Source organism: Xanthomonas sp. AM6 (assembly GCF_025665335.1).
GTDB lineage: Bacteria > Pseudomonadota > Gammaproteobacteria > Xanthomonadales > Xanthomonadaceae > Xanthomonas_A.
The window spans coordinates 1772948-1829776 of sequence record NZ_CP106869.1; the positions used below are offsets into that span (position 1 = coordinate 1772948).

General features: G+C 70.2%; 45 protein-coding genes and 3 tRNA genes (1 of these 48 running past the window's edge). 19 read left to right on the plus strand and 29 right to left on the minus strand.

Features of this window, described 5'->3' with window-relative positions; all coding sequences use genetic code 11:
• Nucleotides 1-465: the 5' portion of a class I SAM-dependent DNA methyltransferase gene (locus OCJ37_RS07325; protein WP_263113009.1), read on the minus strand. The gene continues 141 nt to the left of window position 1, outside the view; only the first 465 of its 606 coding nucleotides appear in the window; it begins with the start codon at nt 463-465; its stop codon lies off the left edge, out of view.
• A gap of 81 nt (nt 466-546) precedes the next feature.
• Here OCJ37_RS07325 and OCJ37_RS07330 point away from each other — a divergent pair, with 81 nt between their 5' ends.
• Nucleotides 547-1002 (plus strand): HemJ family protein, encoded by a 456-nt coding sequence (locus OCJ37_RS07330; protein WP_263113010.1) that lies wholly within the window; start codon nt 547-549, stop codon nt 1000-1002.
• A gap of 85 nt (nt 1003-1087) precedes the next feature.
• Here OCJ37_RS07330 and OCJ37_RS07335 read toward each other — a convergent pair whose 3' ends face one another.
• From OCJ37_RS07335 to rpsB, 19 genes are all read right to left on the minus strand, one after another.
• Nucleotides 1088-2047 carry an acetyl-CoA carboxylase carboxyltransferase subunit alpha gene (locus OCJ37_RS07335; protein ID WP_263113011.1) on the minus strand — a complete coding sequence of 320 codons (960 nt, stop codon included), beginning with the start codon at nt 2045-2047 and terminating at the stop codon, nt 1088-1090.
• Between the two features lie 107 nt (nt 2048-2154).
• Nucleotides 2155-2724, minus strand: coding sequence for a hypothetical protein (locus tag OCJ37_RS07340; RefSeq protein WP_263113012.1), 570 nt, complete (start codon nt 2722-2724; stop codon nt 2155-2157).
• 42 nt (nt 2725-2766) lie between these two features.
• Nucleotides 2767-3051 (minus strand): hypothetical protein, encoded by a 285-nt coding sequence (locus OCJ37_RS07345; RefSeq protein ID WP_263113013.1) that lies wholly within the window; start codon nt 3049-3051, stop codon nt 2767-2769.
• A 59-nt stretch (nt 3052-3110) separates the two neighbouring features.
• On the minus strand, nt 3111-6698 hold the full coding sequence (gene dnaE / locus OCJ37_RS07350) for a DNA polymerase III subunit alpha (protein ID WP_263113014.1): 3588 nt from the start codon (nt 6696-6698) through the stop codon (nt 3111-3113).
• A 246-nt stretch (nt 6699-6944) separates the two neighbouring features.
• Nucleotides 6945-7667 (minus strand): ribonuclease HII, encoded by a 723-nt coding sequence (locus tag OCJ37_RS07355; protein WP_263113015.1) that lies wholly within the window; start codon nt 7665-7667, stop codon nt 6945-6947.
• Nucleotides 7664-8920 carry a lipid-A-disaccharide synthase gene (lpxB, locus tag OCJ37_RS07360; protein WP_263113016.1) on the minus strand — a complete coding sequence of 419 codons (1257 nt, stop codon included), beginning with the start codon at nt 8918-8920 and terminating at the stop codon, nt 7664-7666. The genes OCJ37_RS07355 and lpxB overlap by 4 nt, the downstream gene beginning before the upstream one ends.
• 47 nt (nt 8921-8967) lie before the next feature.
• Nucleotides 8968-9759, minus strand: coding sequence for an acyl-ACP--UDP-N-acetylglucosamine O-acyltransferase (gene lpxA, locus OCJ37_RS07365; RefSeq protein ID WP_263113017.1), 792 nt, complete (start codon nt 9757-9759; stop codon nt 8968-8970).
• 19 nt (nt 9760-9778) lie between these two features.
• Nucleotides 9779-10234, minus strand: coding sequence for a 3-hydroxyacyl-ACP dehydratase FabZ (gene fabZ / locus OCJ37_RS07370; RefSeq protein ID WP_263113018.1), 456 nt, complete (start codon nt 10232-10234; stop codon nt 9779-9781).
• A complete protein-coding gene (gene lpxD, locus OCJ37_RS07375) occupies nt 10231-11253 on the minus strand; it encodes a UDP-3-O-(3-hydroxymyristoyl)glucosamine N-acyltransferase (protein WP_263113019.1) in 1023 nt (340 codons plus the stop codon). The genes fabZ and lpxD overlap by 4 nt, the downstream gene beginning before the upstream one ends.
• A gap of 365 nt (nt 11254-11618) precedes the next feature.
• Nucleotides 11619-13985 carry an outer membrane protein assembly factor BamA gene (gene bamA, locus OCJ37_RS07380; RefSeq protein WP_263113020.1) on the minus strand — a complete coding sequence of 789 codons (2367 nt, stop codon included), beginning with the start codon at nt 13983-13985 and terminating at the stop codon, nt 11619-11621.
• Nucleotides 13986-14071: 86 nt separating this feature from the next.
• Complete coding sequence (gene rseP / locus OCJ37_RS07385) at nt 14072-15436, minus strand: RIP metalloprotease RseP (protein ID WP_263113021.1); 1365 nt, start codon at nt 15434-15436, stop codon at nt 14072-14074.
• 26 nt (nt 15437-15462) lie between these two features.
• On the minus strand, nt 15463-16650 hold the full coding sequence (gene dxr, locus OCJ37_RS07390) for a 1-deoxy-D-xylulose-5-phosphate reductoisomerase (protein WP_263113022.1): 1188 nt from the start codon (nt 16648-16650) through the stop codon (nt 15463-15465).
• Between the two features lie 2 nt (nt 16651-16652).
• The gene (locus OCJ37_RS07395; protein ID WP_263113023.1) at nt 16653-17477 is read right to left on the minus strand and encodes a phosphatidate cytidylyltransferase; all 825 of its coding nucleotides are present in this window, start codon (nt 17475-17477) and stop codon (nt 16653-16655) included.
• Nucleotides 17474-18232 (minus strand): polyprenyl diphosphate synthase, encoded by a 759-nt coding sequence (gene uppS / locus OCJ37_RS07400; RefSeq protein ID WP_263113024.1) that lies wholly within the window; start codon nt 18230-18232, stop codon nt 17474-17476. Before uppS ends, OCJ37_RS07395 begins: the two co-directional genes overlap by 4 nt.
• Nucleotides 18233-18250: 18 nt before the next feature.
• Nucleotides 18251-18808 carry a ribosome recycling factor gene (frr, locus tag OCJ37_RS07405; RefSeq protein ID WP_263113025.1) on the minus strand — a complete coding sequence of 186 codons (558 nt, stop codon included), beginning with the start codon at nt 18806-18808 and terminating at the stop codon, nt 18251-18253.
• Nucleotides 18809-19002: 194 nt separating this feature from the next.
• Nucleotides 19003-19725 carry a UMP kinase gene (gene pyrH, locus OCJ37_RS07410; RefSeq protein WP_104558608.1) on the minus strand — a complete coding sequence of 241 codons (723 nt, stop codon included), beginning with the start codon at nt 19723-19725 and terminating at the stop codon, nt 19003-19005.
• Between the two features lie 77 nt (nt 19726-19802).
• Nucleotides 19803-21308 (minus strand): sensor domain-containing diguanylate cyclase, encoded by a 1506-nt coding sequence (locus OCJ37_RS07415; protein ID WP_263113026.1) that lies wholly within the window; start codon nt 21306-21308, stop codon nt 19803-19805.
• Nucleotides 21309-21422: 114 nt separating this feature from the next.
• On the minus strand, nt 21423-22301 hold the full coding sequence (gene tsf, locus OCJ37_RS07420) for a translation elongation factor Ts (protein ID WP_263113027.1): 879 nt from the start codon (nt 22299-22301) through the stop codon (nt 21423-21425).
• A gap of 147 nt (nt 22302-22448) precedes the next feature.
• A complete protein-coding gene (gene rpsB / locus OCJ37_RS07425) occupies nt 22449-23249 on the minus strand; it encodes a 30S ribosomal protein S2 (RefSeq protein ID WP_263113028.1) in 801 nt (266 codons plus the stop codon).
• A gap of 427 nt (nt 23250-23676) precedes the next feature.
• Between rpsB and map the strand changes: the two genes are divergently transcribed.
• From map to asnB, 8 genes are all read left to right on the plus strand, one after another.
• Nucleotides 23677-24453, plus strand: coding sequence for a type I methionyl aminopeptidase (map, locus tag OCJ37_RS07430; protein WP_263113029.1), 777 nt, complete (start codon nt 23677-23679; stop codon nt 24451-24453).
• 29 nt (nt 24454-24482) lie between these two features.
• Entirely contained in the window at nt 24483-27095 is a 2613-nt protein-coding gene (locus OCJ37_RS07435; protein WP_263113616.1) for a [protein-PII] uridylyltransferase, read from the plus strand.
• Nucleotides 27095-28123, plus strand: coding sequence for a 2,3,4,5-tetrahydropyridine-2,6-dicarboxylate N-succinyltransferase (gene dapD / locus OCJ37_RS07440; RefSeq protein WP_263113030.1), 1029 nt, complete (start codon nt 27095-27097; stop codon nt 28121-28123). The genes OCJ37_RS07435 and dapD overlap by 1 nt, the downstream gene beginning before the upstream one ends.
• 197 nt (nt 28124-28320) lie before the next feature.
• Nucleotides 28321-29139 (plus strand): hypothetical protein, encoded by an 819-nt coding sequence (locus OCJ37_RS07445; RefSeq protein ID WP_263113031.1) that lies wholly within the window; start codon nt 28321-28323, stop codon nt 29137-29139.
• A gap of 321 nt (nt 29140-29460) precedes the next feature.
• Nucleotides 29461-30435, plus strand: a complete 975-nt coding sequence (locus tag OCJ37_RS07450; RefSeq protein ID WP_263113032.1) for a glycoside hydrolase family 43 protein — start codon at nt 29461-29463, stop codon at nt 30433-30435.
• Nucleotides 30436-30477: 42 nt separating this feature from the next.
• Nucleotides 30478-30837 (plus strand): arsenate reductase, encoded by a 360-nt coding sequence (locus tag OCJ37_RS07455; RefSeq protein ID WP_263113033.1) that lies wholly within the window; start codon nt 30478-30480, stop codon nt 30835-30837.
• Between the two features lie 172 nt (nt 30838-31009).
• Nucleotides 31010-32137 (plus strand): succinyl-diaminopimelate desuccinylase, encoded by a 1128-nt coding sequence (gene dapE / locus OCJ37_RS07460; protein ID WP_263113034.1) that lies wholly within the window; start codon nt 31010-31012, stop codon nt 32135-32137.
• Nucleotides 32138-32425: 288 nt separating this feature from the next.
• A complete protein-coding gene (gene asnB / locus OCJ37_RS07465) occupies nt 32426-34120 on the plus strand; it encodes an asparagine synthase B (protein WP_263113035.1) in 1695 nt (564 codons plus the stop codon).
• A gap of 226 nt (nt 34121-34346) precedes the next feature.
• On the opposite strand, the gene OCJ37_RS07470 is transcribed toward asnB, so the two are convergent.
• From OCJ37_RS07470 to OCJ37_RS07480, 3 genes are all read right to left on the minus strand, one after another.
• Nucleotides 34347-35441 carry a GGDEF domain-containing protein gene (locus OCJ37_RS07470; protein WP_263113036.1) on the minus strand — a complete coding sequence of 365 codons (1095 nt, stop codon included), beginning with the start codon at nt 35439-35441 and terminating at the stop codon, nt 34347-34349.
• A 159-nt stretch (nt 35442-35600) separates the two neighbouring features.
• Nucleotides 35601-36641, minus strand: a complete 1041-nt coding sequence (locus tag OCJ37_RS07475) for a right-handed parallel beta-helix repeat-containing protein (protein WP_263113037.1) — start codon at nt 36639-36641, stop codon at nt 35601-35603.
• Between the two features lie 111 nt (nt 36642-36752).
• Complete coding sequence (locus tag OCJ37_RS07480; RefSeq protein ID WP_263113038.1) at nt 36753-39131, minus strand: penicillin acylase family protein; 2379 nt, start codon at nt 39129-39131, stop codon at nt 36753-36755.
• 232 nt (nt 39132-39363) lie between these two features.
• Between OCJ37_RS07480 and bfr the strand changes: the two genes are divergently transcribed.
• The gene (gene bfr, locus OCJ37_RS07485) at nt 39364-39855 is read left to right on the plus strand and encodes a bacterioferritin (protein WP_263113039.1); all 492 of its coding nucleotides are present in this window, start codon (nt 39364-39366) and stop codon (nt 39853-39855) included.
• 419 nt (nt 39856-40274) lie between these two features.
• Here bfr and OCJ37_RS07490 read toward each other — a convergent pair whose 3' ends face one another.
• Nucleotides 40275-41183 carry a LysR family transcriptional regulator gene (locus OCJ37_RS07490; protein WP_263113040.1) on the minus strand — a complete coding sequence of 303 codons (909 nt, stop codon included), beginning with the start codon at nt 41181-41183 and terminating at the stop codon, nt 40275-40277.
• 248 nt (nt 41184-41431) lie between these two features.
• Between OCJ37_RS07490 and OCJ37_RS07495 the strand changes: the two genes are divergently transcribed.
• Entirely contained in the window at nt 41432-41872 is a 441-nt protein-coding gene (locus OCJ37_RS07495) for a DoxX family protein (protein WP_263113041.1), read from the plus strand.
• Between the two features lie 120 nt (nt 41873-41992).
• Here OCJ37_RS07495 and parC read toward each other — a convergent pair whose 3' ends face one another.
• On the minus strand, nt 41993-44236 hold the full coding sequence (parC, locus tag OCJ37_RS07500) for a DNA topoisomerase IV subunit A (RefSeq protein WP_263113042.1): 2244 nt from the start codon (nt 44234-44236) through the stop codon (nt 41993-41995).
• 57 nt (nt 44237-44293) lie between these two features.
• Nucleotides 44294-45187, minus strand: a complete 894-nt coding sequence (locus tag OCJ37_RS07505) for an AraC family transcriptional regulator (protein WP_263113043.1) — start codon at nt 45185-45187, stop codon at nt 44294-44296.
• 140 nt (nt 45188-45327) lie between these two features.
• Between OCJ37_RS07505 and OCJ37_RS07510 the strand changes: the two genes are divergently transcribed.
• The 5 genes from OCJ37_RS07510 (at nt 45328) to OCJ37_RS07530 (ending at nt 51738) form a co-directional block, all read left to right on the plus strand.
• Entirely contained in the window at nt 45328-45777 is a 450-nt protein-coding gene (locus tag OCJ37_RS07510) for a MarR family winged helix-turn-helix transcriptional regulator (protein WP_263113044.1), read from the plus strand.
• 8 nt (nt 45778-45785) lie between these two features.
• Nucleotides 45786-47270 carry an efflux transporter outer membrane subunit gene (locus OCJ37_RS07515; protein ID WP_263113045.1) on the plus strand — a complete coding sequence of 495 codons (1485 nt, stop codon included), beginning with the start codon at nt 45786-45788 and terminating at the stop codon, nt 47268-47270.
• A gap of 10 nt (nt 47271-47280) precedes the next feature.
• The gene (locus tag OCJ37_RS07520; protein WP_263113046.1) at nt 47281-48462 is read left to right on the plus strand and encodes an HlyD family secretion protein; all 1182 of its coding nucleotides are present in this window, start codon (nt 47281-47283) and stop codon (nt 48460-48462) included.
• 7 nt (nt 48463-48469) lie between these two features.
• Nucleotides 48470-50047, plus strand: coding sequence for a DHA2 family efflux MFS transporter permease subunit (locus OCJ37_RS07525; RefSeq protein WP_263113047.1), 1578 nt, complete (start codon nt 48470-48472; stop codon nt 50045-50047).
• Nucleotides 50048-50208: 161 nt separating this feature from the next.
• Nucleotides 50209-51738 carry a GDSL-type esterase/lipase family protein gene (locus tag OCJ37_RS07530; RefSeq protein WP_263113048.1) on the plus strand — a complete coding sequence of 510 codons (1530 nt, stop codon included), beginning with the start codon at nt 50209-50211 and terminating at the stop codon, nt 51736-51738.
• Between the two features lie 196 nt (nt 51739-51934).
• Here OCJ37_RS07530 and OCJ37_RS07535 read toward each other — a convergent pair whose 3' ends face one another.
• Nucleotides 51935-52282: a type II toxin-antitoxin system RelB family anti-toxin gene (locus tag OCJ37_RS07535; RefSeq protein WP_263113049.1), complete on the minus strand. Its 348-nt coding sequence runs from the start codon at nt 52280-52282 to the stop codon at nt 51935-51937.
• Nucleotides 52283-52554: 272 nt separating this feature from the next.
• Here OCJ37_RS07535 and OCJ37_RS07540 point away from each other — a divergent pair, with 272 nt between their 5' ends.
• Nucleotides 52555-52752 (plus strand): hypothetical protein, encoded by a 198-nt coding sequence (locus OCJ37_RS07540; RefSeq protein WP_263113050.1) that lies wholly within the window; start codon nt 52555-52557, stop codon nt 52750-52752.
• Nucleotides 52753-52980: 228 nt separating this feature from the next.
• Here the strand turns inward: OCJ37_RS07540 and OCJ37_RS07545 are convergent.
• Together OCJ37_RS07545 and OCJ37_RS07550 are read right to left on the minus strand one after the other, a co-directional pair.
• Nucleotides 52981-53067: transfer RNA gene (locus OCJ37_RS07545), tRNA-Leu, on the minus strand.
• Between the two features lie 408 nt (nt 53068-53475).
• Nucleotides 53476-53562: transfer RNA gene (locus OCJ37_RS07550), tRNA-Leu, on the minus strand.
• A 353-nt stretch (nt 53563-53915) separates the two neighbouring features.
• On the opposite strand from OCJ37_RS07550, the gene OCJ37_RS07555 reads away from it, so the two are divergent.
• Both OCJ37_RS07555 and rnr read left to right on the plus strand, forming a co-directional pair.
• Nucleotides 53916-54002 (plus strand) — tRNA-Leu (locus tag OCJ37_RS07555).
• A gap of 129 nt (nt 54003-54131) precedes the next feature.
• Nucleotides 54132-56591, plus strand: a complete 2460-nt coding sequence (gene rnr, locus OCJ37_RS07560; RefSeq protein ID WP_263113051.1) for a ribonuclease R — start codon at nt 54132-54134, stop codon at nt 56589-56591.
• The last annotated feature ends 238 nt before the right edge of the window (nt 56592-56829 follow it).

Sequence of the window (56829 nt, forward strand, 5' to 3'; positions counted from 1 at the left end):
CCCGGCGTGGTCGCCGTCGAAGTCGTCCTCGCTGGCGAAGGTCTCCAGGAACGCGACCCCGCCGCACAGCTCGGCCAGGCCGGGCAGGCCCTGGCGCAACTCGCGGCTGGGCACGTAGTGCAGCACGTCCGAGCAGACCAGCAGGTCCACCGGCGCGCACGGCCGCAGCCAGGCGAAATCGCCGAACCGCGCCGGCCGCAGGTTGCGCTGGCGGCCGTAGCGCGCCACCGCGTACTCGCTGCTGTCGAAGCCCAGGTAGCGCAGTTTCGGCCGCAGCTTCAGCAGCGGCGCGCGCCAGGCGCCTTCGCCGCAGCCGATGTCGAGCACGCTGCGGACCGGCCGTTCCAGGTAGTACTCGGCCTGGGCGACGGCGAGCGCGACCTTGCGCGCCAGCCGCGCGGCGTCGCCGATGCCGCCGCGGCGGTACCAGCGCTGGAAATAGTCGGCGTCGTACTGTTTGTCCATGCGGGCGGCTGGTCCGTGCGGGGGCGGGGCGAATCGGCGAAAATGGCGTGACATCCTACGCCAGCGACCCGGAGCCAGCGCATGCAACTCTATCTGTGGATCAAGTCCCTGCACCTGTTGTTCGTGGTCGCATGGATGGCGGCGGTGTTCTACCTGCCGCGGATCCTGGTCAACATTGCCGAGAGCGCGGGGCAGCCGGACGTGCAGGCGCGGCTGGTGCTGATGGGACAGCGCCTGTACCGCTTCGGCCACATGATGTTCGGCCTGGCGCTGCTGCTGGGGCTGACGCTGTGGCTGGGCTACAAGGTGCTGCCCGACTTCCCGACCATGGTCGCGCCCGGCCACAGCGGCTGGCTGCACGCCAAGCTGGGGCTGGTGGGGTTGCTGCTGGTCTATTTCGTGTTCACCGGGCGCTGGCTCAAGGGCGTGGCACAGGCGCGCCCGCTGCCGTCCTCGCGCACGCTGCGCCTGTTCAACGAAATGCCGGTGCTGGCGCTGCTGGTGGTGATCTGGCTGGTGTTGGCGAAGCCGTTCTGAGCCGGGATCGGGGATTCGAGATTCGGGATTGGCGGATGCCCTGGCCCGGGACATCCAATCCCTAATCCCTAATCCCGCGAAGCGGCTACGCCGCTTCGTACGCCCCATAGCCGCGCAGGCGCTCGTAGCGCTTCTGCAGCAGTTGCGCGATCGGCAGTTTTTCCAGGGCGTCCAGTTCGTTGAGCAGGACCGCCTTCAGGCGCCTGGCCATCTGCGTGGGGTTGCGGTGCGCGCCGCCGATCGGCTCGCGCACCACCTTGTCGACCAGGCCCAGCGCGGACAGGCGCTTGGCGGTCAGGCCGAGCTGCTCGGCGGCGTCTTTGGCCTTGGCCGCGTCCTTCCACAGGATCGAGGCGCAGCCTTCCGGCGAGATCACCGAATAGGTGCCGTATTCCAGCATCAATGTGCGGTCGCCGACGCCGATCGCCAGCGCGCCGCCGGAGCCGCCTTCGCCGATCACGGTGCAGATCACCGGCACCTTCAGCTCGGCCATCTCCAGCAGGTTGCGCGCGATTGCCTCGCTCTGGCCGCGCTCTTCGGCGCCGATGCCGGGGTAGGCGCCGGGGGTGTCGATGAAGGTCAGCAGCGGCAGCTTGAAGCGCTCGGCCAGCTTCATCAGCCGCAGCGCCTTGCGGTAGCCCTCCGGGCGCGGCATGCCGAAGTTGCGCGCGACCTTGGTCTTGGTGTCGCGGCCCTTCTGGTGGCCGATGATGACCACCGGGCGCCCGTCGATGCGGCCCAGGCCGCCGACGATGGCCTTGTCGTCGGCGAACGCGCGGTCGCCGGCCAGCTCCTGGAACTCGTCGCAGAACACGTTGATGTAGTCCAGCGTGTACGGCCGCTGCGGATGCCGCGCCAGCTGCGAGATCTGCCACGACGACAGGTCGCGGAAGATCTGCGCGGTGCGCACCCGCAGCTTGTCCTGCAGCGCCCGCACCTCGGTGTCGACGTTGACCGCCGGGCCGGTGCTGGCATTGCGCAGTTCCTGGATCTTGGCTTCCAGATCGGCGATGGGTTGCTCGAAGTCGAGGTAGTTCGGATTCATTGGAAACCGTCGTGAACTAAAGCGGCAAGTGTAGCCGAACGGCTGCGGCCGACCCGTACGGGGCCGTGCGGTCGCCGTGGCGCGGGAAAGAGCGGTGGAGCCGGCAATCAGTGGCGCGGATCGGCGGCCGCGGCCGGCGCGGCGGCGACCAGCGCCGGGCTGCCGAAGGCCTGGCCGAGCTGCAGCACGAAGTCGTTGCGCGCCTGGTTCGCCTCGGGGCCGAGATCCGCGCCGAGCGTGGCGGTGGCCGCGGTGAATTGCATCATGGCCTGGAAGTAGTCCTTCTGCAGCTGGCGCTGCTGCGCCGGATCGGACGTGCGCAGGTAGCGCGCGTGGAGCTGGCGCAGCGGCGCCGCGTGCGCCTCGAACGCCGGCGCCAGCGGCGGCAGCGCCGCTGGCGCGGGGTCCAGCGTCCGCCGCGGCGCGCGCCAGTCCGGCGCGCGCTGCTGCGCGAAGTAGCCCGGCTGGCCGCTGCCGGCTTCGTAGTAGGCGATGAACTCGGCGGCGCCGAACAGCTTGGACTTGATGTTGCCGCCGCGGTCGGCGACGTAGGCCACGGTGCGCTCGGGAAACGGTTCGCGCAGCCCGTAGTCCCACTGCTTGCCGATGAACAGCGCATGCCGCGCCTCGAACGGGCCGCGGACGGTCACCCCCTGCAGGGTCAGCGTGTCCTGCACCGTGCCGAAGTTCTTCAGCTTGGAGGCGTCGGTGACGTAGATCTACCGGCCGATCACGTAGTCGGACAGGGTCGGGTTGATCAGCCCGCCGTTGCCGCCGGCGTAGACGATGAAGGGCACCTCGCCCAGCGCGTCGGTGCGCAGCCGGTGCGCGCCGGGCGCCAGTTCGAGCGTGGTCGAACTGTCCGCGGCCACGTCGTAGGCCTGGTCGTCGACGACGATGCGCAGCGGCGCCGCGGTCGGGTTGTCGACCACGAAGCGCTGCGCCGCTTCGCCGCAGCCGCCGAGCAGCGCGGCGCATGCCAACAGGATCAGGAAACGGGTCATGGCGAGTGCTCGCTTGCAGGAAGGAGGGCGGCGCCGCGCGGGCAGCGCCCGGCGCAGGCTCAGGTCGCCCACGGCGGGTTGTACTTGACCTTCACCGCGCGCACGCCCGGATCGGCGCGCAGGGTGTCCAGCAGCTGCGGGTCCACGCGCACCGAATGGCTGCCGTTGAGGTCGAGCATGCCGGCCACGCTGCCTTGCTCCGCGGCCAGCAGCAGGTCCAGGCGCAGCGGCGTCTTGCCGGGGCGGTGGCGCGCCAGCAGCGCGTCGATGCGCGGCCAGGTGCTGCGTTGGCGCAGGTCCAGGCGCAGCGACAGGCGCTGCGCGTGGTGGGTGCAGATCTGTTCGTAGTCCCAGCACTGGCGGATGCGCATGGCATAGCCGCCATTGAATTCGTCCTCGCGCACGCCGCCCTTGACGATCAGGATGCGGTCGCGGGTCAGCAGGTGGCCGAACTCGGCGATGGCGTCGGTGAACGCGCTGCACTCGATCCGGCCGCGGCCGTCTTCCAGTTGCACGAACACCTGGCTGTCGCCCTTGCGGCGCACGCCGACCACCTGGCCGGCGAGGATCGCGCTGGTTTCCGGGCGCCAGGCGCGTTTCTCGCCGTCGCCGCCGCCGCGCCCGCCGCCGGATGGCGCGCAGATCTTCTCCAGCGCGCTCAGGTCGCAGCCGACCAGCTCGCGCACTTCCTCGCGGTACGGATCGAACGGGTGGCCGCTGAGGTAGAAGCCCAGCGTCTCGCGTTCGCCGGTCAGCAGCTGGCCCAGCGGCCATTCCTTGCTTTCCGGCAGCTCCAGGCGCAGCGCCGGGGCGCTGGTATCGGCGCCGCCGAACAGCGAGTTCTGCCCGGAGGCGCGTTCGCGCGCCATCTGCTCGGTGGCCTTCATCACTTCCGGCAGCTGCAGCATCAGCGTGGCGCGGTTGCTGCCCAGCCCGTCCATCGCGCCGGCGTTGATCAGCGCTTCCAGGGTGCGCTTGTTGAGCTTGGCCGATTCCACGCGCGTGCAGAAATCCAGCAGCGAGGCGTACTCGCCGCCGCGCTCGCGCTCGGCCACGATCGCCTCGCAGGCGCCGCGGCCCACGCCCTTGATCGCGCCCAGCCCGTACTGGATGGTGTCCGGGGTGGCCGCGGCGAACATGTACGCCGAGGCGTTGATCCGCGGCGGCAGCACGGTCAGGCCGAGGTTGCGCACCTCGTCGAGGAAGCCCACCACCTTGTCGGTGTTGTCCATGTCCGAGGACAGCGTCGCGGCCATGAACTCGGCCGGGTAGTGCCGCTTCAGCCACGCGGTCTGGTAGCTGACCAGCGCGTAGGCGGCGGCGTGCGACTTGTTGAAGCCGTAGCCGGCGAACTTCTCCATCAGGTCGAAGATTTCGTCGGCCTTGGCCTGGCCGACGCCGCCCTTGGCCGCGCCCTCGCGGAAGATCTCGCGGTGCTTGGCCATTTCCGCCGGCACCTTCTTGCCCATCGCGCGGCGCAGCAGGTCCGCGCCGCCCAGCGAGTAGGCGCCGACGATCTGCGCCATCTGCATCACCTGCTCTTGGTACACCATGATGCCGTAGGTGTCCTTCAGGATCGCTTCGGTACGCGGATCGGGGTAGATGATCTCCTGCTGGCCGTGCTTGCGCGCGTTGAAGTCGGGGATCAGGTCCATCGGGCCGGGGCGGTACAGCGACACCAGCGCGATCAGGTCCTCGAAGCGGTCGGGCTTGGCGTCCTTCAGCAGCCGGCGCATGCCCGAGGATTCGAACTGGAACACCGCGCCGGTGTTGCCCGAGGCGAACACGCCCTTGTAGGTGGGCGCGTCGTCGAGCGGGATCGCGGTGATGTCCACCGGCGGGATGCCGGCGCGCGCATGCCGCGCGTTGATCGCCTTCACCGCCCAGTCGATGATGGTCAGCGTGCGCAGGCCGAGGAAGTCGAACTTGACCAGGCCGACCTGCTCGACGTCGTCCTTGTCGAACTGGGTGACCGGGTTCTTGCCCAGGTTGTCGACGTCGTGTTCGGCGAACAGCGGGCAGAAATCGGACAGCGGCGTCGGCGCGATCACCACGCCGCCGGCGTGCTTGCCGGCGTTGCGGGTCAGGTCCTCCAGCTGCCGCGCCAGGTCGATCAGGTCGCGGACGTCGTCCTCGCTCTGGTAGCGCTGGATCAGCTCCGGCGAGGCCATCTCGCTGTCCTTGCCTTCGCCCATCGCATCCTTCAGGGTGATGCCGAGGATGTTGGGGATCAGCTTGGCCACGCCGTCGACCAGGCCGTACGGGAAGCCGAGCACGCGGCCGCAGTCGCGCACCACCGCCTTGGCCGCCATGGTGCCGTAGGTGATGATCTGGCTGACCCGGTCGCGCCCGTACTTGCGCGCCACGTAGTCGATCACCTCGTCGCGGCGGTCCATGCAGAAGTCGATGTCGAAGTCGGGCATCGACACGCGTTCGGGGTTGAGGAAGCGCTCGAACAGCAGGTTGTACGGCAGCGGGTCCAGGTCGGTGATCTGCAGCGCCCAGGCCACCAGCGAGCCGGCGCCGGAGCCGCGGCCCGGGCCGATCGGGATGCCCTGGTTCTTGCCCCACTGGATGAAGTCGGCCACGATCAGGAAGTAGCCGGGGAAGCCCATCTTGATGATGGTGTCCAGCTCGAACTCGAGCCGGTCCACGTAGTCCTGGCGGGTCTTGCCCGGCGCCAGCGGGTTCTTCTCCAGGCGCGCGGCCAGGCCGTCGCGCGACTGGCTGCGGATCCAGCTGTCCAGCGTCTCGTTGTCGGGCACCGGGTAGGCGGGCAGGAAGTAGGTGCCCAGCTGCATCTCGATGTTGCAGCGCTGCGCCAGCGCCAGCGTGTTGTCGATCGCGTCGGGAATGTCGGCGAACAGCGCGGCCATTTCCTCCGACGACTTCAGGTACTGTTGGTCGCTGTACTCGCGCGGGCGCTTGGGATCGTCGAGCACGCGGCCGGAGGAGATGCACACCCGCGCCTCGTGCGCGGCGAAGTCGCTGGCGTACAGGAAGCGCACGTCGTTGCTGGCCACCACCGGCAGCCCGCGCATGCCGGCCGCGTGCAGCGCGAACTGGTTGAACGCCTCCTCGCCGTCGCGGCCGGTGCGGGTCAGTTCCAGGTGCAGGCCGTCGCCGAAGATGCGCTGCCAGTCGGCCAGCTGCTGCTCGGCCAGGTCGTGGCGGCCTTCGGCGGACAGGCGTCCGGCCAGGCTGTCGCGCCCGGCCAGCGCGAACAGGTTGTCGCTGCCGCCCTGCAGCCATTCCGGGCGGATCGCCACGCCGCCTTCGTTGCGGTGGCCCTCCAGCCAGGCGCGGGTCAGCAGCCGCGACAGGCTCAGGTAGCCGTCGCGGTTGCGGCACAGCACGGTGAGCCGCCACGGCGCCTGCGCGCCGTCGCTGATCAGCAGGTCGGCGCCGGCGATCGGCTTGATGCCCACGCCTTCGGCGGCCTTGTAGAACTTGACCAGCGCGAACAGGTTGTTCAGGTCGGTGACCGCGAGCGCGGGCAGCTCCAGCTCGACCGCGCGGCTGAGCAGGTTGGCCTGCTTGGCTTTCTTGGGGTCGGCCTGATCCGGTTTCTCGGGCACGCGGATGGTGGAATCCGCCAGCGAGAATTCGGTGTGGACGTGCAGATGGGCGAAGCGGGAAGTGGACATGCGGAACCAGGACGATGCCCGGTCAGGTTAGCCGCGGGGGGCGGGGCGAACAAGGCTTGACAGGACGATGGCCGGCAGCGGGCGCGCTGCCGCCGACGGGCGGGCGCCTCGTTCAGCTGCGGAGGCGGCGCGGTGCGCCAATGGGGGTGTCCCGGTACTGCAGGAGCCGCCAGCGGCCTGCCGCCCGTCGCGCCCGGGCATCCGGCAGGCCGATGCCGATGCGCCGCCTGCCGCGCCCGCGACGCCTCAGGCCGGTTCGATGCTCAGCGGCGCGCGATCGGCCGGTTCCAGCAGGTCCGCCTCCTCGTCGCAGGGCACGTCCCAGGCGCTGGAGGCCACGTCCAGGCCCAGCGCGCGGCGCACCGGCGCGAAGCTGCGCCGGTGCTGCGGGCACGGGCCGTGGGCCTGCAGCGCCGCCAGATGGGCCGGCGTGCTGTAGCCCTTGTGCAGGTCGAAGCGGTACTGCGGGTGCTGCTCGTGCAGCTGCCGCATCAGGCGGTCGCGGGTGACCTTGGCCACGATCGACGCGGCCATGATCGCGCGGTCGCGCGCGTCGCCGCCGATCAGCGCTTCGGCCGCGCACGGCAGGCCCTTGGGGATGCGGTTGCCGTCGATGCGCGCGAACTGGGCGACGTGGGCCACGCCCTCGACCGCGCGGCGCATGCCGAGCATGGTCGCCTGGTAGATGTTGATGCGGTCGATCTCGTCGTTGTCGATCAGCACCACCGACCACGCCAGCGCGCGCTCGACGATGCGCGCGTACAGCTGTTCGCGGCGCTCGGCGTTGAGCTGCTTGGAGTCGTTCAGGCCGTTGATGCGCGGCCGCGATGGATCGAACACCACCGCCGCCACCGCCACCGGCCCGGCCAGCGGGCCACGCCCGGCTTCGTCGACGCCGGCGTAGAGCAGGGATTGGTGCGTGGGGATTGGGGATTGGAACAGCAGGCCGGAGCCGTCGGAGTGCTTCATGGCGCCGCCCTCGCATCCCGAATCCCGGCTTCCGAATCCCGGCTCCCGAGCACCTCCAGCACCGCATCGGCCGCGCGCGCCGAGGCGTCCTGGCGCAGCAGCCGGTGCAGGCGCTGGTATTCGGGCTGCAGCGCGGCCACCGCCTGCGGGTCGCGCAGCCAGTGCAGCAGCGCGGCGGCGAGTGCGTCAGGGGTGCAGGCGTCCTGCATCAGCTCAGGCGCCAGGTCGCGGCCGGCGAGGATGTTGGGCAGCGCGTAGCGGTCCACCTTCAGCAAACCCAGCGCCTTGACCAGGCGGTAGGTCAGCGGCGCGACCTTGTAGCCGACCACCATCGGCCGCTTCACCAGCATGGTCTCCAGCGTCGCGGTGCCGGAGGCCAGCAGCACCACGTCGGCAGCGAGCAGGGCGATGCGCGCCTGGCCGTCGAGCAGGTGCGAATACACCACGGGCAGTGCCGAGCGCGACAGCTGTTCGGCGAGCAGGGCCTTGCACGCGGGATTGGCGGCCGGCACCACCACGTGCGCGCCCGGGACCTGCTGCAGCACCTGCCAGGCGGCGGCGAAGAAGGTGTCGCCGAGCCGGCCGATCTCGCCCAGGCGGCTGCCCGGCAACACCGCCAGCACGGTCGCCGCGGCCGGCAGGCCGAGTTCGGCGCGCGCGGCGTCGCGGTCGCCGTGCAGCGCGATCGCGTCGGCCATCGGGTGGCCGACGAAGCGCGCATCCACGCCGTGCCTGGCGTAGATCGGCGGCTCCATCGGGAACAGGCACAGCACCCGGTCGGCGCTGGCGCCGATCTTGGCCGCGCGCTTCTCGCGCCAGGCCCATACCGACGGGCTGACGTAGTGCACGGTGCGGATGCCGCGCTGCTTGAGCCAGCGCTCCACGCCGAGGTTGAAGTCGGGCGCGTCGATGCCGACGAACACGTCCGGGCGCCAGTCCAGCAGGCGCTGGCGCAGCGCGCGGCGCAGCTTCAGCAGCCGCGGCAGGTGCCGCAGCACCTCCATCAGGCCCATCACCGCCAGCTCGCTGGCATCGAACCAGGTCTGGCACCCGGCGCCGCGCATCGCATCGCCGCCGATGCCGGCGAACTCCGCCTGCGGATGGCGCGCACGCAGCGCCTCGATCAACCCGGCGCCAAGCTGGTCGCCGGAGGCTTCGCCGGCGACCAGGGCGATGCGCAGCTTCGCTGCGCCGGGATTGGGGAGTGGGGATTGGGGAGTGGTCGAGGCAGGAGCGGGGGCGTCGGCGTCCATGGTGCCGCCGTTGCCAATCCCCACTCCCGACTCCCGAATCCCGGCATTCATCGCAACAACGGCCGCTCGCTGGCTTCGATGAATTCCAGCATCGCGCGCACGTCCTCGCTGGTTTCGGCCAGCACCGCCAGTTGCTGCTTGGCCTCGGCCAGCGGCAGGCCGGCCACGTACAGCGCGCGGTAGGCGCGCTTGATCGCGGCCAGGCGCTCGGGATCGAAGCCGCGGCGCTTGAGGCCTTCGCTGTTGATGCCGCGCGGGCGTCCCAGCGAATTGCCGCCGACCATCGTGAAGGGCGGCACGTCGCCGTTGATCAGCGCGCCCATGCCGAGGAAGGCGTGATCGCCGATGCGGCAGAACTGGTGCGCGCCGGCGAAGCCGCTGATGATCACGTGGTCGCCGACTTCCACATGCCCGGCCAGGGTGGTGTTGTTGGAGAACACGCAGTGGTTGCCGACCACGCAGTCGTGGGCGACGTGGGTGTAGGCCAGGAACCAGTTGTCGCTGCCGACGCGGGTGATGCCGCCGCCGTTGCCGGTGCCGCGGCTGACGGTGACGAACTCGCGGATCACGTTGCGGTCGCCGACCACCAGTTCGGTGCGCTCGCCGGCGAACTTCTTGTCCTGCGGGTCGCCGCCGAGCGCGACGTGGCCGACCAGGTGGTTGTCGCGGCCGATCCGGGTCGGGCCGACGATGCTGCAATGCGGGCCGATCACGCTGCCCGTGCCGATCTCGACCTCGGCGCCGATCAGGGTGAAGGCGCCGACGCGCACGTCCGCGGCCAGCGTCGCCGACGGGTCGATCACCGCGCTGGGATGGATGAGGGGGGCGTTGTCGCTCATTGCAGGTCTCCTGCCCGGATCATTCGCGGGTGCCGGCGCACAGCACCTCGGCGCAGGCGACGACCTTGCCGTCCACCTTGGCTTCGCCGTAGTACACGGCCATGTTGCGGATCACGCGCCTGATTTCCACGTGCAGCTCCAGCACGTCGCCGGGCACCACCTGGCTGCTGAAGCGCGCCTTGTCGACCTTGACCATGTAGAACAGCTTGGACTGCGCGTCGCGGCCCAGCGCCAGCTGGGTCAGCACGCCGCCGGCCTGCGCCAGCGCCTCGATGATCAGCACGCCGGGCATGATCGGCTGGCCCGGGAAGTGGCCCTGGAAGAACGGCTCGTTGATGCTGACGTTCTTGTGCGCGACGATCTTCCTGTTCTCGAAGTCCAGGGAAACCACCTTGTCCACCAGCAGGAACGGATAGCGGTGCGGGATCAGGGCCTGGATCTGGTTGATGTCCGGCAGGGTCTGGTCGTGGCTCATTGCTTCTCCTTGCTTACAGACAGGATGCGACGGGCCAGGGCATCGAGCTGCTTGAAGCGCGCGGCGTTCTTGCGCCACGTGCGGTTGTCGGTCAACGGGGTGCCGGACGAATATTCGCCCGGCTCATGGATGGAGTTGCGTACCACCGACTTGCCGGTGATCACCACCTTGTCGCAGATTTCCAGGTGGCCGACCACGCCGACCGCGCCGCCGAGCATGCAGTAGCGGCCGATCTTGGCGCTGCCGGCGATGCCGGTGCAGCCGGCGATCGCGCTGTGCGCGCCGATGTGCACGTTGTGCGCGACCTGCACCAGGTTGTCCAGGCGCACGTCTTCCTCGAGCGTGGTGTCCTCCAGCGCGCCGCGGTCGACGCAGGCGTTGGCGCCGATCTCGCAATCGTCGCCGATCACCACGCCGCCGAGCTGCGGCACCTTGATCCAGTGGCCGGCGTCCATCGCCAGGCCGAAGCCGTCGGCGCCGAGCACCGCGCCCGGGTGGATGTGCACGCGCCGTCCCAGGCGCACGCGGGTGACCAGGGTGACGCGGGCGATCAGCTCGCAGCCGTCGCCGACCTGGCAATCGTCGCCGATCACGCAGCCCGGGCCGATCACGCAGCCCTCGCCGATCACGCTGCGCGCGCCGATGCTGACGAAGGCGCCGATGTGCGCGGTCGGCGCGACCTGCGCGCTTGGGTCGATGCTGGCGCTGGCATGGATGCCGGGCGGACGCGTCGGCGCCACGTCGAACAGCGCGGCGATCTTGGCGAAGGCGACGTAGGGATCGCGCGCGATTAGCGCGGTGCCGGGCGCCGCTTCGGCATCGTCGGCGCGCAGCACCACCACCGCGGCGGCGCTGTCGGCCAACTGCGCGCGGTAGCGCGGATTGGCCAGGAAACTGAGCTGGCCGGGGCCGGCATGCGCCAGCGTGGCGACGCCATGCACGGCAACGCCACCGTCGCCATGCACCTGCAGGCCGAAGCGCTCGGCGATCTCGTGTGCGGTATGGGTAGGAATATTCACGTAGGGATTCTACCGCGTGCCATCGGCCGGGTCATGCCGCGCCCGTGCGGCAGGTCGCGTGGGCAAGGGGGCCAATGCGGGCGGCCGCCATGGCGGCGATCAGCCAACCCGAGAAAAGCCTGTTTCGGCAGGTCGCAATCAATCGGCGGGAGAAACGTCCACGCATCGATCGGCCGCGACCAGCCAACTGGAGCAAAGCCGACAGGCGCGGGGATTTGGAAAGAAGGCCGGGCCCGCGATTCGCACCGCGAATCGTGGAGCGTCAGCGCGGAACGCGATGACGCGCTCCAAGCCCCGGGGCCATGCTCCCGCACAGCGGGAACATGGGGCCGCCAGGGCATAGCCCTGGCGGCGCGTGGCAGCTCTTAGAACTGCCCGCCGAAGGTGAACTGCAGGCGCTCGATCTCGTCGTTGTCTTCCTTCTTCAACGGGAACGCATAGCTGATCGAGATCGGGCCGACCGGCGCCCGCCACAGCAGCGCCACGCCGGTGGAGGCGCGCAGTTCGTTGGTCTTGTAGTTGTCCACGCCGTTGAACACGTTGCCGACGTCGACGAACGCGGAGACGCGCGCCGACGGGCTGTCGAACAGCTTGGGGAAGTACAGTTCCGCCGAGCCGACGGTCTTGAACGAACCGCCCAGCGGCTGCCCGCGGCTGTACGAGGCGGTGGCTTCCGAACGCGGGCCGAGGGTGTTGTCCTCGAAGCCGCGCACCGAGTTGGTGCCGCCGGCGTAGAAGTTCTCGTAGAACGGCAGGCCCGAGGCGGTAACCGTGCGGGTGGTGCCGTCGGCATTGGTGATGGTGCGCGAGACGTCGCTGCCGTAGCTGTCGCCGTAGCCGAACTCGGCGCGGGTGTTGAGCACGATCGACGGGATGATCGGCCAGTACTTGGAGATCTGGTAGTTCAGCTTCCAGTACTCGACGGTGGAGCCGGGCAGGGTGGCTTCCAGGCCGACGCGCTGGTACATGCCGCGGGTCGGCATGAAGTAGTCGTTGCGGGTGTCGCGCGCCCAGCCCAGTTCGCTGCGCCAGGCATGGAAGGTGCGCTGCCCCATCGCGTCGATGTAGTCGATGATCGCGCGCGGCGTGTAGCTGGGGTAGGTGGTGATCTGGTTGCTGTCGATGCCGAACATCAGCGAGACGGTGTCGTTCTCGGTGATCGGCACGCCGAAGATTATCTGCGCTGCGCCGTTCTTGCTGTTGTACTGGGCGGTGCCGAAGTCGGAGTAGTCCAACTTGCGGTAGGAGATGTTGTAGCCCAGCGACACGCCGTCGTCGGTGAAGAACGGATTGGTGTAGGAGAACGCGTAGCGCTCCTGGTAGCTGCTGCGCGAGGCGTCCACCGAGACGCGGTTGCCGCCGCCGAGGAAGTTGTTCTGCGACAACTGGATCGAGGTGGTCACGCCGTAGGTCTGCGAATAGCCCAGGCCGAAGGTGAAGCTGCCGGAGGTGGTTTCCTTGACGCTGTAGACCACGTCGACCTTGTCGTTGCTGCCCGGCACCGGCGGCGTTTCCACGTCCACCGACTCGAAGTAGCCCAGCCGCTGCAGGCGGATCTTGGAGCGGTCGATCGCCGCCTGCGAGTACCAGCTGTTCTCGAACTGGCGCATCTCGCGGCGCAGCACTTCGTCGGAGGTGCGGGTGTTGCCCTTGAACACGATGCGGCGCACCGCCACGCGCGGGCCCGGCACCACCTGCAGGTTGATCGCGACGGTGCGCTTCTCGCGGTCGGTGGTGGGGATCGGGTTGACCTTGGCGAAGGCGTAGCCGATGTTGCTGAGGGTGTTGGTGATCGCGTCGGAGCTGAATTCCAGCAGCGCGCGCGAGAAGGTGTCGCCCGGCTTGGGAATCACCAGCTTCTCGACCTCTTCCTGCGGCAGCACGGTGTCGCCGGTGACCTTGATGTCGGAGATCTTGTACTGCTCGCCTTCGGTGATGCCGGCGGTCAGGTACATGTTGCGCTTGTCCGGGCTGATCGACACCTGGGTGGAATCGACGCTGAAATCGACGTAGCCGCGGTCCAGGTACCAGGAGTTGAGCTTCTCCAGGTCGCCGGACAGCTTTTCCTTGGAATACTGGTCGTCGCGGCGGTACCACGACAGCCAGTTGTGCTCGCGCGACTCCCAGCTCTCCAGGATGTCCTCGGTGGCGAACTTCTCGGTGCCGACGATGTTGACGTGCTGGATCTTGGCGGCCTTGCCTTCCTTGATCGCGATCGCCACGTCGACCCGGTTGCGGTCCAGCGGGCTCACCGTCGGGGTGATCTCGACGTTGTACTTGCCGCGATTGTTGTACTGGCGGGTCAGCTCCTGGGTCACCCGGTCCAGGCTCAGCCGGTCGAAGGTGCCGCCCTCGGTCAGGCCGATGTCCGACAGGCCCTTGAGCAGCTCTTCGCTCTTGATGTCCTTGTTGCCGGTGACGGTCAGCTTGTTGATCGCCGGGCGTTCCTTGACCGTGACCACCAGAATGTTGCCCTGGCGGTCGACCTGCACGTCCTCGAAGAACCCGGTGCGGTACAGCGCGCGGATCGCCTCGCCGACCTTGGCGTCGTCGACCGTGTCGCCGCGTTCCACCGGCAAGTAGGTGAACACGGTACCGGAGGAGATGCGTTGCAGCCCGTCGACGCGGATGTCGCTGGCGGTGAAGGGCTCCGTCGCCTGGGCCAGGGCCGGCAGGCTGAGGCTGGCGGCGAGGGCGAGGGCTAGCAGGCGGCGAGAGGGAAATCGCGTCATGTCACGTCCGGTAGAGGTCGATATCGTTGTTGCATGGGCGCCGGCGCAAGACGACGACAGCGTGGTCGGGTGGAGCAGCGGCGGGTTCATCGCAGGACCTGGCCGAAGATGTCGTTGTAGAACGCCAACCCCATCAGCCCGGCCAGCAGCGTCAAACCGACGAACTGCCCCGCCGCCATGGCACGCTCGCTCAGCGGGCTGCCCTTGACCAACTCGATAAGGTAATACAGCAAGTGCCCGCCGTCCAAGATCGGAATCGGCAGCAGGTTCATGATCGCCAGGCTCAGCGACAGCAGCGCCAGGAAATACAGGAACCAGTCCGGGCCCTGCTTGGCCGACACGTTGGCGACCTTGGCGATGGTGATCGGCCCGGACACGTTCTTGAGCGAGGCCTGGCCGGTCAGCATGCGCTGGATGATGCCCAGCGTATCGCCGGCCAGCTTGCCGGTCTCGCGGAACGCGGCCGGGATCGCCGCCAGCGGGCCGTACTGCAGCTTGGCGTCGAACGCCGGCGCCGGACGGTCCTGCTGGCCAACCTTCACGCCCAGCGACAGGCCTTTCAGCTGCGGGTTCTTGCTGGGGGTGAGGCGCACGTCCAGCGCCAGCCGCTCGCCGTTGCGCTCGACCTCGACCAGGCCGCTGCCGCCGTTCCTGGCCAGGGCCTGGACCTGCGGCGCGACCTGGTCGGCGCTGACGATCGAGGCGCCGTCCACCGCCAGGATGCGGTCGCCGGGGCGCAGCACGCCGTCGGCCGCCGAGCCCGGGGTCACCTCGGCGACGAGCGCCGGCTGCAGAGTGAATTGCCAGGCCAGGCCGGCCAGGCGCGGCACCTGCTGCTCGTCGAAGCCGGCGGGCAGCTGCGACAGGCGCAGGGTATGCACGCGGCTGGCGCCGTCACGGGTGTCCTCGGTCTGGATGCGCACGTCGGCGCGGTCCATCGCCGCCACGGTCAGCTGCATGCTGGCATCGCTCCAGCTGCTGACCGCACGCGTGCCGATGCGCACGATGCGCTCGCCCGGCTGCAGCCCGGCCTGCAGCGCCAGGCCCTCGGCGCGGCCGACCACCGCCGCGTAGTCCTGCTTGCCGATCACGAACATCGCCCACAGCAGCGCCACGCACAGCACCAGGTTGGCGATCGGGCCGGCGGCGACGATGGCGATGCGCTGCCACACGCTCTTGTTGTTGAAGGCCTGGGCGCGTTCGGCCGGGGCCACTTCGCCCTCGCGCTCGTCGAGCATCTTCACGTAGCCGCCCAGCGGGATCGCGGCGATCGCGAACTCGGTGCCGTGGCGGTCGTAGCGCGACCACAGCGGCTTGCCGAAGCCGACCGAGAAGCGCAGCACCTTGACCCCGCAGCGGCGGGCGACCCAGAAATGGCCGAATTCGTGGAAGGTCACCAGTACGCCCAGGCTGACCAGCATCCACCAGACGGACCCGATGAAGTCACCCATGCGCGTGGCTCATAGGGGCGTGCGTGTCAGACATGGGCAGGCTGGCGGGCAATGGCGAGTTCGGTGATCTTGCGCGATTGCGCGTCCGCCGCCAGCAGCGCGTCCAGGGAGTCGGCCGCGCCCGCGGGCAGCACGGTCAGGGCGTTCTCGACCAGCGCAGGAATCGATAGGAAACCGATACGGCCCTGAAGAAAGGCTGAAACGGCCACTTCGTTGGCCGCGTTCAGGATCGCCGGGGCGCTGCCGCCGGCCTGCATCGCGCGCCAGGCCAGGCCCAGGCACGGGAACGCCTCCAGGTCCGCCGGCTCGAACTCCAGGCGGCCGTGGGCCAGCAGGTCCAGCCCGGCGACCCCGGACTCGATCCGCTGCGGCCAGCCCAGGCCCACCGCCAGGGTGGTGCGCATGTCCGGCAAACCCATCTGCGCCAAGGTGGAACCGTCGATGAACTCCACCAGCGAGTGCACCAGGCTCTGCGGGTGCACCAGCACCTCGATGCGCGACGGCGGCAGCGCGAACAGGTGGTGCGCCTCGATCACTTCCAGGCCCTTGTTCATCAGCGTGGCCGAGTCGACCGAGATCTTCGGGCCCATCGACCACTTCGGGTGCGCCACCGCCTGCGCCGGGGTCACCGCCTGCAGGCGCGTGCGGTCCCAGCCGCGGAACGGGCCGCCGGAGGCGGTCAGCAGCACCCGCCGCACCTCGGCACCGGCCTGGCGCGAGCGCAGGCACTGGAAGATCGCGCTGTGCTCGCTGTCGATCGGGATGATCTCGGCGCCGGCCGCGGCCGCCGCCGCGGTGACCAGCTCGCCGGCCAGCACCAGCGATTCCTTGTTGGCCAGCAGCAGGCGCTTGCCGGCGCGGGCCGCGGCCAGGGTCGAGCCCAGGCCGGCGGCGCCGACGATCGCGGCGACCACGCTGTCGCAGGCGTCGCTGGCCACCAGCTGCTCCAGCGCGGCGGGGCCGGCATGGGCTTCGGTGCGCAGCCCGGCATCGCGCAGGCCGTCGCGCAGCGCCGCGTACAGGGCCGGGTCGGCGATCACCGCGTGCGCGGGCCGGTGCGCGGCGCACAGCGCCAGCAGGCCGGCGACGTTGCCGCCGGCGGCCAGCACGCTGGCGCGCAGCCGCTGCGGATGGCGCGCGATCACGTCCAGCGCGGAGGCGCCGATCGAGCCGGTGGCGCCGAGCACGGCGATGGAGCGGACGGCGTCGGCCATGTTCAGAATCCGAAGATTTCCTTGCCCAGCGCGAAGATCGGCAGCGCCGCCAGCACGCCGTCGACCCGGTCCAGCACGCCGCCGTGGCCGGGAATCACGTTGCCCGAGTCCTTGGCGCCGACGTGGCGCTTGAGCAGGCTCTCGAACAGGTCGCCGACCACCGAGGCCAGCACGCTGACCGCGGCCACGATCAGCAGGCCGGGCAACTGCGGCACGGTGACCCCGGCCAGCCAGCCGAAGCCGGCGGCGCAGGCCAGCCCGGCCAGCAGCCCGCCGATCAGGCCCTCGACGGTCTTGTTGGGGCTGATCCGCGGCGCCAGCTTGTGCTTGCCGAACTGGCGCCCGGCGAAATAGGCGCCGGAATCGGCGGCCCACACGGTGACCAGCGCGGTCAGCAGCCAGCGGTGCCCGTTCGGCTCGCTGGCGTGGATCAGGCCCAGCGCCGACCAGGCCGGAACGATCGCCAGGGTGCCGGCGGCGAGCTTGAACACCCGCGCATAGGTGGCGTGGTCGGAGCCGAACTGGAAGAAGCGCAGCCACAGCAGCGCCACGCACCACCAGCCCACGCCGACCAGGGTGGTCAGCTGGAACAGCACCAGCGAGCCGGCCGAGGCCCACACCAGCAGCACCATCAGCAGCAGGTTCAGCACCAGCAGGATGGTGCGCGGCAGGGTGTCGTCGACCTCGGCCAGCTTCAGCCACTCCCATAGGCCGACCAGGAAGATCAGCGCGGCCAGCGCCGCCAGCCACTGGGTCGGCAGCAGCAGGATGGCGCAAATGGCCAGCGGGGCCATGATCAGCGCGGCGATGACGCGGGTACGGGTCATGCGGATGTGGTCTCCGTCGCCGTGGCGACTTGCGCGCTGGTCAGGCCGAAACGCCGCTCGCGGCTGGCGTAGTCGTCCAGGGCTTGTTGCAGCACCTCGGCGCCGAACTCGGGCCACAGGGTCTCGGTGAACCAGAGTTCGGTGTAGGCCAGCTGCCACAGCAGGAAATTGCTGATGCGCACGTCGCCGCCGGTACGGATGAACAGGTCCGGCGGCGGCAGGTCGGCCAGCGCCATGTGCGCCGACAGCAGGGCCTCGTCGATCTGTTCGGGGCGCAGGCGCCCGGCCGCGACTTCCTCGGCCAGCGCGCGCGCGGCCTGGGCGATGTCCTGGCGGCCGCCGTAGCTGGCCGCGATCGACAGGTGCAGGGCCTGGTTGTCGCGGGTGCGGGCCTCGGCCTGGGCCATGCGCTCGCGCAGCGACGGGGCGAAGCGCGAGCGGTCGCCGATGAAGCGCACGCGCACGCCGCGCCGCTGCAGTTCCTCGACCTCGCGGTCCAGCGCGTGCAGGAACAGCTTCATCAGCGCGTCCACTTCCTCCTGCGGGCGGCCCCAGTTCTCGCTGGAGAACGCGAACAGGGTCAGCGCGGGGATGCCGCGTTCCAGGCAGAAGTCGATGGTGCGGTTGACCGCGCGCGCGCCGGCGCGATGGCCGATCACGCGCGGCCGGCGGCGGCGCTGCGCCCAGCGGCCGTTGCCATCCATGATGATGGCGATGTGGCGGGGCAGGGACATGGAAGAGGGGTCCGAAGGCATGGCCGAAAAGGCGCAGGCTCAGACCGCCATCAGTTCCTGTTCCTTGCCCTTGACCACGTCGTCGACGTCCTTGATCGCCTTGTCGGTCAGCTTCTGGATGTCGTCCTCGGCGGCGCGCGCCTCGTCCTCGGTGACCTTCTTGTCCTTCAGCAGATCCTTGATCTGCTGGTTGGCGTCGCGGCGGATGTTGCGGATCGCGACCTTGCTGTCCTCGCCCTCGCTGTGCACGACCTTGGACAGCTCGCGGCGGCGCTCCTCGGTCAGCGCGGGCAGGTTGAGGCGGATCGTGGTGCCGGCGGTGTTCGGGGTCAGGCCCAGGTCCGAGGCCAGGATCGCCTTCTCCACCGCGCTGACCATCTGCTTTTCCCACGGGCTGATGGTCAGCGAGCGGGCATCGGCCACGGCGACGCTGGCGACCTGGCTCAGCGGCATTTCCGACCCGTAGTAGTTGACCTTCAGGTGCTCGACCAGGGCGGTCGAGGCGCGGCCGGTACGCACCTTGATGAGCGTATGGCGCAGCGCATCGATGCTCTTGGCCATGCGGGTCTGTGCGTCTTGCTTGATTTCGTTGAGCATCGCCGGTGTCCGTGCTGAATCTGAATCGGACGATTATAGCCTGCCGGGAATGGGGAATCGGGAATGGGGAATGGCAAAGGCAGATCCCGGCACGATTGACTGAACGACGCGCCGCGGGGAAGTAGCCTCGCGGCAATGTTGCAGCGCGCAACGCTCTTGCGATTCCCCAATCCCGAATCCCGATTCCCGGCTCTTCAGCTGCGCCCCTTGACCAAGGTCCCGATCTCCGCCCCGTGCAGGATCTTCAGCAGTTCGCCCGGCTGGCCCATGTTGAAGATGCGCAGCGGCAGGTCGCTGTCGCGGGCCAGCGCGAACGCAGCGGTGTCCATCACTTCCAGGTTGCGGGCGATCACTTCGTCGTAGGTCAGGCTGTCGAAGCGCACCGCGTCGGCGTGCTTCTTCGGGTCCTTGTCGTACACGCCGTCGACCTTGGTCGCTTTCAACAGCAGGTCGGCGCCGATCTCGATCGCGCGCAGCGCCGCGCCGGAGTCGGTGGTGAAGAACGGGTTGCCGGTACCGGCGGCGAAGATCGCGATGCGGCCCTTCTCCAGGTGGCGGATCGCGCGGCGGCGGATGAAGTCCTCGCACACGTCGTTGATCTTGATCGCGCTCATCACCCGCACCTTGGCGCCGAGCTTCTCCAGCGCGTCCTGCATCGCCAGCGCGTTGATGACCGTGGCCAGCATGCCCATGTGGTCGCCGGTGACCCGGTCCATGCCGCCGGCGGCCAGGCCGGCGCCGCGGAAGATGTTGCCGCCGCCGATCACCAGCGCCACTTCCGCGCCGGCCTGCTGCGCCTCGATCACTTCATGGGCGAGGCGGTTGATGACCTTGGGGTCGATGCCGTAGTCCCCGTCCCCCATCAGCGCTTCGCCGGAAAGTTTCAACAGGATGCGGCGATAGGCGAGCTGGGACATGGTGACCTCGTTGGGGGGACGGGCAAACCATGTGATTCTAGCCGAAGCGGCGCGCGGAATCTGCCGCGGGCCGCGGCTCAGGCCAGGGTGTCGCGGAACGAGCGCGCGGTGACGCGGTTGCGGCCGCCGTGCTTGGAGCTGTACAGCATGTCGTCGGCGGCCTGCAGCAGTTCCTGCGCGGTGCTGAAGCGCTCGCGCCCGCCCTGGGTGGCGATGCCGGCGGAGAAGCTGATGTGCAGCGGCCCGCCCTTCACCTCGGCCATCGGCCGCTGCACGATGTCGGTGAGGATGCGCCGGATCACGTTCAGCGCGGCTTCCTCGCTGGTGTTGGGCAGCAGCACCAGGAATTCCTCGCCGCCGAAGCGGGCCACGGTGTCGCTGCTGCGCAACAGCGGCTGCAGGGCCTGCGCGAACGCGCGCAGCACCTGGTCGCCGATCAGGTGGCCGTGGGCGTCGTTGATCTTCTTGAAGTCGTCCAGGTCGATGAAGGCGACCGACAGCGGCCAGTCGTGGCGCGTGGCCAGGTCGAACTGCTGGGCGAGCAGCACCTCCAGCTGGTGCCGGTTGTAGACCCCGGTCAGCGCGTCGCGGCTGGCCTGCTCGGCCAGGCGCCGCGCCCGGTGTTCCGATTCGTCGGCCTGGTGCCGCGCCTGGGTGGCTTCCTGGATCTCGCGCAGGTTGCGCAGCACCATCAGTTCGCGGGCATGGCTGATGATCGCGTCGATCCGCTCCGGCTGGGCGATGCGCACATCGAAGATCGGGCCGATTTCCGGCAGCGCCGCGGCCACGCCGGCGATCACCTCGTCGAAGCGGCGGCTGTCCAGCTGCAGGTCGCGGTAGGCGCGCGCCATCGCCAGGTCGCGCGCGGCGTCGGGGTCGGCGGCCAGCCAGATGTCGGCGATGCTGGCCGACAGCAGCACGCAGCGGCCGAAGGTGTCCGTCGCCGGCTCGGCGCCGGCGCTGCGGCCGATGCTGCGCTGCAGGTAGTCGGGCAGTTTCCACTTGCGCGCCAGCCAGGCGCCGACCTCGGCGTGGTCGCAGCCCAGCCGTTCGCGCTCCAGCGCGGCCAGGGCCTCGCCGGCGCTGTCGCCGGCCTCGCGCAGCAGCGGCGCGTACTCGCCGTGGCACACGTGCAGCAGCGCCAGCGCGCCCATGTCCTGCAGCAGCCCGGCCAGCATCAGTTCCTCGTGCTTGCGCAGGCCCATGGCCTGGCCGAGCATGCGGCTGGCCAGCGCCGACAGCACGCTGCGCCGCCAGATCCGTTCCTGCAGGTCGCTGGAGGCGGTGCCGTCGCGCAGGCTCTGCACCATCGAAAAGCCCAGCGCCAGGCTCAGCGCGGCATTGAGCCCGAGCATGGTCAGCGCCTGGCCGAGGTTGTCGATGCGGCGCCGGCTGGCGTACAGCGGCGAGTTGGCGATGCGCAGCATGCGCGCGCTCAGCGCCATGTCCATCGCGATGGTGTCGGCGGTGGTGGCGAGATCGACGTCCGGATCCTGGGCCAGGTCGATGATGCGCAGCGCAATCCCGGGCGGCGAGGGCAGGTTGCGGGAGTGAGCCAGGATGGCTTCGAGTTCAGGGCGCATGCGGTTCCGCGTGAAGTGTGATCGGGGCAACGATATGTCCCCCCCGCGCAGCGTACCACCGGCAAAAAAAAAGCCGCGACAATGCGCGGCTTTTTTGTCCCCGGGACGGCGGACTCAGGCCAGGCCGGCCTGCTTCATCACTTCGGCGGCGTAGTCTTCCACCACCTTCTCGATGCCTTCGCCCACGGCCAGGCGCTGGAAACCGACCACGTCGGCGCCGGCGGCCTTGACCGCCTGCTCCACGCTCTGGTCGGTGTTCAGCACGTAGGGCTGGCCGTACAGGGTGACTTCGTTGACGATCTTGGCGATCTTGCCGCTGATGATCTTCTCCAGGATGTCGGCCGGCTTGGCCTTGTCCTTTTCCGACATCTTGGCCAGCTCGATCTCCTTTTCCTTGGCCACGAACTCGGCCGGGACGTCGGACGCCTTCACGTGCGGCGGGTTCATCGCCGCGATGTGCATGGCGATGCCGCGGGCCAGCTCGATGTCGCCGCCCTTGACCTCGACCAGCACGCCGATGCGGCCGCCGTGCACGTAGGCGGCGACGTTGTTGGCGCTGTCGATGCGCACCAGGCGGCGCACCTGCACGTTCTCGCCGACCTTGGCGATGACCGCGGCGCGGGCTTCCTCGACGGTCTCGCCGCTGGGCAGCTTGGCGCTCTTCAGCGCCTCGGCGTCGGCGGCGTCGGAGTTCAGCGCGGCCTGGACCACGGCTTCGGTGAAGGCCAGGAAGTTGTTGTCCTTGGCGACGAAGTCGGTCTCGGAGTTGATCTCCACCAGCACGGCCTTGCCGCCGTCCTGGGCCATGGCGATGCGGCCTTCGGCGGCGACTCGGTCGGCCTTCTTGTCGGCCTTGGCCAGGCCCGACTTGCGCAGCCACTCGGCGGCGTTGTCGATATGGCCGGCGTTCTCGGTGAGCGCCTTCTTGCATTCCATCATGCCGGCGCCGGTGCGCTCGCGCAGTTCCTTGACCAGGGAAGCAGTGATTTCCACGGGGTGACCTCACAAAAGGTGGGAAAGGGCCGGCTTGCGGCCGGCCGGGAATTCGGGGAGCGGGCGCTTGCGGCGCCCGCGAACCCGGGCGCGCAGCGCGCGCCGGGTGGCGACTGCGCATGTTCGCGCAGTCGCATGGCGCGCCGGTTACTCGGCGGCGGGGGCGGCTTCTTCGGCCTTCTTGCCGTTCTTGCGCGGGCCGCGGCCCTTGTCGTCGCCGGCGTCGCCGCCGAACTCTTCCTCGCGCACGCTGGCGGCGTTCGGCGCGGCGGCCTTGCCTTCCAGCACGGCGTCGGCGGCGGCGCGCGCGTACAGCTGCACGGCACGGATGGCGTCGTCGTTGCCCGGGATGGCGTAGTCCACCAGTTCCGGGTTGTAGTTGGTGTCGACCACCGCGATCACCGGGATGCCGAGCTTCTTGGCTTCCTTGATGGCGATGTCTTCATGGCCGATGTCGATGACGAACAGCGCGTCCGGCAGGCGGTTCATTTCCTTGATGCCGCCCAGCGAGGCCAGCAGCTTTTCGCGCTCGCGGCGCAGGGTCAGCACTTCGTGCTTGACCAGCTTGTCGAAGGTGCCGTCGGTTTCGGCCGCTTCCAGCTCCTTCAGACGCGCCACCGACTGCTTGACGGTGCGGAAGTTGGTCAGCGTGCCGCCCAGCCAGCGCTGGGTCATGAACGGCTGGCCGCAACGCTCGGCCTCTTCCTTCACCGAGTCGCGGGCGCTGCGCTTGGTGCCCAGGAACAGGATGGTGCCGCGCTTCTGCGCGACGCTGGAGATGAAGTTCATCGCGTCGTTGAACAGCGGAACCGTCTTCTCGAGGTTGATGATGTGGATCTTGCCGCGCGCGCCGAAGATGTACGGCGCCATCTTGGGGTTCCAGTAGCGGGTCTGGTGGCCGAAGTGGACGCCGGCTTCCAGCATCTGACGCATGGTGACCTGGGGCATTGCAGTGACTCCTGAGGGGGAACCGGCCGTGCGCGGGCGATTGGAGGTGAGTCCGCGCATGGACATGCAGGCCCTGGCGGGCTTGCACGACGATTCCGGGGTTGGGCCTCCCTGCGGCCTTACGTGACCGAACTCCTCGCGGAGCACCCCGGCACGGGCGATGGCAGCAGGTGTGAATTCGCCGGTGCGTCCGGCGTGGACGGTCCGCCGGCCCGGGCGGGCGCAACGAAGCAGCGGAACTATAGCCGGCCGCGGCCGCCGGCGCAAATGCGCCCGGGTGTGGGCGGCCGGGGCGATGCCGACCCGGCGCCGGTCGGGGCGTCCGGCGCCGATGGGCCGGTGGCCGGGGCCGTCGCCCGGCGGCAAAAACGGCCCCACGCCGCATCGGCGCGTTCAGGAAAGCCGCGGATGAGCGATAATGGCGGGCATGACCGTCAATCTGAAAACCCCCCAGGACATCGAGAAGATGCGCATCGCCGGCCGCCTGGCCGCCGAGGTGCTCGACATGATCGGGCCGCACGTGAAGCCCGGCGTGACCACCGCCGAGCTGGACCGGCTGTGCCACGACCACATCGTCAACGTGCAGCAGGTGGTGCCGGCCAACGTCGGCTACCGCGGCTACCCGAAGACGGTGTGCAGCTCGGTCAACAACGTGATCTGCCACGGCATCCCCAGCGACAGCAAGGTGCTCAAGGACGGCGACATCGTCAACATCGACGTCACCGTGATCAAGGACGGCTGGCATGGCGACACCAGCCGCATGTACTACGTCGGCACCCCGTCGGTGATGGCGCGGCGCCTGGTCGAGGCGACCTACGAGGCGATGTGGCGCGGCATCCGCGCGGTGCGGCCGGGCGCCACCCTCGGCGACGTCGGCCATGCGATCCAGCAGTACGCCGAGGGCGAGCGCTTCAGCGTGGTGCGCGAGTACTGCGGCCACGGCATCGGCAAGGTCTACCACGACGAGCCGCAGGTGCTGCACTACGGCCGTCCCGGCGAAGGCCTGGTGCTCAAGCCGGGCATGACCTTCACCATCGAGCCGATGATCAACGAAGGCTCGCGCTTCACCCGCGTGCTGCCCGACGGCTGGACCGTGGTGACCAAGGACCGCAAGCTGTCGGCGCAGTGGGAGCACATGATCGCGGTCACCGAGGACGGCGTGGACGTGCTGACCCTGTCGCCCGGCGGCCTCGGCGAACCGTGAGCCTGCTGCCGGCCGGGACCGATGCCGGCATGCCCGATGCGGCCGCCGACGATGCGGACTGGGCCGCGGCGGCCCGGCAGCTGCTGGCCCAGGCCGATGCGCGGCTGAACAAGCGCTTCGACCAGGGCGACGACATCGACCGCCTGCTGGCGCTGCGCGCGCGCGCGCTGGACCAGTTGATCCGGCACGCCTGGAGTCGCTGCCTGCCGCGCGACGCCGGGCTGGCGCTGTACGCGGTCGGCGGCTACGGCCGCGGCGAACTGTTCCCGCGTTCAGACATCGACCTGCTGATCCTCGGCGAGGCCGACCGCCAGCGCGACCACGAACAGGGGTTGGCGCGGCTGTTCGCGCTGCTCTGGCACGCCGGCGTGCCGGTCAGCCACGCGGTGCGCTCGGCCGCGGAATGCACCGCCGCCTGCGCCGACCAGACCGTGCTGACCGCGCTGATCGAGGCGCGCCCGCTGCTGGCCGACGCCGCCGCCCGCGCCGCGCTGGCCGCGGCGATCGCGCCGCAGCAGGTGTGGCCGCCGCGCGCGTTCTTCCTGGCCAAGCGCGAGGAACTGCAGACCCGCCACCAGCGCTTCGGCGACACCGCCGACAACCTGGAACCGGACATCAAGGACGGCCCGGGCGGGCTGCGCGACCTGCATACGCTGGGCTGGATGGCGCTGCGCGCGTTCGGCGTGCGCGACCTGGAGGCGCTGATCGGGCTCGGCCACGTCGGCGGCGACGAGGCCGCGGCGCTGCGCCGCGAGCGCCGCGAACTGGCGCGGCTGCGCTACGGGCTGCACCTGGTCGCCAACCGCCCGGAGGAGCGCCTGCGCTTCGACTACCAGAAGACCCTGGCGCAGCGGCTGGGCTTCTCCGACGACGCCGAGAGCCTGGGCGTGGAGAAGATGATGCAGCGCTTCTACCGCAGCGCGGCGATCGTGCGCCGGCTCAGCGACCGGCTGCTGCAGCGCTTCGAGGAGCAGTTCGACGGCGAGGCGCAGCCGCAGCCGCTGGGCGGCGGCTTCTCGCTGCGCCGCGGCTACCTGGCCGCCGACGCCGACGCCGCGGCCTGGCCGCAGGACGACCCGGTGCAGGTGTTCGCGCTGTTCGCGACCTGGGCCGCGCACGGCGAGGTGCGCGGGCTGCATTCGCTGACCGCGCGCGCGCTGGCCGAGGCATTGCCGCGGCTGCCCGCCTATGCCGATGCCGGCGCGCTGGCGCGCGAGCGCTTCCTGGGCCTGCTGCGCGGCCCGCGCGCGGTGCAGACGCTGACCCGGATGGCGCGGCTGGGCGTGCTCGGGCAATGGATCCCGGCGTTCGCGCAGGTCTCCGGGCGCATGCAGTTCGACCTGTTCCACGTGTACACGGTGGACCAGCACACGCTGATGGTGCTGAAGAACATCGCCGTGTTCGCCAGCGCCCGCGCCGACGACCGCTTCTCGATCGCGCACGAGGTGTGGCCGCGGCTGCGCAAGCCGGAACTGCTGCTGCTGGCCGGGCTGTTCCACGACATCGCCAAGGGCCGCGGCGGCGACCATTCCGAACTCGGCGCGGTCGACGCGCGCGCGTTCTGCGCCGGCCACGGGCTCAGCGCGGCCGATACCGAGCTGGTCGCGTGGCTGGTCGAGCAGCACCTGCGGATGTCGGTGACCGCGCAGAAGCAGGACATCTCCGACCCGGACGTGATCCACCGCTTCGCCACCCTGGTCGGCGACCGCGAGCGCCTGGACTACCTGTACCTGCTGACTTGCGCCGACATCGCCGGCACCAGTCCCAAGCTGTGGAACGCGTGGAAGGACCGGTTGCTGGCCGACCTGTACTTCGCCGCGCGGCGCGCGCTGCGCGAGGGCCTGGAGCATCCGCTGCCGGTCGCCGAGCGGGTGCAGGAGGCGCGCGAGGCCACGCGCGCGCTGATGCACATCCAGGGCCACGACGACGCCGTTATCGACCGCCAGTTCGCCGGCATGCCGGACGAGAGCTTCCTGCGCTTCCGCCCCGAACAGCTGGCCTGGCAGGCCAGTTCGCTGATGGAAGTGGAACTGGGCGGCACCCTGGTCAAGGTGCGCCCGGTCACGCCCGACGACGACGCGCTGGAAGTGTTCGTGTACTCGCCCGACCGCGACGGCCTGTTCGCCGCGATCGTGATGACCCTGGACCGGCGCGGCTACGGCATCCACCGCGCGCGCGTGCTCGACGCGCCGCACCAGGCGATCTTCGATACCTTCGAGGTGATGCCGGCCGACGCCTTCGCCAGCGGCGACCCCGCGCAGCTGGAAGCCGCGCTGCGCGAGGCGCTGGCCGGCGACCTGACCCGGCTGCGCCCGGCGCGGCGGGTGGTGCCGCGGCAGCTGCGGCACTTCCGCTTCGCGCCGCGCATCGAATTCCGCGAGAGCGTGGACGGCCGCCGCACCCGCCTGAGCCTGGTCGCGCCGGACCGCCCCGGGCTGCTGTCGAACGTGGCGCAGGTGCTGCGCCGCCAGCAGCTGCGCGTGCACGACGCGCGCATCGCCACCTTCGGCGAGCGCGCCGAGGACCTGTTCCAGATCACCGACGAGCACAACCAGCCGTTGCCCGAATCCTCCCGCCAGGCGCTGCATGCCGCATTGCAGGCCTGCCTGGACCCCGATACCCCGCCCGGAGAATCCCGCTGATGGCCACCAAGAAGCTTGCTGCCACCAAGAAGCCTGCCACCGCCAAGAAGCCCGCTGCCAAGCCCGCCGCCGGCAAGACCACCGCAAAGAAGGCCGTGGCCAAGAAGGCCGTCGCCACCGTCGCCGCCGCCAAGCCCGTCGCCGCGCCGAAACCGCCGGCCAGGCCGCTGCGCGCCAAGCCGGCCGCCGGCCCCAGCACCGACGAACTGAAGTTCACCATCGACAGCGCCTTCGAGCGCCGCGCCGCATTGACCCTGGACGAGATCGAAGGCTCGACCCGGCCGGTGGTCAACCGCGTCATCGACGGCCTGGAGCGCGGCGAGTTCCGCGTCGCCGAGCCGGACGGGCAGGGCGGCTGGAAGGTCAACGAATGGCTGAAGAAGGCGGTGCTGCTGTATTTCCGGGTCAATGAGATGGCCGTGGTCGAGGCGCAGCCGGCGCCGTTCTGGGACAAGGTCGAGTCGCGCTTCGCCGGCTACCACGAGGCCGAGTTCCGCAAGGCCGGCGTGCGCGTGGTGCCGGGCGCGATCGCGCGCCGCGGCAGCTACTTCGGCAAGGACGTGGTGCTGATGCCGAGTTTCACCAACATCGGCGCGTACGTGGGCGAGGGCACCATGGTCGACACCTGGGCCACGGTCGGTTCGTGCGCGCAGATCGGCAAGCATTGCCACCTGTCCGGCGGCGCCGGCATCGGCGGCGTGCTGGAACCGCTGCAGGCCAGCCCGACCATCATCGAGGACCACTGCTTCATCGGCGCGCGTTCGGAAGTGGTGGAAGGCGTGGTCATCGGCCACCACAGCGTGATCGGCATGGGCGTGTTCATCGGCCAGAGCACGCGCATCTACAACCGCGCCACCGGCGAGGTGTCCTACGGCTACGTGCCGCCGTACAGCGTGGTGGTGTCCGGCCAGCTGCCGTCCAAGGACGGCTCGCACTCGCTGTACTGCGCGGTGATCGTCAAGCAGGTCGACGCCAGGACCCGCAGCAAGACCAGCGTCAACGACCTGCTGCGCGGGCTGGCCGACTGAGGCCGGCAGGGCCGCTGCGCTGCCGAACGCGCGGTGGCCCGCATGGACGAACGATCGCGATGCCTGCGCATCGCGCAGCGCCCGCGTGGCGGGTGCGCCTGGTCCGTCACGGTTGCGCAAGCGCCCGTACATCGGCGGCCGGATAAGCTCCGGCGAGGTGTCGCGGCGGCGTCGCGGACCGGCCGGTTGTGCCGGGGATGCGCCGCACCCGCGCTGTTCGGCCCCGACAGGAGAACCGTATGCGAATGACGATGTGTTGCTGGTGGCTGGCGCCTGTGCTCGCGCTGTCCGGATGCGGCGCCGCGCCCGATCGGCAGGCGTCCTCCACCGCCGGGCGCGGCGTGGCGCCGCCTGCAACCGCGCCTGCGCCTGCGGCGACCGGCGAGACGGCCGCCGCGCCTTCGACGCCGGTTGCCGGGATGGCGGCGGACACGCCGCCGGCCGCGCCACTGTCCTGCGCCGCCGACCTCGGCGCCGCCGCCGCTGCCAAGCGGGTGGAGACCTGTGTGCAGGTGTCGCCGGCGACGCATCCGCCATGCAACGCGGCCAACAGCTGCGCCCAGATCGAGGACGAGATCGCGCGCAGTTGCGCGCTGTTCGACGGCGAGGGCGCGCCGATGGCGGGCTGCGGGCCGGCGCCCAAGAGTCCCGAGGCCGCCGCCGCCGTGGTGCAGCGCTACTACTCGGCGATCAACGCGCGCGACTACGACGTGGCATGGCGCCAGTGGGGCGAGGACGGACGCCCCGGCCAGACCCTGGCGGCGTTCGCGGCCGGCTTCGCGCGCACCCGCTCGACCAGGGTGACGATCGGCACGCTCGGGCCGGGCGATGCCGGCGCGGGGTCGCTCTACCAGCCGGTGCCGGTGACCGTGGAGGCGACGCTGGACGACGGTACGCGGCAGCGGTTCCAGGGCACCTACACCCTGCGCCGCGTCAACGGTGTGGACGGCGCTTCGGCCGAACAGTTGCGCTGGCATATCGGATCGGCCCAGCTCAAGGAAGTGCCGGCGGATTGATGCCGGCGGCGCCGTCGCCATGCGCCGCGGTGCGTCGGCCTTCGTGCAGGTGCCGTCGGCCACGCGTCGTATTCGCCGCTTCGGCGCGCCTGCACGATGAAGCCTGGGGCCTGCTGCGAAGCCTGGGGCCTGCTGCGGCGTCGCCCCGCGCGAACCGCTGCGCGGTTTGGTCGACGGGGTCGAATGCCCCATCGCATGCGCTTTGGGCTGCGTGACGCCCGTCTGCATGAGCACCGCGCCGGCGCGGCGGCCTGCATCGGGGGCCAAACCGTCCTACACTCGAACCACGACTTCAGCTCGAGGTGTCCCATGCGATGTGGCATGACGGCGGCAGGCGTGGCGTTGATGTCGGCGATGACGCTGGCGGCCGCGGCCACGTCGGTCGTGCGCGCCGGCAACCCGGTGTTTCCCGGCTGGTACGCGGATCCGGAAGCGGTGGTGTTCGACAAGACCTATTGGATCTACCCGACCACCTCGCGGCCCTACGCACAGCAGACCGGCTTCGATGCCTTCTCCTCGCCGGACCTGGTGCACTGGACCCGGCATGCCGACGTGCTGTCGCTGCCGTCCATCGCCTGGGCCAGGCAGGCGCTGTGGGCGCCGGCGGTGGTGCGCAAGGGCGACAAGTACTACTTCTTCTTCTCGGCCAACGACATCCAGAGCGACGCCGAGATCGGCGGGATCGGCGTGGCGGTGGCCGGCAGGCCGCAGGGGCCTTACCGCGACCTGCTGGGCAAGCCGCTGATCGGCAAGTTCCACAATGGCGCGCAGCCGATCGACCAGTTCGTGTTCGAAGACGACGACGGCAGCTGGTACATGATCTACGGCGGGTGGAAGCACGCCAACATCGTCAGGCTGAAGGACGACTTCACCGGCGTGGAGCCGATGGCCGACGGCACCGTGTTCAAGGAGATCACCCCGGCCCCGGAGTACGTGGAGGGCTCTCTGATGTTCAAGCGCGATGGCCGCTACTACTACATGTGGTCCGAGGGCGGCTGGGGCGGGCCGGACTACTCGGTCGCCTATGCGATCGCCGACGCGCCGACCGGGCCGTTCAAGCGCATCGGCAAGGTGCTGCAGCAGGATCCGGCGATCGCCACCGGCGCCGGCCACCATTCGGTGATCCGCGCGCCCGACGACGACAGCTGGTACATCGTCTACCATCGTCGCCCGCTGGGCGAGACGGACCGCAACCACCGGGTGACGTCGATCGACCGGCTGTACTTCGACGCGCAGGGCCATATCCTGCCGGTGAAGATCACCCATGAAGGCGTGCAGGCGCATCCGCTGCGCTGACCGCCGGCGCCGCGCCGCGCGCGGCCTACCCTGGAAACGCATATGAGCACCACGCTGTACGGACTGAAGAACTGCGACACCTGCAAGAAGGCGACCAAGTGGCTGGACCGTTTCGGCGTGGCCTACACGTTCGTCGACTACCGCGAGCACAAGCCCAGCCCCGAGACCCTGGTCGAGTGGGCCGACAAGGCCGGCGGCTTCGATGCGCTGGTCAACAAGTCCTCGACCACCTGGCGGCAACTGCCGGACAACAAGAAGACGCCGGGATCGCAGGCCGAATGGAAGCTGCTGCTGCGCGAGTACCCGCAGCTGATCCGGCGCCCGGTGGTGGTCGGCGACGACGGCACGCTGAGCCAGGGATTCTCGGACAACGGCTTCAAGCAACGCTTCGGCGTGGCGTGAACCGATGGCGCCGCTCTTGGCTCCCTGCAGGAGCGGCTTCAGCCGCGACCGCAGCGCCTGAATTCCTCGAAAGACGGGCCACGCGGTTGCCGGCCAGCACGGCGCACCGGACTTGCGCGGCACCACCAGACCTTGTCGCGGCTGAAGCCGCTCCTACAGTGGCCACAGACCCATGTCCGACGTCGTTGACCTCACCTGCGCACTGATCGCCCGCCCGTCGCTGACCCCGGACGACGCCGGCTGCCAGGACCTGATCGCGCAGCGGCTGGCGCGTGCCGGCTTCGCCATCGAGCGGCTGCGCTTCGGCCAGGTCGACAACCTGTGGGCCACGCACGGCAGCGGCGCGCCGGTGCTGGCGCTGCTCGGCCATACCGACGTGGTGCCGCCGGGGCCGCGCGAGGCCTGGAGCAGCGATCCGTTCGCGCCGCAGATCCGCGACGGCGTGCTGTACGGGCGCGGCGCGGCCGACATGAAGAGCGGGGTGGCCGCGTTCGTGGTCGCCGCCGAGCAGTTCGTCGCCGCGCACCCGGACCACCCCGGCACGCTGGCGCTGCTGCTGACCTCCGACGAGGAGGGCGACGCGCTGGACGGCGTGCGCAGGGTCGCCGAGACCTTCCGCGCGCGCGGCGAGCGCATCGACTGGTGCATCACCGGCGAGCCTTCCTCCAGCGAGCGGCTCGGCGACCTGCTGCGCGTCGGCCGCCGCGGCAGCCTGTCCGCCACGCTCGCGGTCAAGGGCGTGCAGGGCCACGTCGCCTATCCGCACAAGGCGCGCAATCCGATCCACCTGGCCGCGCCGGCGCTGGCCGAACTGGCCGCGCGGCAATGGGACGAGGGCTACGAGAGCTTCCCGCCGACCAGCCTGCAGATCTCCAACCTGCACGCCGGCACCGGCGCCAGCAACGTGATCCCCGGCGAGCTGCAGGCGGCCTTCAACCTGCGCTACAACCCGCACTGGGACGCACCGCGGCTGGAGGCGGAGATCGCCGCGCTGCTCGACCGCCACGGCCTGGACTACACGCTGCGCTGGCACCGCAGCGGCGAGCCGTTCTACACCCCGGAAGGGCGCCTGCGCAGCGTCGCGCGCGAGGTGCTGGGCGCGTTCGCCGGCGCGCCGCCGGAAGAGAGCACCGGCGGCGGCACGTCCGATGCGCGCTTCATCGCGCCGCTGGGCGCGCAGTGCATCGAGGTCGGCCCGGTCAACGCCAGCATCCACCAGGTGGACGAGCACGTGCGCGTCGCCGACCTGGAGGCGCTGCCGGCGCTGTACCTGCGCCTGGTCGAACGGTTGCTGGCGTAACAGTTGCGCCCGCCGGCCGGGCGGGTTACGTTCGCCGCATGACCTCGTCCTCCGCCCTCCGCCCGATCCACGCCAACGGCCGCAATCATGCGCTGGCGAATAATCGTGCGCGGCCGATGCGGGTCTGCGACTAGGCGCTACCGGAAACACCACGCCCAGCCACCAGAAAACCCGCATCGGCCGATGCGGGTTTTTTTATGCCTGCGCGTGGATGGATGAATCCACAGGAGCCCGCCTTCCATGGCGGACGACTCAACTACAACCAACCCCCACGACCAGGAGCTTTTCATGTGTTCGATCTTCGGCATCTTCGGCCTGCAACCGGGCGACGACCTGCAGGCGCTGCGCCGGCAGTCGCTGGACTGCTCGCAGCGGCAGCGCCACCGCGGCCCGGACTGGAGCGGCGTGTATGCCGACGACGGCGCGATCCTGGTGCATGAGCGCCTGGCCATCGTCGATCCGGCCGGCGGCTCGCAACCGTTGCTGTCCGAAGACGGCCAGCTGGCGCTGGCGGTCAACGGCGAGATCTACAACCACCGCGAACTGAAGAAGCAGCTGGCCCAGCCCTACGCCTTCCAGACCGGCTCGGACTGCGAGGTGATCAACGCGCTGTACCGCGAGGAGCAACCGGCCGCGCTGCTCAACCGGCTCAACGGCATCTTCGCCTTCGCGCTGTGGGACAAGGCCGCCGGGCGCGCGCTGATCGCGCGCGATCCGATGGGGGTGTGCCCGCTGTACTGGGGCCACGACCAGCAGGGTCGGCTGCGCGTGGCCTCGGAGATGAAGTCGCTGGCCGACAGCTGCGCCGACGTGGCCCAGTTCCCGCCCGGCCACTACTACGACAGCGCCAGCGGCGAGCTGGTGCGGTACTACCGCAAGCCCTGGCGCGACTACGACGCGGTGCAGGGCGTGGAGGTGAGCAAGCAGGAGCTGCGCGAGGCCTTCGAGCGCGCGGTGCACCGCCAGCTGATGACCGACGTGCCGTACGGCGTGCTGCTGTCCGGTGGGCTGGATTCGTCGCTGGTCGCGGCGGTGGCGGCGCGCTTCGCGCGCAAGCGCATCGAGGACAACGACGAGGCCGAGGCCTGGTGGCCGCGCCTGCACTCGTTCGCGATCGGCCTGAAGGGCTCGCCGGACCTGGCCGCCGCGGCGATCGCCGCCGAGTCGCTGGGCACCGTGCACCACGGCTTCGAGTACACCTTCGAGGAAGGCCTGGATGCGCTGCCGGAAGTGATCCGGCACATCGAGACCTACGACGTGACCACCATCCGCGCATCCACGCCGATGTTCCTGCTGGCGCGGCGGATCAAGGCGATGGGGGTGAAGATGGTGCTGTCGGGCGAGGGCAGCGACGAGATCTTCGGCGGCTACCTGTACTTCCACAAGGCGCCGAACGCGCGCGAGTTCCACGAGGAGCTGATCCGCAAGCTCGACGCGCTGTACAACTACGACTGCCTGCGCGCCAACAAGTCGATGATGGCCTGGGGCGTGGAGCCGCGCGTGCCGTTCCTGGACGTGGAATTCCTGGACGTGGCGATGCGCATGGACGCGCAGCACAAGATGATCGACAGGACCAGCGACGGTGCGGTGCGCATGGAGAAAGGCGTGCTGCGCGCGGCGTTCGAGGGCTATCTGCCCGAGTCGATCCTGTGGCGGCAGAAGGAGCAGTTCAGCGACGGCGTCGGCTACGGCTGGATCGACGGACTGAAGGCGCATGCCGAGGCCCAGGTCAGCGACCGCGAACTGGCCGCGGCCGACAAGCGCTTCCCGGTCAACCCGCCGCAGACCAAGGAAGGCTACTACTACCGCACGCTGTTCGAGCGCACGTTCCCCACCCCGGCGGCGGCCGAGACCGTGCCCGGCGGCAAGTCGATCGCCTGTTCCTCGCCGGCGGCGATCGCCTGGGACGCGAGCTTCGCGACGATGGCCGATCCGTCCGGGCGCGCGGTGGCCGGCGTGCACGCGCAGGCCTTGGCCTCGTGAACTGAGAGCGGCGATGGCGGGGGCCGCGCGCGCCGGAGCCTGGGCGGCGGCGGCCGGCGGAGTCGCTGCATGGGGCACCTGCGCAGCCGCGCCGCAACGATGCGATGTGGTGGGGCGGCGGACCGCCGCTTCGCCTCGCTGCCGCCGGCTTTTTTGTGGTGCGCTTTTCGAGTCCCGAGTCCCGAGTTCTGGCTTTAACGAGTCCCGAGCCCGAGTCCGCGGACGCTCAGGCGATGGCGGCCGCGTCGCCGCTGCCGCCGAGATGGATGCGTCCCTTGCCTTCGCGCTTGGCCGTGTACAGCGCCTGGTCGGCGCGCTTGAGCAGGTCCGTCACGTCGCCGCCGGCGCCCAGCCGCGCGGCGCCGGCGCTGAACGCGAATTCCACGCCTTCCACGCGCAGGCTGCGGACCCGGTCCAGCAGCCGTTGCAGCAGCGCGTGGACCTGCGCATCGCCCATGTTCTCGAACAGCACGCCGAATTCCTCGCCGCCGAGCCGGCCGATCTTGCAGCGCGCGCCCAGCCCGGCCAGTTCGGCGGCCAGCGCCAGCAGCACCGCATCGCCGACGTTGTGGCCATGGGTGTCGTTGACCTGCTTGAAGTCGTCGATGTCCAGCATCGCGAAATGCAGCGTGCCGTGCCCGCGCGCCGTCGCCGCCCGCAACTGGGTCATCAGCGCGCGCCGGTTGGCGATGCCGGTCAGCGCATCGGTCTCGGCCAGGCGCCGGTAGTCTTCCTTCAGTGCATAGGCGGTGCGCATGGCGCCGACGAACATGCGGTTGAGCGCGACACCGAGCAGCGCGACCACGGTCAACAGGATCGCCAGCAGCGGAAGATCGCCGGCCCCCGGCACCAGCCATGGCTGTCCGCCGAACATGATCGCCCAGGTGCAGGCCATGGCCAGCAGGTAGTCGCGCGAGAGCGAGAACAGCAGGCTGACGCCCAGGCAGATGGTGATCGCCACCGGCAGCACCCAGAACAGCCCGTTTTCGCCCATGGCGTGGAGTTCCACCCGGAACGCGGTGGTCAGCGCGATCACGAACAGGAAGCCGCTCTGCCGCCATTGCCAGAACCGCTTGGCCAGGCTCATGTTCGCCGAGGTGATGAGCAGCGCGACGAACACCAGCGCATAGCGGGCGTCGAGCGGATGTTGCAAATGCGGGTTGCACAGCACCGAGGCCGGCCACGCCACCAGGGTCAGCGCCTGGATGGCCATGATGGAACTGCCGAGCATGCGCCGGATGTGGTTCTGGTACGTCTCGTCGCCGTGGGCGCCTGCCGCGGCGTGGTCGTGGTCTGCAGGGGACAGGCCATCTGGCTGCATGCGTGATGCCTCGATTGCCCTGGATCGCGGGCCGACTATCGGCGTGGCCCGGCGCTGCAGGCGCGCCGCCGCGCGCGCCGCGCCGGCGGCCTGACGCCGGGCAGCCGCAGCGGAGCGTGCATCGTCGCGCCCGTGGCGGCCATCGCGTTGCGCCGCGCCTTACTCAAAGCGCATGCAGCGCCCGTAGCGCTCGGGCTGGATGTCCACGCCGGAGGCGTCGGCCTGGTTGTTCTTGCGCCACAGGTTCTGGCGGAAGTCCGGGCCGCTGCAGTTGGCGGCGCGGTCCACGCCGATCGTGTAGGTGTAGGGATTGTCCTTGAAGGTGTTGTTCTCGAAGGTGTTGTCCTGGCTCATGCTGTTGTCCCAGCACAGGATCTCCGGGGTGCGCTGGCGGATCGAGCAGGCCAGGTAGATGCCGGCGCCCTTGTTGCCGGTGAACTGGTTGCCGGCGAACAGGTTGCGCCGCGCGTCGGCCAGGTACACGCCCTGGCTGCCGTTGCGCTCCAGGCGGTTGTTGCGGATCTCGCTGTCTTCCAGATGCTCGGTGGTGATGCCGGCGGCGACGTTGTCGTGGATGTAGTTGTCGACCAGCCTGACCTTGGCGGTGCGGTTGAACGAGACCCCGTCCCAGATCGCGCCGGACACGTCGTTGCGCTCGATCAGCAGGTCGCGGCTGTCGTACTCGCTGAGCAGGCAGGCGCTGCGGCACTTGCTCACGCGCAGCCCGGACAGGCGGATGTTCTGGCCGGCGCGCACCACCACCAGGCTGTTGCTCAGGTAGGGGCGCTCGGGCATGAACTCCTTCTCGGCGCTGCCGCCGACGATCTGCAACTGCTCGACGACGACGTCGCGGATCGGCCGCTGCGGGCGCTCGTTCTGGTAATCGCCGAGCACGATGACCGGCTGCTGCACGCCGTCCTGCATGCGCAGCACCGTGGCATCGCCCTGGCCGCGCAGGCGCAGGCCGTCGCGCTGGATCGACAGCAACTTGGTCACGTGGAAGTCGCCGGCGGTCAGGCACACGGTGGCCGGCTTGCCGTCGTTGGGCACGCGGTCGACCGCGGCCTGCAGGTCGTCGCCCGGTTCGGCGCGCACGCTGCAGTCGGTGGCGGCGGGCGCAGGCGCGGCCGCCGTGGCGCAGCCGCTCGACAGGCAGGTGGCGAGCGGCAACAGCAGGGCGAGCAGGGGACGAAGAGTCATCGGGTTACGGGCTCCGCTTGGGGGGAGGAGGAGACGGGCGTTTCGCTTGCGGGCGCCGCGCGGCGCCCGGGCAGGCCATGCGACGCGGTACGCGGGTGGCGCCGCAATCGTTCATTGTCGCGCAGGGGGTCGTAATGTCAGCGTGTAGCGCGCCGGACCGGGCAGGAACGGCGTCGCCCGGCCCTGCACCCAGGCCTCGTGGCCGGCGCCCCAGAACGGCGACAGCGGATGCTCGCTCTGGCCGCCGGGCATGTGCGCGATGCCGTCGGCCTCGTGGCCCGGCGCCACCACCATGCGCTCGGAGGCGCCGAAGTCCGGACGCTGCACCCGCGGCATGTCGTTGTCGCCGGCCAGCGGCTCGGCCGGCATGCACAGCCAGTGCTTCAGCAATCCAGGCAGCGAGCGCGCCAGCGGATGGCACACCGCGGCGGTGTTCTCCTCTCCCCAGTGGCGCTGTGCCAGCGGCGCGTCCTGCCCGGGCTGGTCGCGGACCTCGGCCGCGGCGTCTTCCAGCAACGCCTGCCAGCTGGCGTAGCGGCGCGGCAGCAGGTGCGGCGGTTGCTGCTGCAGCAGCGGCCAGGCCACCGCTTCCAACTGCGGCAGCGGCGGCATCGCGTAGTCGGCGCCCAGTTCGGCGCGGGCCGGGGCGGCCAGGCCGTCGCGGATCCGGGTCAGCAACGCCAGGCGCCAGGCGCGCACCAGCCGGTAGCTCACCGAATCGGTGCTGGCGCGGCCCTCCCAGTGCTTGCTGGCCTGCGCCAGCGCGTGCAATGCGGGCGTGGCGCCGCCGCCGTCGCGTTGCTGCAGCAGCGCCCACCAGCGTTGCAGCAGCAGCGCGCGGTCGTCGAGCTGGATCGCCAGCAACTGGCGTTCGTCCAGCTGCGGATGCAGCCGCAGGTCGTCGCGGATCTGCCGCGCGCGCGCGCCCAGCGCATAGCCGCCATCGCCGAGCAGCGCCAGTTCCTCGCCGCCGACCACGCGTGCGTTGGCGGTCCACAGCTGTCCGTCGGCAGGGTCGATCCGCTGCGGCGAATGTCCGGTGGAGAGCGGCCAGGGCGCGCAGCGCTGCGCCGCCGGCACGCGCGCGCTGACGTCGTGGACCAGCGCATCGCTGGCGCAGCCCGAGCCGCGCAACGGCAGCGCGCCGAGCACGCGCCAGCCGATATGCCCGGCGCTGTCGGCCAGCACCATGTTCTGCGCCGGGGTGGCGATGTGCTGGGCGCTGGCAAAGGCGCCGGCCAGGGAATCGGCGCGGGCCAGGTCGGCCAGGCCCAGGTTCAGTGCGCCGTGCAATTGCGCCACCCAGCGTTGCGCCAGCGCGGTGCCGTCAGGCTCGTGCTGCAGGATCGGGCCGTAGACGGTGTCTTCCACGTCCAGCGCGACGTCGGCGCCGCCGGCCACCTTGATCCGTTCGCGGTGGCGGACGACCGCGGTGCAGCCGGGCTGCGGCGTGGCCGTGCACGGCGTCAGGCGGTACCAGTCGCTGGTGTCGATGTAGCTGTTGGTGAAGCCCCAGGCGACGTGGCCGTTGCTGCCGACGATCACCGCCGGCAGGCCCGGCAGCGAGAACCCGCTGACGTCCACGCGCCCGCCCGGCGCCTGCGCATCGGCGTAGCGCAGCCGCACCCGGAACCAGATGCTGGGCGCGCCCAGTTGCAGGTGCATGTCGTTGGCGACGATGGCGCGGCCGTCGGCGCTGCGGCTGCCGGCGATGGCCCAGTTGTTGCTGCCGGGCGCGGCGTGGTCGGCGGTGCCGCCGTCGGCGGCGGCGCCGGGCAGGGTGCGCAGGTCGACCTGGCTGGCGTCGGGCAGCGCGGCGTCGCCGCGGGCCGGGGCGTCCAGGGCCGCGTCCCAGCTGCTGCCGTCGTGGCGCAGCAGCGCGAACAGCGGCGCCGGCAGGTGCTGCTGCAGCCGGTACAGCGACAGTTCGCGGTCGCCCTGGCGGCCCTGCAGGTCGAAATACATCGCATCGCCGGCCAGCACCGAATCCACCGGCTGCCAGTCGCGCGGGGCCTGGAACAGCAGCAGGTACGGCCACGGCCGCACCCGCAGCGCGTGCAGGCCGCGATTGACCCCGGCGCTGTAGGCCTGCAAGGCCGCGGCATGGCTGCCGCCGAAGCTGGCGAGTTGTGTGCCGGCGCGCGTGCGCAGGCGCTGCAGGCGGCGCTGCTTGTCCACCCCGAGCGCGGCGCGGCCGACCAGGTCGGACAGTTCGCCTGCGGCCGCGCGGCGCATCAGGTCCATCTGGAAATAGCGTTCCTGCGCATGCACGTAGCCGAGCGCACGCATCGCATCGGCCTCGTTGCCGGCGTCGATGGTGACCACGCCCAGGGCGTCACGCTGGATCGTCACTGGCGCCGCCAACCCGTCCAGATCGGCCTGGCCGTCGAGCCTGGCCAGGCTGCCGCGCAACAGCAGCCACACCAGCAGCGCCAGGCCCAGCGCCAGCACCGCCAGCCACAACATCCCTTGTTTCCACCTGCTCCGCATCCACGCATCTCCGCCGGGCGATTGCGGATTCTAGACGCGACTGCATGTCGTTCCCGTGCCACGCGGCCGCGCGTTGGGCCTGGGTCAGTTTCATTGCGCGGGCGCGTGCCAGCGGCCGCCGTTGCGCTGCGCGCGCGCAGCGCCTGGAACCGGGATGCTAATGATTCCGATTGGAACGTCGCGCGCGCGGCTCGGGCACTATGGCGGCCTTAGCTGCCACGGAGCCTGCCCCATGAAGGGACATCCTGAAGTTGTGCAATGCCTCAAGGACCTGCTGCGCGGCGAACTCGCCGCACGCGACCAGTATTTCATCCACTCGCGACGCTACGAGGACCAGGGCCTGCAGGCGCTGTACGAACGCATCAACCACGAGATGGAAGAAGAGACCGAGCATGCCGACGCGCTGCTGCGGCGCATCCTGTTCCTGGAAGGCGACCCGGACATGCGTCCGCACGCCTTCGAGCCCGGGCGCACGGTCGAAGAGATGCTGCAGAAGGACCTGAAGGTCGAATACGAAGTGCGCGCGAATTTGGCCGCGGGCATGAAGCTGTGCGAGCAGCACGGCGACTACGTCAGCCGCGACGTGCTGCTGGCCCAGCTCAGGGACACCGAGGAAGACCACGCCTGGTGGCTGGAACAGCAGCTGGGCCTGATCAAGCGGCTGGGCATGGCGCTGTACCAGACCTCGAAGATCGGCGGCGGGGTTCCCGGCCAGGACGCCTGAGCCGACCCGCTCCGGCCTGCTGCAGGAGGAGGGTGCGCATGGCGCCAGCCAGCGTGGCGTGTCGCGACCTCAACCGGTTGCCAGCGGTGCCCGCCTGGAACACGCCATGCCGTTGCGATCGGCGGACCCGCGCGGCGTGCGCATAGGGATGTGTCCGGTCGCGGTAGCGCAGGCGCTGGCCGGGGCGTCGCCGGGCAAACAAGGACGAACGACGCGGCAGGCCGTCCATGCCGGCGGCACCATCCGGTCGGTCCATGGCGATGCGGCAATGTGCCCTGTTTGGCCGTATCGCCGGCAGGCCCGCATCGTGCATCGCCTGCGCAGATCCGGTTCGAAACCCGCGATTGCTGGACGGAGCGCGGCCCGCCGCGCCAGCGAAAAGCGTGTCCTTCTGCCGTTCGCTCCTCGTGTTGTGGGGACTACCCCGCACCCAGGCGCTGGAACTGGCGTTCGATCTCCTCGGTCAGCCACCGGGCCGCTGGCCCCGGCGGGTTGACCGCGCTGCGGATCACATAGATCGGATACGGTCCCTGGTCGAACGCCGGAAACCGAAGCCGCACCAAGCGGCCATTGGCCAGGTCCTCGCGGACCAGCGATTCGGGCAGCCCGCCCCAGCCCAGCGCGCTGCGGATGAACAGCAGCTTGGTCGCGTTGTCGCTCACGCGCCAGGTCTTGAGCGAGAACACGTTGAAGTCCCGCCCCTTGGTCAGCCCCGAAGCGTCATAGACGACGATCTGCGTGTCGTCCCGCACGTCCGCCGGCTGCAGCTCGCGGCCCAGCCGGCCCAGCGGATGGCCCGGCGCAGCGACAGGCACCGTCATCGCCCAGCCGATGCGCTCGGTCACGACCGCGCCGCCCGGGTTGTTCATCGCGCCTCCGAAGCCGACGACGGCCTTGCCGGCAAGGACGGCTTCCATCACGGTGCCGAGCGTGCCGACCGTGACGTTCAAGGACACCGTTGGATACCGCTGGCGAAACGCGCGCAGCACCTCGACCACGATGTCCGAGGGCATCGCGTTGCTGATGGCCACGCCCAGTTGGCCTTCCAGTCCGTCGTCGAGCGCGTTCAGGCGCGAACGCAGCAGGTCCAGGTCGCCCATCAGCCTGCGTGCGTCCTCCAGGACCGAGCGCCCGGCCTCGGTGAGTTGCGGACGCTTGGTGCCCGAGCGTTGGAACAGCGCCAGACCGAGCTGGGCTTCCAGGTTCGCCACCGTGTAGCTGACGACCGACTGGGTGCGGTGGAGCGCTCGGGAGGCGGCCGAAAACCCGCCGTACTCCACCACCGCGACGAACACTTCCAATTGGTCGAAGGTGGGACGAGGTTTCAAGGTTCATCCAAAAACCAGATAAGTTGGATCGAGATTTTATCCGTTTACGCGATGGGTTGCCGCGCCTACAGTGGGGCCGTTGCCTTCTTCCGCGCTTTGGAAAGCGCCATGGCCACCTGCGCTCGGTGCCCGATGCGCGTCGAGGGCGTCGGCCGCAGAGCGGGCGGCGCTGCGCCGGTGCTGGCCGCCGCCTGGGCGCAATCGCGCATCGCGCGGCGTATCCCCATCTCGATCGACTGGAGTTCTCCATGCAAACCTGCGTCGCGTCCCACCCTCCCGCGGGCAAGGCCTTGCGCATCGGCCTCTGGGCCGTGCAGGCACTGATGTCCGTGGCGTTCGTGCTTTTCGGCTTGCAGAAACTGTTCACCGCTCCCGAGGCCCTGGCCGCGATGTGGCACACCCCATGGCCGGTCGAGTATCCATGGTTGCTGCGCGCGACCGGCGTCATCGACGCGATCGGCGGCCTTGGCCTCCTCTTGCCCGCGCTGACGCGGATCCGGCCCGGCCTGAGCGTTGCGGCGGCGCTGGGTTGCGTGCTGCTGCAACTGGCCGCCATTGCCTTCCACGTGATGCGCGGAGAGTTCGCGGCCTTGCCCTTGAACGCCGTCCTGCTGGCGCTGGTGGGCTTCATCCTGTGGGGACGCCGGCGGGCGCCCATCGCACCGCGCGCGCCGCGGCCCCTCGCCTGACACCGCTGCGCGAAGGCCGACCACAGCAGAGAAAATCGGCCCTTTCGGGCCGATTTTTTTATCCTGCTACGTCAGGCGCGTTTTCGAATCTCAACCCCCAACTCCCAAATCCCGGCCCCTTCACTCCACCGCCAGGCCGTCCACCTTCTGCCAGCCGCGCGGCAGCAGCCCGCCGCGGCTGGCGCGCGCACCCAGGTAGGTATCCAGGTCCTTGAACGACAGCGACATGGTGCGCTGGCCGCTCTTGACCAGCAGCGTGTTGCCCGGCGCGACCGCGGCGATCGCCACCACCCGCTCGGTGCCGAGCTTGGCCTTGGGGATGTCGATGATCTTGTTGCCCTTGCCCTTGTCCAGCTCGGGCAGGTCGGCGACCGGGAACGCCAGCAGGTGGCCGGCGCTGGTCACCGCGACGATGCGGTCGGTGCCCGGATTGCCCACCGACGCCGGCGGCAGCACCTTGGCGTTGGGGGTCAGGTTGAGCATCGCCTTGCCGGCCTTGTTGCGGCTGGTCAGGTTCTCGAAGCAGGTGACGAAGCCGTAGCCATGCGAGGACGCCAGCACCAGGCGGGCGTCGTTCTCGCCGCTGGCGATGGCCTGGAACGAGGCGCCGGAGGCCGGGGAGAAACGCCCGGTCAGCGGTTCGCCGTTGCCGCGCGCCGAGGGCAGGGTGTGCGCCAGCGTCGAATAGGCGCGGCCTTCCGAGTCCAGGAACGCCACCTGCTGGGTGCTGCGCCCGCGCACCGCGGCCAGCAGGCCGTCGCCGTCGCGGTAGGACAGGCCGGCCGGGTCCACGTCGTGGCCCTTGGCCGCGCGGATCCAGCCCTTCTCCGACATCACGATGGTCATCGGCTCGCTCGGCACCAGCTCGGTCTCGTCGATCGCCTGCGCCGCGCCGCGCTGCACCAGCGGCGAGCGCCGCGCATCGCCGAACTTCTTGGCGTCGGCGACCAGTTCGTCCTTGATCAGCTTCTTCAGCTTGGTCTTGCTGGCCAGCACCGCCTGCAGCTGCGCTTGCTCCTTGGCCAGCGCGTCCTGCTCGCCGCGGATCTTCATTTCCTCCAGCCGCGCCAGCTGGCGCAGGCGGGTTTCCAGGATGTAGTCGGCCTGTTCCTCGCTGAGCTTGAAGCGCGCGATCAGCGCCGGCTTGGGCTCGTCCTCGCTGCGGATGATGCGGATCACTTCGTCCAGGTTGAGGAACGCGACCAGCAGGCCTTCCAACAGGTGCAGGCGCCGCTCGACCCTCTCCAGGCGGTGGTTGAGCCGGCGCACCACGGTGTCGCTGCGGAAGCGCAGCCACTCTTCCAGCAGGGTCTTGAGGTTCTTGACCTGCGGGCGGCCGTCCAGGCCGATCACGTTGAGGTTGACCCGGTAGCTGCGCTCCAGGTCGGTGGTGGCGAACAGGTGGCCCATCAGCTGCTCGGCGTCGACCCGGTTGGAGCGCGGCACCAGCACCACCCGCACCGGGTTGGCGTGGTCGGACTCGTCGCGGATGTCCTCCAGCCACGGCAGCTTCTTGGCGCGCATCTGCTGCGCGATCTGCTCGATCACCTTCGACGGCGACACTTGGTAGGGCAGCGCGGTGACCACGATGTTGGCGTGTTCCTTCAGGAACGTGGCGCGCGCGCGCACGCTGCCGTGGCCGGTCTCGTAGATCGCGCGCAGGTCGGCGGCCGGGGTGATGATCTCGGCGGTGGTCGGGTAGTCCGGGCCGCGCACGTGCTCGCACAGGTCGGCGACGCTGGCGTCGGGGTCGTCGAGCAGGCGGATCAGCGCGCTGACGATCTCGTTGAGGTTGTGCGGCGGCACGTCGGTGGCCATGCCCACGGCGATGCCGGTGGTGCCGTTGAGCAGCAGGTGCGGCAGCCGCGCCGGCATCCAGGTCGGCTCGTCCAGGGTGCCGTCGAAGTTCGGCGACCAGTCCACCGTGCCCTGGCCGAGTTCGCCCAGCAGCACCTCGGCGATCGGGGTCAGCTTGGATTCGGTGTAGCGCATCGCCGCGAACGACTTCGGGTCGTCGGTGGAGCCGAAGTTGCCCTGGCCCTCGATCAGCGGATAGCGGTAGGAGAACGGCTGCGCCATCAGCACCAGCGCCTCGTAGCAGGCGCTGTCGCCATGCGGGTGGTATTTGCCGATGACGTCGCCCACGGTGCGCGCGGACTTCTTCGGCTTGGCCGCCGCGTTCAGGCCCAGCTCGCTCATCGCGTAGATGATGCGCCGCTGCACCGGTTTCAGGCCGTCGCCCAGGAACGGCAGGGCGCGGTCCAGCACCACGTACATGGAATAGTCGAGGTAGGCGCGTTCGGCGTATTCGCGCAGCGGCAGCTGTTCGAAACCGTGGAAGGCGGGGCGGGCGAGATCGGTCATGCGCAGGGAATACCTATAGGGGAACGCGGCGGCGGGCGCCGCAGGTCAGCCGGTCGATTATCCGGATGCGGCCGGCGATGCCAAGCCGCGCGTGGTCCCGGCGCGGCCGGCGTGGGCCAGGTAGCGTGCCGGAGGATGGCCGAAATGGCCGCGGAACGCGGTGACGAAGGCGCTGGAGCTGCTGTAGCCGAGCCGGTGCGCGACGTCGGCGACGCTGGCGCCGTCGGTCAGCTGCCGCAGCGCCTCGGCCAGACGCGCCTGCTGCCGCCAGCCGGCGAAGCCCAGCCCGGTCTCGTTGCGGAAGTGCCGGCTCAGGCTGCGCGGCGACAGCCCGGCCCAATGCGCCCATTGCGCCAGCGAGCGGCCGTCGGCGGGCGTGGCCAGCAATTGCGCGGCGATGCGCAGCAGGCGCCGGTCGCTGGGCATCGGCAGGTGCAGGCGTTCGATCGGCGCCTGGCGCAATTCGTCCAGCAGCACCGCGCAGATCCGTTGCTGCTCCGCGTCCAGGGCCTCCGGAACGCCCCAGGCGGCCACCCGCAGCAGCAGTTCGCGCAGCAGGCCGTTGAGGCCGATCACGCAGGGGCGGTCGGGCAGCGCGGCGCAGGCCGCCGGCGCGACCAGCAGCACGTAGCCGCGCAGCGGCCCGGCGATCTGTACGGTATGCATCGCCTGCGGCGGCATCCAGCCGGCGCAGCCCGGCGGCAGCGACCACTGGCCGTGCTCGGTGCGGGTGTTCAGCAGGCCTTCGTCCACGCAGATCACCTGGCCGCGGACGTGCCGGTGCCAGTCCACCGCGTGCTCCAGCGCGAGCGGTTTGTGCGCCAGGAACGCCAGCAGGGGTGGGCCGTCGGCCTGCTCAAGGTAGTCCTTCACCCGCGAATCGACGCGATACGGCGACGTGTGGCCGGGTGCGGAAGGGTGCGAGGCGGTTGGCGCGATTTCGATATTCATTGTCTCGATTGTAATACTGCGCCACACCAGAGCACGGCTAGAGTGGGCGCTCGCCGGCGTTGCGTTGCTGCAACGCAGCATTTGGTTGTGGACGCGATATTTCCTTGACATATATTTCCAAATGAAAATAATTAGCGCCCATGAACTGCGCTCCCTCCCTTCCCGGTCCGCCTTCGTTCGGCCTGCTGCTGCGGCAGGTGCGCGACGGCCTGATGCGGCGCCTGGATGAGTCCATGGCCGAGCTCGAACTCGGCCTGGGCTTCAGCCACTACCTCGGCATGAAGGCGCTGGCCTACATGGCGCCGTGCACCGCCAACGAACTGGCACAGGCCATCGACCAGAACCCCAGCGCGGTCACCCGCCTGCTGGACAAGCTGCAGGACCTGGGCTGGGTGCGCCGCGAGGCGCATGCGCAGGACCGCCGCGCGCTGCAGATCGTGCTGACCGACGACGGCCGCGCGCTGTGGGAACAGCTCAAGCGGCGCGGCGACGAGACCATCGCCAGCGCGCTGCGCGACCTCTCCGCCGACGAGCGCGAGCAGCTGACTTCGTTGTTGATCCGCGTCCGCGATTCCCTCAATTCGCCATGAACCCGCTTATGAACCTCTCCGCATCGTCCCATCGCCTGCGCCCGTTCGCGGCCGCGGCACTCACCCTGGCGCTGGCCGCCTGCGCCAGCAGCCGCGGCCTGGAGCCGCAGGGCCGCAGGCTCGATGCCGACCAGCAACTGCAGGCCGGCAAGACCCTGGCCGGCGACCGGCTGGCGCCGGCCGCCTGGCCGCGGCAGGATTGGTGGAAGGCGCTGGGCGACCCGCAGCTGGACGCGCTGATCGCCGAAGCGCTGCAGGGCACGCCGAGCCTGGAAGCGGCCGACGCGCGCCTGCGCCTGGCGCAGGCCCAGGCCGGCGCGGCCAACGCCGACCGCGGCGCCGCGCTGTCGCTGTCGGCCGGCTATACCGGCCTGCAGCTGCCGAAGGGACTGGCCGGCGACGAGATCGGCGGCAAGTACATCCACAACGAGCAGGCGCTGCTCAATTTCAGCTACGGCTTCGACCTGTGGGGCGGCAAGCGCGCGGCCTGGGAAGCGGCGGTGGACCAGGCGCATGCGGCGCAAGTCGATGCCCAGGCCGCGCGCCTGGACCTGTCGGCGGGCGTGGCCCGCGCCTATGCGCAGCTCGGCTACGCCTGGCGCCTGTACGACCTGGCCGGTGAAGAGCTGGCGCGCTCGGACAACAGCCTGAAGCTGGTGCGGCAGCGCGTTGCCGCGGGCATCGACAGCAACCTGCAGCTGCGCCAGGCCGAGGCGCGGGTGCCGGCGGCGCGCCAGCAGCAACAGGCCGCGCAGCAGCAGATCGACGAGGCGCGCACCGCGCTGGCGGCGCTGCTCGGGCGCGGCCCGGATCGCGGCCTGCAGATCGAGCGGCCGCGGCCGCTGGACCCGGTGGCGGTGCAGCTGCCGTCGGTGCTGCCCAGCGACCTGCTCGGGCGCCGCCCGGACGTGGTCGCCGCGCGCTGGCGCGTGGAAGCCTCCTCGCAGAGCATCGGCGCGGCCAAGGCGCAGTTCTATCCCAGCATCGACCTCACCGTGCTCGGCGGCGTCGCCGCGACCGATCCCGGCGACCTGTTCAAGAGCGATTCGGTGCTCGGCTACCTCGCCCCCGGCGTGAGCCTGCCGCTGTTCGACAGCGGCCGCCTGCGCAGCCAGCTGGCCGAGCGCGACGCGCAGTACGACCTGGCCGTGGCCAACTACAACCAGGCGCTGGTGGCGGCGCTGCGCGAGGTGGCCGACCAGGTCAGCGCGGCGCGTTCGCTGGCGCAGCAGGCGCAGCAGCAGGCGCAGGCGGTGGACACCGCGCAGGCCGCCTTCGACCTGGCGCAGCAGCGCTACCGCGCCGGCATCGGCAACTACCTGGACGTGCTCAGCGTGCAGCAGCAGCTGCTCGAAGCGCAGCAGCGGCTGGCCTCGCTGCAGTCCAACCAGATCCTGGTGTCGGTGCGCCTGAATCAGGCGCTGGGCGGCGGCTACGAAGCCACCTCCGCGGCCGACGCGCCGTCGACCTCTTCCGCATCCACGCATTCCTGAGACCGCCGCAATGAATCAGACAACGACCCCCGATTCCTCCGCTCCCGCCCCCAGCCGGCGCGGCAAGCTGCTGCGCGGCCTGGCCGTGGTGGTGGTGCTGGTGCTGATCGCGCTGGCGATCTGGTACTTCGTCTCCGGCCGCTGGCACGAGGACACCGACGACGCCTACGTGCAGGGCAACCTGGTGCAGATCACCCCGATGGTCGCCGGCACCGTGGTCAGCATCGGCGCCGACGACGGCATGCGCGTGGAGCGTGGCCAGCTGCTGGTCAAGCTCGATCCGGCCGACACCCAGGTCGCGCTGCAGCAGGCCGAAGCCAACCTGGCGCGCACCGTGCGCCAGGTGCGCGGCCTGTTCCGCAGCGTGGAAGGCGCGCAGGCCGAACTGTCGGCGCAGCAGGTGACCCTGCAGCGCGCCCGCGCCGACGTCGCCCGCCGCAGCAGCCTGGTCGCCACCGGCGCGATCTCCGCCGAGGAACTGGCGCATGCGCGCGACCAGCTGGCCGCGGCCGAGGCCGCGGTCAGCGGATCGCGCGAGACGGTGGAGCGCAACCGCGCGCTGATCGACGACAACGGCGTGGCCCGCCAGCCCGACGTGCAGGCCGCCGCCGCGCAGGTGCGCCAGGCGTTCCTCAACAACGCCCGCAGCGCGATCGTCGCGCCGGTCTCCGGCTACGTCGCGCGGCGCTCGGTGCAGGTCGGCCAGCGCGTGCAGCCCGGCACCGCGCTGATGGCGGTGGTGCCGCTGGAACAGGTGTGGGTGGAAGCCAACTTCAAGGAAACCCAGCTCAAGCACATGCGCCTGGGCCAGCCGGTGGAACTGGAGTCGGACCTGTACGGCGGCAAGGTCCGCTACCAGGGCACGGTGCAGAGCCTGGGCCTGGGCACCGGCAGCGCGTTCTCGCTGCTGCCGGCGCAGAACGCCAGCGGCAACTGGATCAAGATCGTGCAGCGCGTGCCGGTGCGCATCGCCATCGATCCCAAGCAGCTGGCGCAGAATCCGCTGCGCATCGGCCTGTCGATGAAGGTGGACGTGAACCTGCACCAGCAGGCCGGCGGCGTGCTGCCGGCCAAGTTCGCCACCGGCACGCTGCTGGACACCGACGTCTACGCGCAGCAGCTGGGCCAGGCCGACGCGGCCATCGAACAGATCATCCACGCCAATCTGCCCGCCGCCGCCAAGGCGAACTGAGCCGGCCATGTCCAACCAAGCAGCCACTCCTGCCGCGCCCGGGGCTCCGGGCGCACCGGCCGCCGCGTTCCGCCCGCCCAGCGTGGCGCTGTGCACGGTGGGCCTGGCGATGGCCTCGTTCATGCAGGTGCTCGACACCACCATCGCCAACGTCTCGCTGCCGACCATCGCCGGCAACCTCGGCGCCAGTTCGCAGCAGGCGACCTGGGTCATCACCTCGTTCGCGGTCAGCAACGCGATCGCCTTGCCGCTGACCGGCTTCCTGAGCCGGCGCTTCGGCGAGACCAAGCTGTTCGTGTGGGCCACGCTGTCCTTCACCATCGCCTCGCTGCTGTGCGGCCTGGCGCAGAGCATGGGCATGCTGGTGGTGTCGCGCGCGATCCAGGGCTTCGTGTGCGGGCCGATGTACCCGATCACGCAGAGCCTGCTGGTGTCGATCTACCCGCGCGAGAAACGCGGGCAGGCGCTGGCGCTGCTGGCGATGATCACCGTGGTCGCGCCGATCGCCGGGCCGATCCTGGGCGGCTGGATCACCGACAACTACAGCTGGGAATGGATCTTCCTGATCAACGTGCCGCTGGGCATCATCGCCGCGATCGTGGTCGGCTCGCAGCTGCGCGACCGCCCCGAGCCGACCGAGCGGCCGCGCATGGACTACGTGGGCCTGATCACCCTGGTCATCGGCGTGGGCTGCCTGCAGCTGGTGCTGGACCTGGGCAACGACGAGGACTGGTTCAGTTCGGACAAGATCGTCATCCTGGCCGCGATCGCGGCGGTGGCGCTGGCGGTGTTCCTGATCTGGGAACTGACCGACAAGGATCCGATCGTCAACCTGCGCCTGTTCCGCCACCGCAACTTCCGCGCCGGCACGCTGGCGCTGATCGTGGCCTACGCGGCATTCTTCAGCGTGTCGCTGCTGATCCCGCAATGGCTGCAGCGCGACATGGGCTATACCGCGATCTGGGCTGGCCTGGCCACCGCGCCGATCGGCATCCTGCCGGTGCTGATGACTCCGTTCGTCGGCAAGTACGCGCCGCGCTTCGACCTGCGCATGCTGGCCAGCATCGCCTTCATCTTCATGGCGGCGACGAGCTTCATGCGCTCGGACTTCAACCTGCAGGTCGACTTCGCCCACGTGGCCGGGGTGCAGCTGCTGATGGGCGTGGGCGTGGCGCTGTTCTTCATGCCGGTGCTGCAGATCCTGCTGTCGGACCTGGACGGGCGCGAGATCGCGGCCGGCTCCGGCCTGGCCACGTTCCTGCGCACGCTGGGCGGCAGCTTCGCCGCCTCGCTGACCACCTACCTGTGGGCCAAGCGTACGCAGCTGCACCACGCGCACCTCACCGAGCACATCTCCACCTACACGCCGGGGATGCAGGAACAGGTGCAGGCGATGGGGCAGGGCGACCTGCAGACCGGCGCGGCGTTCCTCAACAACACCATCAACCACCAGGCCTCGCAGATGGGCTTCAACGACATCTTCTACCTGCTGGGCTGGACCTTCCTGGCCATCATCTTCTTCCTGTGGCTGGCCAAGCCGCCGTTCGCGGGCGGCGGCGGTGCGGCCGCCGCGGGCGGCCACTGAGCCCGGGATACCGGCAACCACGAAACCCCGCCCGGTGCGGGGTTTCGTGCGTGCGGCGGTTGCGCGCGCGCCTGTGGCGCCGATGCCGATGCCCGCGCTTGCCGCCGTGGCGATCGGCGGACCAGAATGCTGCTCCCTTGCAAGCATCGGCAGGTTCGGACATGCAGCGTTTTCTGCGCGCCTGGTGGTCTCGGTCGGCGTCCTGGTTCCCGCGCCGCGCCGTACAGGGTGCGGCGCTGTCGCTGCTGTGCCTGTGCGCGTTCGGCATCGGCCGCGCGCACGCCGAACCGGTGGCGGCGACCACCCCGGCCGACCGCCTGCACGAGGCCTGGTGGGCGCAGCGCCACCAGCAGATGCTGGCGCAGGTGCGCGCGCAGCCGGATGCGCCGCTGCTGCTGATCGGCGACTCGATCACCCACAACTACGACAAGGCCGACGCGCCGGACGAGGATTTCCAGCCGACCTGGCAGACCTTCTACGGCAGCCGCGGCGCGCTCAACCTGGGCTTCAGCGGCGATGCCACCGAGCATGTGCTGTGGCGGCTGCAGCACGGCGAAGTGGACGGGCTGCGGCCGAAGGTGGCGATGCTGCTGATCGGCACCAACAACACCGGTCACGAAAACCAGAGCGCGGCAGACACCGTGCTCGGCATCGACGCGGTGGTGGCGACGCTGGAGCAGCGCCTGCCGCACGCGCGCATCCTGCTGCTCGGGCTGCTGCCCAGCGCGATCTCGGCGCAGAAGAGCGCGCGCGACGCCGAGGTCAACCGGGAACTGGCGGTGCGCTACGGCGACAATCCGCGCGTGACCTATCTGGACATCGGCGCGATCTTCGAGAAGGACGGCGCGCTCGACCAGAACCTGTTCTACGACCCGCGGCTGCGCCCGGCCGGCCCCGCGCTGCATCCGGACACGCGCGGCCAGCGGCGCATGGCCGAGGCGATCGAGCCGACCCTGGCGCGGCTGCTCGGCGAGCCGCCGCGGGTGCCGCTGGCGGCGATGACCGAGGCCAACACCGCGCTGGTCCCGGTGCCGTGGCTGGAGCAGGATTCCTACGACTGGTACGCCCGCCACCATGCCGCGCTGGACGCGGCGCGCCGGTTGCAGCCGGAGGTGGTGATGATCGGCGACTCGATCACCCACTTCTGGGCCGGGCCGCCGCAGGCCACCCGGGTCAGCGGCGCGCAGGCCTGGCAGCGCACCTTCGGCGCGCGCAGGGTGCTGAACCTGGGCTTCGGCTGGGACCGCACCCAAAACGTGCTGTGGCGGCTGCGCCAGGGCGAACTGGACGGGCTGGCGCCGCGCTGGGTGGTGATCAACATCGGCACCAACAACCTCACCGGCACCGACAACGCCCGCGCCAGCACCCCGCAGGAAACCGCCGACGGCGTGGCCGCGGTGGTCGCCGACGTGCGGCAGCGGCTGCCGCGCAGCAAGATCGTGCTGATGGGCATCCTGCCGCGCGGCTTCGCCGCCGACGGACCGCGGCGCGCACCGATCGCGCAGACCAACCGCCTGCTGGCCGCGCGCTTCGGCCACGACCCGGCGGTGCGCTGGCTGGACATCGGCGCGCGCTTCCTGCAGCCCGACGGCAGCCTGCCGCAGGCGCTGATGCCCGACAGCACCCATCCCAGCGAGGACGGCTACCGGATCTGGGGCGAGGCCTTGCGCGAGATCGGCGTGGGCGGTTGAACCCTTGCGGGGGACGATGCTGGCCGGCAGGGCGGGTCTGGCCGCGCCGGTGCCGCCACGCTGGCCGGTCCCATCGATCGACGATGCCCAACCTGTCTTTGTAGGAGCGGCTTCAGCCGCGACAGGAGCGTTCCCGGACAGGATTGGTCGCGGCTGAAGCCGCTCCTACAGGTGCCGCTCTGCCAGCGGGCGCGGCTCAGCCCTTGTCCGGCTTGAGCAGTTCCAGCACCGCTTCGCGGCGCCGCGCCGGCAGGTTGCGGTAGCGGGTCAGCAAGGCCTGCTCGTGCGCGTCGTGCGCCTGCAGCGCGTAGTCCGCGGGCAGGTCCTGCAGCCGCGCGCCCTGGCCCTGGCCGCAGATCAGCTCGTCCAGCGAACGCTTGAGCACGCCGCGCAGGTTCGGCAGCAGGCGGAAGCTCGGGGTCTCGCGATCGTTTTCCCAGGCCGACACCGACGACTTGGTCACGCCCAGCGCAAAGCCCAATTGTTCCTGGGTGAGCCCGGCGGCCTTCCTGGCTTCGCGCAAACGGTCGCCGAAGCTTTTCATCGCGGTGGGCCTTGCAGAGACGGGGCCTACCAAGATATGGAGCATCCATAATCTTGTCGTACAGCCATGCTTGACTCTAGATGTTCGGAAAATCGATACTTTGGCGGTGCGGGCCGCGCCGACGCGTGAGGACCTGCACGCCGGACAAGGACGACCCAGGAGTGCGCAGTGCTTGGCCCATTTTCCATCGCCGTCGCGGGGCCGCAGCCGGGCGCCATGCGCTGGCGCCACGCCGCCCGCGCCGTCGCCAGCGGCCGTTGCGCGGATGCGGCATGGCCACCTACGAAGTGAAGCTCAGGCGCACGGCGCAACTGGAGCCGACGCTGTCCGTACTGGTCCACGCCGCCAACGCCTACGTGGCCGCGCGCGCGGCCGAACGCCACAACCCGGGCTACCGGGCATACACGGTGGCGGTGTGGGTGGAAGGCGTGCGCGTGGACTTGGGCGCGTTCCGTCCGCCGCAGCGCTGAGCGCGCAGCGCATGCGCGAACACGCAGGGGCGCAGGGCGGCGCGGTGCGGTCGTCGCGCGGCGTGTTGCGGCGATCGGCTTGGGCAGCGGCGCGGGGTTGAATCTGGCGGGCATTCGGTGGCCGCGGCGACCGCGGCTATGGTGGGCGGCTGGAATGGGACGGCCTGCGCTGCAGGCAACAAAAAACCCGCCGAAGCGGGTTTTTCTTTACGACTCTTGCTGCATCGATGGTGCCCAGGAGAGGACTCGAACCTCCACGAAGTTGCCCCCGCTAGCACCTGAAGCTAGTGCGTCTACCAATTCCGCCACCTGGGCGATGCAGGCGCGGAATTCTGCTGGCAGTGCGCAGCGCTGTCAAGCAAGTTCTTGCACGCGTGCGCGGCCGATGGGCGAGCGCTGGCGTTGACGAACTGCTCCTGTGGCAACCAAGGTGTGCATGGCGGAACGAGGGCGCGCGACGCGATTGCGATCGCGATCGCGGACATGAGGAACGCCGCTCGCCTCGTCGGGTGCCAAGCACCGACGCATCGACGACTTCGCGGGAACAGCTGTCGTTGTGGCAGGGACTTCGGTCCCGACGCGGCACTGCCGGCAGGTGCCGGGGCTGGCGTCCTCCCGCACCACGCCCAAAAGCAGGGCATGCAGGGGCGATGCGCGCCGCGACAGCGAACGCCAGGCAAAAAAAATCCCGCCGAAGCGGGTTTTTCTTTACTGCTGTATCGATGGTGCCCAGGAGAGGACTCGAACCTCCACGAAGTTGCCCCCGCTAGCACCTGAAGCTAGTGCGTCTACCAATTCCGCCACCTGGGCGATACAGGCCGAGAATTTTGTCGGTTGCGCGCGCCGCTGTCAAGCCTCGCTTGTGGCGCGGTCCTCATCGTCGGCGCGGGCGGCAGGTTCCGTCGGCTTGCCCGGTGGCGCTGGCGCGCAACCTGCCAAGGCCGGATCGGCAGGCGCCGTTGCGATTGGACGTGCACCGATCCGAATCGATCGCGACGCACGGACGCGGCGCGCAACGGCCGTTCGATCCTGGCGCCGCCGCCGCGAGCAAGGCCGCTCGCCATCTAGGCATGTACCGCCTATGCATGCACCGCGCCCGGCGCCGCATCGCGCGCCGGCGTTGACAAGGGCCGCGACTGCCCGCAGAATTCGCGGCCTTCAGCGCCCAGGTGGCGGAATTGGTAGACGCACTAGCTTCAGGTGCTAGCGGGGGCAACTTCGTGGAGGTTCGAGTCCTCTCCTGGGCACCACATGCAACACGCGGAAGCGCTGAACTTCCGCAACGACCGGCCCGCTGACGCGGGCCTCGTCGTTTCTGGGGCATCCTCGCCCGCGAGCGGGTTCGCCTGCGTTGACAGCCCAGCGAGTACCATGGGCGGATGACCAATCGAAAAACCAAGTCCGGCAAGCCCGGCAAGCCCGCATCCCACGACACTCCCGCCGGCAAGGGCGGCGCCCCGGTCGCGCCGCCTGCGGCGAAGAAATCCCGGATGCCGGCGTGGATGCCCAGCCTCCCCAGTTTCCTGCGGCGCAGCCCCAAGCCGCCGTTGCAGCCGCTGCACCCGCCCGAACCCAAGTCCGCGCCGTCGTCCTCGCGCAAGGCGCCGCCGGTCGCCGATCCGTTCGCCGCGCGCGAGGCCGAGCGCTACGCCGAGCCGATCGCCAGCCGCGAGGCGATCCTGCAGTTGCTGGACCGCTGCGATGGCCCGCAGACCCTGGAAGAACTCGCCGCGCAACTCGGCCTGACCGAACCTTCGCGGATGGAGGCGTTGAGCAAGCGCCTGGGCGCGATGCTGCGCGAGGCGCAGCTGGTGCAGAACCGCCGCGGCGGCTACGCGCCGGTGCAGCAGACCAACCTGATCCCCGGCGTGGTGATCGCCAATCCCGACGGCTTCGGCTTCCTGCGCCCGGACGAGGGCGGCGACGACCTGTTCCTGCCGCCCTACGAGATGCGCAAGGTGCTGCATGGCGACCGCGCGCTGGCCAACGTCACCGGCATCGACCGCCGCGGCCGCCGCGAAGGCAGCATCGCGCGCGTGATCGAGCGCGGCCTGACCCGCCTGATCGGCCGTTTCAGCATGGAGGGCGGCATCGCCTACGTGGTGCCGGACGACAAGCGCATCCAGCGCAACGTGCAGATCCCGCTGGATGCGGCGGGCGAGGCGCGCGACGGCCAGCTGGTGGTGTGCGAACTGACGTCCACCCCGGACGGGCGGCGCCCGCCGATCGGCAAGATCATCGCGGTGCTCGGCGACAAGCTGACCCCGTCGCTGCTGGTGGAAGCGGCGATCCATGGCCACGAGCTGCCGTACGAATTCCCGCAGGCGGTACTCGACGAAGCCGCGGCGGTGCCGCTGACGGTGGAGCCGGCGGCGATCAAGGGCCGCGTGGACCTGCGGCAGACGCCGCTGGTGACCATCGACGGCGCCGACGCCAAGGACTTCGACGACGCGGTGTTCTGCGAACCGAACGCCGAGGGCTTCCGCCTGGTGGTGGCGATCGCCGACGTGTCGCATTACGTGCGCCCGGGCACGCCGCTGGACACGGAGGCGGTGCGCCGCGCCACCTCGGTGTACTTCCCCGGCTTCGTGGTGCCGATGCTGCCGGAGACGCTGTCCAACGGCATCTGCTCGCTCAATCCCAAGGTCGACCGCATGTGCTTCGTCTGCGACATGCAGATCGACCGCCAGGGCGAGGTGACCGGCGCGCGCTTCTACGAGGCGGTGATGAACTCGCACGCGCGGCTCACCTACGAGCAGGTGTGGCAGGCGGTGGGCGAGAAGGACGAGCAGGTGCGCAAGGACGTGGCCGCGGTGCTGCCGCACATCGAGCGCCTGTACCAGCTGTACCACGTGCTGGCCAAGGCGCGCGCGCGCCGCGGCGCGATCGAGTTCGAGACCTCCGAAGTGCGCTTCGTGCTCGACAACACCGGCGAGGTGACCCAGGCCGGCATGCTGGTGCGCAACGATGCGCACAAGCTGATCGAGGAGTGCATGATCGCCGCCAACGTGGCCGCGGCGCGGCACCTGCTGGAGGCGCGCATCCCCGCGCCGTACCGCGTGCACGAGCGGCCGCCGGAGTCCAAGTACGCCGACCTGCTCGAGTTCCTCAAGGAATTCAAGCTGAGCCTGCCGCCGTGGAGCAAGGTGGTGCCGGGCGACTACACCAAGCTGCTGAAGAAGGTGCGCGAGCGCCCGGACGCGGCGCTGCTGGAGTCGGTGCTGCTGCGCAGCCAGAGCATGGCGGTGTACTCGCCGGACAACGCCGGCCATTTCGGCCTGGCGCTGGAGGCGTACGCGCACTTCACCTCGCCGATCCGCCGCTATCCGGACCTGCTGGTGCACCGCGCGATCAAGTACGCGCTGACCCGCGGCGCGCCGGACAAGTACCTGTACTCGCCGCGCGAGATGGCGGCGCTGGCGCTGCAGTGCTCCGAGCGCGAGCGCCGCGCCGACGAGGCCGAGCGCGAGGTCGACGAGCGCTACCGCGCGGCGTGGATGGAGAAGCACGTCGGCGGCCAGTTCGACGGCGTGGTCAGCGGCGTCACCAGCTTCGGCCTGTTCGTGGAGCTGGACCAGTCCAAGGTCAACGGCCTGATCCACGTGACCCAGCTGCCGCAGGACTATTACCAGTTCGACGCGGTGCGCAAGACCCTGTCCGGCGAGCGCCGCGGCATGCAGTTCCGGCTCGGCGACCGGGTCCGCATCCTGGTGCTCAAGGCCAGCATGGAGGAGCGCAAGATCGACTTCCGCCTGGTCGTGGAAGGCGAGCCGATGACCGACATGCCGCCGCCGCCGGAACGCGGCCAGCCGGCCAAGCGCAAGAAAAAGAAGTACTGACCGCGCGGCGTCGCTACTGACCGCGCGGCGCCCGCCGCGATCGCGCAGGTGGCGCGCCGGCGGGCACACCGCCCGCGCGCAATGCGGCCACGGGCGAGGTGGCGTTCGCAATGCCGGTACACGGTCGCAGCGGCGCACGACGCGTCGTGTTGCGGCGAACGGTGGCGCCTGGCAGCACGCGCGTCCGCAGGCCCATCCCGCGCGATTCTGGTAAAACCGCCGGTACCGTACGCGTGTC

What these genes read in the sequence shown, in the direction of transcription:
- lpxB (WP_263113016.1), bottom strand. Translation starts at nt 8,920, where the DNA reads ATGGACGCCGACGCCCCCGCTCCTGCCTCGACCACTCCCCAATCCCCA.
- fabZ (WP_263113018.1), bottom strand. Translation starts at nt 10,234, where the DNA reads ATGAGCCACGACCAGACCCTGCCGGACATCAACCAGATCCAGGCCCTG.
- pyrH (WP_104558608.1), bottom strand. Translation starts at nt 19,725, where the DNA reads ATGTCCCAGCTCGCCTATCGCCGCATCCTGTTGAAACTTTCCGGCGAA.
- OCJ37_RS07330 (WP_263113010.1), top strand. Translation starts at nt 547, where the DNA reads ATGCAACTCTATCTGTGGATCAAGTCCCTGCACCTGTTGTTCGTGGTC.
- dapD (WP_263113030.1), top strand. Translation starts at nt 27,095, where the DNA reads ATGGCCACCAAGAAGCTTGCTGCCACCAAGAAGCCTGCCACCGCCAAG.
- OCJ37_RS07470 (WP_263113036.1), bottom strand. Translation starts at nt 35,441, where the DNA reads ATGCAGCCAGATGGCCTGTCCCCTGCAGACCACGACCACGCCGCGGCA.
- dapE (WP_263113034.1), top strand. Translation starts at nt 31,010, where the DNA reads ATGTCCGACGTCGTTGACCTCACCTGCGCACTGATCGCCCGCCCGTCG.
- map (WP_263113029.1), top strand. Translation starts at nt 23,677, where the DNA reads ATGACCGTCAATCTGAAAACCCCCCAGGACATCGAGAAGATGCGCATC.
- OCJ37_RS07515 (WP_263113045.1), top strand. Translation starts at nt 45,786, where the DNA reads ATGAACCTCTCCGCATCGTCCCATCGCCTGCGCCCGTTCGCGGCCGCG.
- OCJ37_RS07525 (WP_263113047.1), top strand. Translation starts at nt 48,470, where the DNA reads ATGTCCAACCAAGCAGCCACTCCTGCCGCGCCCGGGGCTCCGGGCGCA.
- OCJ37_RS07495 (WP_263113041.1), top strand. Translation starts at nt 41,432, where the DNA reads ATGCAAACCTGCGTCGCGTCCCACCCTCCCGCGGGCAAGGCCTTGCGC.
- uppS (WP_263113024.1), bottom strand. Translation starts at nt 18,232, where the DNA reads ATGCCTTCGGACCCCTCTTCCATGTCCCTGCCCCGCCACATCGCCATC.
- frr (WP_263113025.1), bottom strand. Translation starts at nt 18,808, where the DNA reads ATGCTCAACGAAATCAAGCAAGACGCACAGACCCGCATGGCCAAGAGC.
- OCJ37_RS07345 (WP_263113013.1), bottom strand. Translation starts at nt 3,051, where the DNA reads ATGACCCGTTTCCTGATCCTGTTGGCATGCGCCGCGCTGCTCGGCGGC.
- OCJ37_RS07355 (WP_263113015.1), bottom strand. Translation starts at nt 7,667, where the DNA reads ATGAAGCACTCCGACGGCTCCGGCCTGCTGTTCCAATCCCCAATCCCC.
- bfr (WP_263113039.1), top strand. Translation starts at nt 39,364, where the DNA reads ATGAAGGGACATCCTGAAGTTGTGCAATGCCTCAAGGACCTGCTGCGC.
- OCJ37_RS07520 (WP_263113046.1), top strand. Translation starts at nt 47,281, where the DNA reads ATGAATCAGACAACGACCCCCGATTCCTCCGCTCCCGCCCCCAGCCGG.
- asnB (WP_263113035.1), top strand. Translation starts at nt 32,426, where the DNA reads ATGTGTTCGATCTTCGGCATCTTCGGCCTGCAACCGGGCGACGACCTG.
- OCJ37_RS07540 (WP_263113050.1), top strand. Translation starts at nt 52,555, where the DNA reads ATGGCCACCTACGAAGTGAAGCTCAGGCGCACGGCGCAACTGGAGCCG.
- OCJ37_RS07480 (WP_263113038.1), bottom strand. Translation starts at nt 39,131, where the DNA reads ATGCGGAGCAGGTGGAAACAAGGGATGTTGTGGCTGGCGGTGCTGGCG.
- OCJ37_RS07415 (WP_263113026.1), bottom strand. Translation starts at nt 21,308, where the DNA reads ATGCGCCCTGAACTCGAAGCCATCCTGGCTCACTCCCGCAACCTGCCC.
- OCJ37_RS07455 (WP_263113033.1), top strand. Translation starts at nt 30,478, where the DNA reads ATGAGCACCACGCTGTACGGACTGAAGAACTGCGACACCTGCAAGAAG.
- OCJ37_RS07530 (WP_263113048.1), top strand. Translation starts at nt 50,209, where the DNA reads ATGCAGCGTTTTCTGCGCGCCTGGTGGTCTCGGTCGGCGTCCTGGTTC.
- lpxA (WP_263113017.1), bottom strand. Translation starts at nt 9,759, where the DNA reads ATGAGCGACAACGCCCCCCTCATCCATCCCAGCGCGGTGATCGACCCG.
- OCJ37_RS07445 (WP_263113031.1), top strand. Translation starts at nt 28,321, where the DNA reads ATGCGCCGCACCCGCGCTGTTCGGCCCCGACAGGAGAACCGTATGCGA.
- rseP (WP_263113021.1), bottom strand. Translation starts at nt 15,436, where the DNA reads ATGGGTGACTTCATCGGGTCCGTCTGGTGGATGCTGGTCAGCCTGGGC.
- dxr (WP_263113022.1), bottom strand. Translation starts at nt 16,650, where the DNA reads ATGGCCGACGCCGTCCGCTCCATCGCCGTGCTCGGCGCCACCGGCTCG.
- rpsB (WP_263113028.1), bottom strand. Translation starts at nt 23,249, where the DNA reads ATGCCCCAGGTCACCATGCGTCAGATGCTGGAAGCCGGCGTCCACTTC.
- OCJ37_RS07510 (WP_263113044.1), top strand. Translation starts at nt 45,328, where the DNA reads ATGAACTGCGCTCCCTCCCTTCCCGGTCCGCCTTCGTTCGGCCTGCTG.
- OCJ37_RS07450 (WP_263113032.1), top strand. Translation starts at nt 29,461, where the DNA reads ATGACGGCGGCAGGCGTGGCGTTGATGTCGGCGATGACGCTGGCGGCC.
- rnr (WP_263113051.1), top strand. Translation starts at nt 54,132, where the DNA reads ATGACCAATCGAAAAACCAAGTCCGGCAAGCCCGGCAAGCCCGCATCC.
- OCJ37_RS07475 (WP_263113037.1), bottom strand. Translation starts at nt 36,641, where the DNA reads ATGACTCTTCGTCCCCTGCTCGCCCTGCTGTTGCCGCTCGCCACCTGC.
- OCJ37_RS07335 (WP_263113011.1), bottom strand. Translation starts at nt 2,047, where the DNA reads ATGAATCCGAACTACCTCGACTTCGAGCAACCCATCGCCGATCTGGAA.
- OCJ37_RS07435 (WP_263113616.1), top strand. Translation starts at nt 24,483, where the DNA reads ATGCCCGATGCGGCCGCCGACGATGCGGACTGGGCCGCGGCGGCCCGG.
- dnaE (WP_263113014.1), bottom strand. Translation starts at nt 6,698, where the DNA reads ATGTCCACTTCCCGCTTCGCCCATCTGCACGTCCACACCGAATTCTCG.
- parC (WP_263113042.1), bottom strand. Translation starts at nt 44,236, where the DNA reads ATGACCGATCTCGCCCGCCCCGCCTTCCACGGTTTCGAACAGCTGCCG.
- OCJ37_RS07505 (WP_263113043.1), bottom strand. Translation starts at nt 45,187, where the DNA reads ATGAATATCGAAATCGCGCCAACCGCCTCGCACCCTTCCGCACCCGGC.
- OCJ37_RS07395 (WP_263113023.1), bottom strand. Translation starts at nt 17,477, where the DNA reads ATGACCCGTACCCGCGTCATCGCCGCGCTGATCATGGCCCCGCTGGCC.
- OCJ37_RS07535 (WP_263113049.1), bottom strand. Translation starts at nt 52,282, where the DNA reads ATGAAAAGCTTCGGCGACCGTTTGCGCGAAGCCAGGAAGGCCGCCGGG.
- bamA (WP_263113020.1), bottom strand. Translation starts at nt 13,985, where the DNA reads ATGACGCGATTTCCCTCTCGCCGCCTGCTAGCCCTCGCCCTCGCCGCC.